The organism is Actinomadura sp. 3N508, assembly GCF_044326375.1.
GTDB lineage: Bacteria > Actinomycetota > Actinomycetes > Streptosporangiales > Streptosporangiaceae > Spirillospora.
In genome coordinates this window covers 450,651-504,860 of record NZ_JBIRAX010000005.1, presented here as the reverse complement: position 1 = coordinate 504,860, position 54,210 = coordinate 450,651, and the positions used below count along the sequence as shown (strand labels likewise).

The window sequence follows — 54,210 nt, the reverse complement described above, 5'->3', positions numbered from 1 at the left end:
GCTCCCCGCCCGTCCGGGCGGCACTCTCGCACCGTACACGTGTTCGAACACCACCCGCCACCGGAACGCCCCCGCGCGCCCGCTACTCGTCGTCGAGGGCGTAGGTCAGGTAGCGGTCGGCGGAACGCTGGACGGCCTGCTTGCCGTCCGTGTAGACGATCTTCCGCCACCAGGCGCCGTAGACGCGGTCGAAGTCGTAGGGCTCCAGCAGGCGCAGCGCGCGGCGGACGGTACGCGGCCGCTCCGGAATGAGGTTCGGGTACGAGTACATGAAGCTGACCCAGTCGCGGTCGTTGACGACCTGGAGGATGTCGCCGGAGAACACCGCGCGGGCGTCGCGCCAGTGCAGGACCTGGCCGCCGTCGAAGTGCACGCCCGCGTTGACGAGGGTGAGGCCGTCGGCCAGCTCGTGGGTGTCGCCCGTCCAGTAGACGACGGCGTCGTCCGGCCGGGCCACCCAGCGGCGGTCGGCCTCGTGGATGTAGACGGGCGCGTCGAACGCGTGCGCCCACTCGATCATGCTGCCGTAGAAGTGCGGGTGGCTGATCGCGATCGCCGAGATCCCGCCCAGGTCGCTGACCTGGCGGATGAGGTCGTCGTCGATGTAGGTGATCGAGTCCCAGAGGACGTTCCCGGACGGCGCGCGCACCAGCAGGGCCCGCTGGCCGATGGCGGTGGCCGGCTCGCAGCCGATCCCGACGACGTCCGGGCCCTCCTCGGCGATCTTGCCGCGGTGGCCGGTGCGCAGCTCGTCCAGGGTCGTCCAGCGCTGGCCGTCCCAGCCGACGTACTGGCGCTCGTCCTCGCAGATCGGGCAGTCGGGGCGGGGCCCGGCGTACTGGACGCCGCAGGTCAGGCAGATCGGAAGCTCCATGATCACCATTGTGTGACACGGCGCGCACGGGTGCGACAGGATGGAGGCTCTTTTCGGGCGAGGGAGGGTCTCATGACTTGGCCGGCATGGCGCGAGGTCATCGACGAGCTGGGTCCGGGCGTGGAACGGATCATCGGGTCGCTGTCCGAGCTGAGCGACCGGGATCTGCGCGCCCCGTCGGCGCTGCCGGGGTGGAGCCGCGGCCATGTGGCGACCCACATCGCCCGCAACGCCGATTCGCTGTGGAATCTCCTCGAATGGGCGCGGACGGGCGTGCAGATCCCGCAGTACCCGAGCATGGAGGCCCGCAACGCCGACCTTGAGGCGGGCGCCGGACGCGGGCGCGACGAGCTGATCGAGGACGTCCGCGCGACACAGGCCCGGTTCACCGAGCTGGCCCGCGCGATGCCAGAGGACGCGTGGAACGCTCAAGTGAAGGCGATGCAGGGCTGGCCGCACCCCGCCTGGTACGTGCTGTACCGGCGCTGGCACGAGGTGGAGGCGCACCACGTCGACCTCGCCGCCGGGTACGGGCCCGCCGACTGGCCCGAGCCCTACGTCCGCTGGGCGCTCGGCCGGACGCTGACGGACATGGCCGCGCTGCCCGAGAAGCTGCGCGGCGAGCTCGCCGGGCTCCGGATCACCGCGACCGACTCCGGCGAGTCCGCCGATCTGGGCTGGGCGCCCGGCGGGGCGGAGGCGTCCGGGTCGGGGCGGGCGCTGCTCGGCTGGCTGAGCGGCCGTTCCGACGGCGCCGGGGTGAGCCTCCGCCCGGACGGCCCGCTCCCGGTCCCGCCGCCCTGGCCGCACGAGACCACCGGGTTCTAACGGTCAGCTCGTTGGGGGCTGGAGGACGGTCAGCCGAGCGGAGCTCGTCCGTTGAATGGTGGTGGGTGGGGGCTGGAGGACGGTTAATCCGTGTCGTGGCCCGCGAGCCGGTGCAGCGCGTCGACCGAGCGGACGACGATCGAGTTCCGGGCCACGGTCAGCCCGCCGCGGACGGGTTCTGCGGCGAGGATCTGCGCGACCTTCCGGCGGCCCATGCCCGCCCAGCGGCCGAGATCCTGCTGGGAGACGGGCACCCTGACCTGGACGCCGCCCTCGTCCGGCACGGCGTCCCGCTCCAGGGGGACGCCATCGGGGGCGCCGTCCGGGCGTTCCTCCTTGACCGGGGAGCCGAAGCGCGACACCAGGCGCAGCAGCCGGGTCGCGAGGCGCCGTTCGGGGTCGTCGGGGAAGTGCGCGACGCGCATGTCGTTGGAGTCGCGGAGCCGCTCGGACAGGACGGCGGCGACCGCCCACACCGAGCCGGGGTGCGCGTCCAGGACGGCCCGGAACCGCGCGGCGGGCAGCACGAGCGCCTCGACGCGGGTCATCGCCTCGACGTTGGCGTGCCGGATGCCGCCGTCCACGGCCTCCATCTCCCCGACCAGGTCGCCGGGGCCGAGGACGTCCAGGATGGCCATGTCGCCGTCGCGGTCCACCCATACCTTCACGGCGCCGGCGCGCAGCACGAAGACCTGGGACGCGCGGGTGTGCTCGCGCATGAGGAACGCGCCCGGCCTGATCACCACCGGGGCCCCCGCCCGCAGCAGCGCCTCCCGGGCGCGCGCGGGCAGCACGTCCCAGAACCGGGTGGTCTCCATCTCGCCTCCTCCACCGAACCCCGGCCGGGACAGAGCCCCGCGCGGTCCGTCAAGGTCCAGTGAACGCGGCGCTGCGCAGATGGACTAGGTCTTATGTCACATGTCGTAGGGCTTATGTCACACGTCTCATAGGCCCGATGTCACACATCGAGCGACCGGTCCGATTCGAGCCAGCTGTCGAGGGCGCGGACGCGGCGGACGCAGTCGTCCGCCGCGGCCCGGTCGCCGAGCGCGAGATGGGAGTCGCGGAGCAGCTCCAGCGCGCGCCGCAGGCCCCGCTGGTCGTCCATGTCGCGGCGGATGACGATTTCGGCGTTGACGTGCTCGACGGCGCGGGCGTGCTTGCCGAGCAGCTGCGACGCGCGGGCCATGGTGTGCAGCGCGTACGCCTGCTCGCGGGTGTCGCCGAGTTCGGCCGCGAGGTCGAGGGCCCGCCGCCCGGTCTCCAGGGCCTCGTCGGCGTGGCCGAGGTCGAGGTGGATCACGGCGAGGTGGACGAGCGCCGTGCCCTCGGAGTGCCGGTCGCCGACCTCGCGCAGGTAACGCAGCGCCTCCAGTTCCCGCTCCAGGGCCTCCTCGGGGCGACCGGCGCGGCGGAGCACGGCGGCGAGGGTGTCCTTGCCGACGCCGAGGCCGTACCAGTCGCCGCCGTCTTCGCGGATCTTCAGCGCCTGGCGCGCGGCGCGCTCGGCGTCCTCGGGCAGGCCGAGGTGGGAGTAGGTGCGGGCGAGGCTGCCGAGCGTCCCGGCGAGGCCGCCCTGCGCGCCGAGCTGGTGCCACAGGTCGAGGGCCTCCAGCCCGAGGACGAACGCCTCCTGGTGGCGGCTGAGGCGGCGCATGACCACCGACAGGTGCTCCAGGTCGTGGGCCTCGCCGTGCTGGTCACCGATCTCGCGGCGGATCTCCACGGCGCGCAGCAGGTGCTCGCGCGCCTCCCGGTACCGGCCGAGCCGCCAGTGGACGATCCCGATCTGCGCGAGCGCCTCCGCCTCGCCGTGCCGGTCGCTGGTGTCGCGGTGCAGGCGCAGCGCCTGCCCGCAGTAGGTGAACGCCTCGGCGAACCTGGTGGCGTCGCACATGAGCATGCCGAGCGTGGTCAGCGTACGCGCCTCGCCGTGGCGTGCCCCTAGGGCGCGGTAGGTGCGCAGAGCCTGTTCGGCGTCCTGCTGGGCCATGTCGCGCAGGCCGAGCGCGGCGTTCATGCGCGCCAGTTCCGTGAGCGCCTGCGCGGCGCCGTGCATGTCGGCGAGTTCCTGCCGGATGTAGAGGGCCTCCAGCGCGTGCGAGACCGCCTCGTGGACGTTCCCCTGCCGCCGATGGACCTGCGCGACCGTGAGCAGCGTCTCCGCCACGCCCGGCTGGTCGTCGACACGGCGCCGCACGCCCAGCGCCTTGGCGGCGTGGTCGAGGGCCTTCTCGTAGTCGGCCAGGCCCAGGTAGGCGCGGGCGAGGGTGTCGTGCCCCTTGGCGACTCCCCTGTCCCCCTGGTGTCCTCCTTCGTCGCGCAGCCGCTCGTGGATGCTCAGGGACCGGCGCGCGTGGTCGATCGCCGTCAGGTAGCGGCCCAGCGCCACGTGCACGTCGGCGAGGGTCGCGAAGGTGACGGCCTCCCCGTACCGGTCGGGCGGGTCGACGGCCCGGAACCCGCGCCGCGCGTCCTCCCCGTACCCGATGGCCTGGACGGACCCGCCCAGCTCGAAGTGCGCCATGGCCAGGTTGTGCAGCATGACGGCCGCCGCGGCCCAGTCCTCCTCGGTGCGGGCCGCGTGCAGGCCCGCCTGGTGGACGGCGATGTTGTCCTCGCTGTAGCGCCGGAACTCCTGGAAGTCGAAGAGGGCGTCGGCGAGCTCCCAGCACGTGCGGTGCAGGCCGAGCCGGGCGGCCTGGTGGACGGCGGCGACGAGGTTGCGCCGCTCGGACTCGAACCAGGCGAGCCCGGCCACGCGCTCGGCGGGCGTGGACGGGCGGCTGCGCGCCTCCCTCCGGTGCACCGCCGGGCGGGGCCGCATCGCCAGCGCCGCGCCCGCCCCGCGCGCCTCGGCGAGGTATCCGGCCAGCAGCCGCCGCTGCGCCGCCATCTGCTCGCCGTCGGAGTCCTCCCGCAGGCCGCGCTCGCGGGCGAAGTCGCGCAGCAGGTCGTGCATCCGGTACCGGCCGGGCCGGACGTCCTGGACGAGGTACGCCTGCCGCAGCCCCTCCAGGCATTCGCGGGCCTCGTCGACCGTCCGGTCCTGGAGGGCGGCGAGCGCGGCGGGGGTGAAGTCGGGGCCGGTGATGAGGCCGAGCCTGCGGAACGCCTCCCGCTGGTCGCCGCGCAGGCTGCGGTAGGCGACGTCGAACGTCGGGCTCAGCACGGCCTGCAACCCGGGCCCGGACGCGCCGTGCGAGGCGCCCTCGCTCAGCCCGGCGCCCGTGAGGCCGGGCGCGTCCTGCGCGTCCCGCTCGGCCAGCTGCCGGACGGTCGCCGCGATGGACTCGCCGGGGTTCTCGGCCAGCCGCCCCGCCATGACGCCGAGCGCGAGCGGCAGGTGGCCGCATTCGCGGGCGAGCCGCACGACGGCCTTGTGCTCGTCGCGGACGCGGGCGTCCCCAGGCCCGAGCACGTTGGAGATCAGGTCGACGGCCTCCTGCGGCGCCATCTCGCCCAGCTCGAGCGTCCGGATGTCGGCGCCTTCGAGGAGGTCGGGCAGCCGCCGCCGGCTCGTCACGACGACCAGCCCGGACGTCGCCGCGGCCAGCAGCGGCCTGATCTGCTCGGGCCGGGACGCGTTGTCGAGGATCAGCAGCATCCGCCGGTCGGCGAGCAGCGAGCGGCACTGCGCCGCGAGCTCGGCCTCCGTCCGCGGAAGCTGGTCGCCGGGCACGCCCGCCGCGCGCAGCACCTGCCCCATCGCCTCCGCCGGGGTGACGGGGCTGCGCCGCGTGCCGCGCAGGTCGGCGAACAGGACGCCGTCGGGGAACCGGTCGACGACCCGGTGCGCCCAGTGCAGCGCCAGCGTCGTCTTGCCGACCCCGGCCATCCCCTGCACGATCACGGCGCGCGGCCACTCCGACTGGCCCACCAGCAGGTCCAGCTTCCCGAGGCTGATCGCGCGGCCCGCGAAGTACGGGTTGTCGGGGGGCAGCAGGACCTCCGGCGCCCCGCCGCCCGCCAGCCGCACCGGCTCGCGCGCCGCGATCCCGGCGGCGGCCTCGGCCGCCGGCTCGCGCGCGGGCTCGTGCTCGACGGCGGGCCACTCGTCGCCCCAGGGGCTCGCGGCGCGGCGCAGCCGCTCGGTGTCGAGGACGGTCAGCGGCCGCGGCCGCTGGCCGAGGATGCCCCTGGACCGCCACAGCCGGAACCAGCGCACCAGCGTCTCGCGCGAGATCCCCGCCCAGTTCGCCAGCTCCGCCTGGCTGAGCTTCAGCGGGATCCGGGTGCCCTGCCCGGGCGCGGGCTCGCCGAACCGGTGCGCCAGCTCCAGCAGGTGGTAGGCGAGCCGCTGCGGATGGTCGGCGGCCCGGACCGCGTGCCGCCGCCCGCCGAACGTGACGCTCTCGGAGATCGCGTGCATCATCGCCTCGGCGACCTGCGGGCTCGCGGCCAGCAGGCTGCGGAACTTGCGGCGGTCGACCCGCAGCGCCGCGACGTGGTCGAGCGCGGCGACCGTGCCGCGCTGCGGGTGCCCCCACGGGCCGAGAACGCCGACGATGTCCCCGGCGCCGAACAGATCGATGATCGACTCGTCGCCGTCGCTGGAGTCGACGAACTCCTTGGCGACGGCGTTGCTCGCGGCGCGCGGCGACGCCTTGAACACCACGTACACGGCGGGCGCGACCGACCCCTGGTGGCACAGCATGCCGCCGGGCGGGATGTCGGTGCGGCGGCCCATGGCGCGCAGGGCCTGCCGGTCGGTCGGGGCCAGCCGCTCCCAGAAGCTGCCCGGCCGGACGTCCAGGCTGAACCGCGGAGCGGGGGGCATCCCCTCGGCGGGAACGTCGTCGGTCACCCGGTCACCCTCCCGTCATCGCCGCCGCCATGGTCCAGAACAGGAACAGCACCGACGTCGCCGCCGCCCATGCGACGGCCTGCCAGGACAGCTCGCCGCAGCGGTGCGCCGCCGACAGCAGCCGCCGCAGTTCCGCGTCGCGGACCCGGACGTCGAGCGCGGCCGCCGACCCGAACGGCGTCCACGGTACGCCCGGGTCGACCGGCGCGCCGGTGCGGCCGCGGACCCCGGCGAGCACCGCCAGCAGCGTCCGCCGCGACCGGATCGCGTACGAGGCCGAGACGGCGAACGACGCCGCCAGCACCGGAAGCAGCGCGAGCGCCGCCGGCCCCGGCGGGCCGGCCGCCAGCCGGGACGCGGTCCCCGCCAGCACCAGGGCGAGGAACACCGCCGCGATGGCGGAGTCCCGGCCGCAGAGCCGGACCAGCGTACAGGCGTGCCCGAGGAGGTCCTCGGGCGTCTCCTTGTCCGGTCCGGGACGGAATGCGGTAACCAACCTTCACCGTCCTCACCAGTGGACACGATCTTCCACTGACCATCATGCGGCGGCAAGACGGTAACGTCCGTCCGTGAACGCACGGTTCGGCTGCGTCTGGTGACTCATCGGCCCACCGGCCAACGCCCGGCGGACGATGATGGAAGATGGGTCACGCATCCACCCACGGGAAGGACCCCCATGACCTACACCGGGAACGTCGACGTCGGCGGCCGTCCCGACGTGCGGGAGCTGCCGGGGCTGACGGTCACGAAGGTGGCGGTCGGCCCGTACGACAACAACGCCTACATCCTGCGCTGCACCGCCACCGGCGAGCAGCTGCTCATCGACGCGGCCAACGAGGCGTCCCGCCTGCTGGAGCTGATCGGCGACGGGCCCCTCGCGCGGATCGTCACCACGCACCGCCACCAGGACCACTGGATGGCGCTGAGCGAGGTGGTGCGCGCCACGAGCGCGCCCGTCGTGGCTCATCCCCGCGACGTCGAGGCGCTGCCGGAGCCGGTCACGGAGCCGGTCGAGCAGGGCGACACGATCACCGTAGGCCGCGCGTCCCTCGACGTCATCCACCTGCGCGGCCACACGCCCGGCTCGATCGCGCTGCTGTACGACGCGGGCGGCGAGCTGGCCGACCGCCCGCACCTGTTCACCGGCGACAGCCTGTTCCCCGGCGGCGTCGGCAACACCTGGGGCGACCCGACGCGCTTCAAGCAGCTGCTCGCCGACGTCGAGGAGCGCGTGTTCGACCGGCTCCCGGACGCCACCTGGTTCTACCCCGGCCACGGCAAGGACTCGACACTCGGCCGCGAACGCCCATCGCTCCCCGAATGGCGCTCCCGCGGCTGGTGATCAAGCGGCCCTGCGATCGGGACGGAACGCCCCGGCCGGAACAAGCGCTCGTGAGCATTCGTTGCTCCAACCACATTCGGGGCCGACACGGGAGACGACCATCCACGAACTTCAAGCGGTGGACCCGGGACCCGTCCTGTGCTACCCGGCGGGCTCCCTGGTGCTCGTCGCCGGCCTACCCGGCGCCGGCAAGACGACCCTGCTCGATCGCCTCTACGGCCTGCGCGGCGACGAGACGGCCCCCGTCCCCGCGGGCGACGTCCGCGTGATCGACTCCCGCCAGGCGCGCAACTGGTGGGCGCGGATCCTGCGCCCCGTGCCCGCCCGGCTGCGGACCCCGCTGATCCACGCCACCCACGTGTGGCGCATCGCCCGCGCGATCATCGCGGGCCACGGCGTCGTCGCGCACACCCGCGGCACCTGGCCGCACATCCTGCACCTGTTCGCCTGGCTGGCCCGCCGGCGCGGCCACTGGCTGCACCTCATCCTCCTGGACGTGGACCCCCGCACGGCCCGCGCCGGCCAGGTCGCCCGCGGCCGCGTCGTCACCGCCGCCACGTTCGCCCGCCACTGCCGCCGCTGGTACCCCCTGGTCGACCGAGCCCGCAAAGGCGCCCCCCTACCCCCCGCGAAGGGCGTCACCATCCTGGACCGCGAAGCCGCCGACCGCCTCAAGACCATCCACTTCATCTGACGGACGTCAGGCGACCTTGATGACCCCGTCCTCCCACTCGATCACCAGCGAGACCCGGGCCCCCAGTGCCGCCGCATAGGCCCGGATCGCCTCCATGTTGTGGATCCTGCCGCGCTCGATCTGGGAGACGCGCGCCTGGGACACCTCCAGCCGCTTGGCGACCTCCGCCTGCGTGAGGCCCCTGGCCACCCGAAGCTCTCGCAGGTGGTACCCGAGCACGTACGCCTCGGTCGCGTACCGCGCCGCCTCGTCACGCGCCGCCCACTCCTCATCGGTGACCTCAGGCTGAGCCGCCCGCCTCTTGGCCTTCGTCTCCCGCCAACTGACGGCGTCGCCGCTCATCGCCGGCCCCCTTCCAAGTTCTCCAGATGCTCGCGATAACGCTCCTCAGCCAGCGGAATCGCCTGCTCGTACCAGCGCTTCCACTGACCGGACTTATCACCGGCCACGAGGAGGATGGCTTCGCGAATCGGATCGAAGACGAACAGAATCCGCACCTCACTCATGCCAGTGGACCCAGGTCTGAGTTCCTTGAGATTGTGAACCGCGCTCCCCTGGATACGATCCACCATCGGCCGGCCGAGGGCAGGCCCGCACTCGGCCAAGTAGTCGATCGCCTTTTCGACAAGATCAGCACTTTCCGCATCGTTCTTGGACAGATCCAAGAACCAGCTTTCGACCTCCGGGTGCAGATTGATGTCCCACGTCATGCCGCACATATAAACGTACGCTTCTATCCATCCGCTGGCAAACCGTAAAAGGATCATCACCGAGAGTCCCCTCAGGTGTCCTACGCCCGCGGCCTCGCCGTGACGGTCATGCTCGTAGGCCGTCCCGATGTGCGCGGCGACCTGCCGGATAGGGTCGTGGGACACCGAGTGGACGGGAGGCGCGAGCATGGCGCAGCAGGTACGCGGGGTCGTCGCACCGGGCAAGGGGCAGCCGGTGCGGATCGAGACGATCAACGTCCCGGATCCCGGGCCCGGGGAGGCGGTCGTCGCGGTTCAGGCGTGCGGGGTCTGCCACACCGACCTGCACTACCGCGAGGGCGGTATCAACGACGAGTTCCCGTTCCTGCTCGGGCATGAGGCCGCCGGGGTGGTCGAGTCGGTGGGCGACGGCGTGACCGAGGTGGAGCCCGGCGACTTCGTGGTCCTGAACTGGCGTGCGGTGTGCGGGCAGTGCCGCGCCTGCCTGCGCGGACGTCCCTGGTACTGCTTCAACACCCACAACGCCGCGCAGAAGATGACGCTGGAGGACGGCACCGAGCTGTCCCCCGCGCTCGGCATCGGCGCGTTCGCCGACAAGACGCTCGTCGCCGCCGGGCAGTGCACGAAGGTCGACCCCGCGGCGAAGCCGGAGGTGGCCGGGCTGCTGGGGTGCGGCGTGATGGCGGGGCTCGGCGCGGCGATCAACACGGGCGGGGTCGGGCGGGGCGACTCGGTCGCGGTCATCGGGTGCGGCGGCGTCGGCTCGGCGGCCGTGCTCGGCGCCCGGCTGGCGGGCGCGGCGACGATCATCGCGGTCGACCTGGACGAGCGGAAGCTCACCACCGCGTCCTCGCTCGGCGCGACGCACACCGTCAACGGGAAGGACAAGGACGTCGTCGAGACGGTCCGGGAGCTGACCGGCGGGTTCGGCGCGGACGTCGTCATCGACGCGGTCGGCCGTCCGGAGACCTACGAGCAGGCGTTCTACGCCCGCGACCTCGCCGGGACGGTCGTGCTCGTGGGCGTCCCGACGCCGGAGATGCGGCTCGACCTGCCGCTCCTGGACGTGTTCGGGCGCGGCGGCTCGCTGAAGTCGTCCTGGTACGGCGACTGCCTGCCCTCGCGCGACTTCCCCATGCTCATCGACCTCTACCTGCAGGGACGCCTTGATCTGGACGCGTTCGTGTCCGAGACGATCGAGCTGGACGCCGTCGAGGCCGCGTTCGAGAAGATGCACCACGGCGACGTGCTGCGCTCGGTGGTGATGCTCTGATGCCGGCCCGTGTCGACCACCTGGTGACGTCCGGGACGTTCTCGCTGGACGGCGGCACCTGGGACGTCGACAACAACGTCTGGATCGTCGGCGACGACACCGAGGCGATCGTGATCGACGCCGCGCACGACGCGGGCGCGATCGCGGCGGCGCTCGGCGGGCGGCGGCTCGTGGCGATCGTGTCCACTCACGGCCACGACGACCACATCGACGCGGCGCCCGCGCTGAGGGCGCTCACGGGCGCCCCTGTGTTGCTGCACCCGGACGACCTGATGCTGTGGAAGCAGAAGCATCCGGACGCGTCGCCCGACGGCGACCTGTCCGACGGGCAGGTGATCTCGGTGGCGGGCACGGAGTTGACCGTCCTGCACACGCCGGGCCACAGCCCTGGCGCGGTCTGTCTTCACGCGCCTGACCTGGGGATGGTCTTCTCCGGCGACACGCTGTTCAACGGCGGCCCCGGCGCGACGGGGCGCTCGTTCTCCGACTTCCCGACGATCATCGACTCGATCCGCGAAAGGCTGCTGGCGCTGCCCGGCGGCACCGAGGTGCGGACGGGCCACGGCGACTCCACCACCATCGGCGCGGAGGCCCCGCACCTGGACGAATGGATCGCCCGGGGCCACTGACCTCTGGCCTCCGGTCCCGTTGTCGTCACCTCCAGGAGGGGCTGGTCAGGCCGTCGCGATAGGTTGACCGGTCGGTCAGTCAGGGAACGATCCATTCCGAACGGAGAACGGACCCGACCCCGCGGAGGTGGCCGAATGCAGAAGTTCGCCTGGCAGGACGGGGTGGCCTTCCTGGCCGGCCTCGTCGCACTCCTGGCCCCGGAACTGTGGGGCGACAACGCAGGTCAGCAGCCGCTCATGGTGCTCGGCGCGCTGCTCGCCATGGCCGGGCTCTACGCGCTGCTCGGCAGCGCGGGCCCCACGGCCTGGACGGCGACCGCGTTCGCCCTGCTGATCTTCGTCTCGCCGTGGGCGTTCGGGTTCGACGGCTCGGACGCCGCCGCGTGGACGGCATGGATCACGGGCGGTGTCGCTACTATCGTCGGCGTGTGGGGAGCCACCCAGGCGCGCGGCGGCGAGGCCGCGGCCTGATCGAGACTCCGGGACGGTCCCGGGCGCGCACGCGCCCGGGACCGCTCGGGCGTGCGGGGGGACGGTAGCCGATGAGCGAGCGGGCGGCCGATTCCCGCACCCGCATCCTGGACGCCGCCGAGGCGCTGTTCGCCGACCGCGGCTACGAGGCCAGCTCCACCGCGCGGATCGCCGGGCACGCGAACGTCCCGAAGGGCCTGGTGTTCCACTACTTCCCGCAGAAGATCGACGTCCTGGTGGCGCTGGTCGACGAGCGGACGTTCGTCGAGGAGCTGCCGGACGGCCCGGAGGCCGCGGTCGAGGCCGTCCCCGGAGATCCGGCGGGCACGCTGTCGCGGCTGGCCCGGCGGCTGCCGCTGCACGCCTCCCCCGCGATGCGCCGCATCCTGTTCCGCGAGGCCGACACGCACAAGTCCGTCCGGGAGCGGCTCGGGCGGCTGAACTCCGAGGTGTTCCTGCGGGCGCGCCGCGCGCTGGAGCTGGCCCATCCCGGCGCCCGCGGCGACCAGGCCCGGCTGGAGGCGGCCGCCGCGACGTTCACCGCCGTCCTGATCTACCAGGAGAACCTCGCCGGGCTCACCGGCCAGCACATCGATCCCGACGCCGTCGCCGAGCTGATCGCCCGCGCCCTCGGCACCTACTCCTAGGTGCGGATCGGGTCGAGTAGGCGGTGCGGGGAGCGCAGGATCACGCTGACCGGGTCGGTGCGGCGCCGCACGCCGGGGCCGGCGTGAACCTCCAGGTCTTCCGGGGGGACGTGGCGCTCGCAGGAGGCGCATGTCCCGTCCGGTCCGATGCGGGTGCCGCAGGCGATGTGGATGAAGTAGCGGGTCGGCTCGGACGACAGGTGGTCCTCGGCCCAGCGGGCGAGCGTGTGGACGACGGGCCACAGGTCCCGCCCCATCTGCGTCAGGACGTAGTCGTGGCCCTCCTTGGCCAGCAGGCCGGTCTCGACGAGTGACTGCAGGCGCGCGGACAGCACGGCGCGCGGGACGTCCAGATGGACGTGGAAGTCGTTGAACCGGCGCACGCCGTAGAAGGCGTCGCGGACGATCAGCAATGTCCAGCGCTCGCCCACGACCTCGAGGGCGCGGGCGAGGGAGCAGTCCTGCGCCGCGTAGTCCTTGCCGAGTGCCACGCGCACCACACTACCGCCCCGGCGGTTCATTGACCGAACCTAATCGTGCTACCGTCGCCCAGGTTGGTTCAATCACTGAACTTGTGGGGTGGGGATGACGACTCTCGCGACACCGCGGTCCGCGCACCGCGTGCCCGGCTCCACCGCCGCGCTGGCCGTGCCCGCCGCCGCGACGCTGCTGGCGCTCATGAACTACACGGCGCCGATGGCCGTCCTGGCGGACACGGCGCGCGGGCTCGACGCGGGCGCGACCGCCCAGATCTGGCTCATGAGCTCGATCAGCCTCGGTCTCGCGGCGGCATTGCTGGCCGTGGGCAGCCTGGCCGACGACCACGGCCGCAAGCGGATGTTCCTGATCGGCGCCGGGGTGCTCGCGGTGTCCAGCGTCGCCTGCGCCGTCGCGCCGGACGCGGGCGTCTTCGTCGCCGGGCGGATCGTCCAGGGCGCGGCGAGCGCGGCACTGCTGGCGACCGGGCTCGGCATCGTCGCCGCGTCGTTCGAGCCCGGACCGCGCCGCGCGCACGCCACCGGGGTCTGGGGCGCGATGCTCGGCCTCGGTATCGCGCTCGGCCCGATCGCCTCCGCCGGGCTGGCCGAGGCGGGCGGCTGGCGGCTCTGGTACTGGACGGCGGCGCTCGCGTCCGTGCTGCTCGGCGCGGCGGCGCTCGTCCTGGAGGAGTCGCGCGCCGCCCGCCCGCGCGGTCTGGACCTGCCCGGCCTGGCCACGATGATCCTGGGCGTGGGCGCCCTCGTCGCCGCGATCACGTGGGGGCGGACGGGCTGGACGCGTCCGGCCGTCCTGGCCCTGTTCGCGGCGGCGGCCGTGCTGTTCACGGCGTTCACCGCGATCGAGGCGCGGCGGCGGGAGCCGATGCTCGACCTGCGGCTGTTCCGCTGCCCCGCGTTCCTGCTGTCGACCGTCGGGGCGCTCGTCACCGGGCTCGCCGTGATCGGGGTCATGAGCTATCTCGCGACGATCATGGCGCTGGTGCTGGGCCTGTCCACGGTCGCGGCGGCGCTGGTCCTGGCGATCTGGTCGGGCCTGTCGTTCGCCGCGGCGCTGCAGGCCCGGCGGCTCCCGGCCCGGCTGCCCGCCGGGCGGCTGCTCGGCGCCGGGCTCGCGCTCGGCGCGGCAGGAGAACTCGCGATGCTCGGGCTGGCCCCGGGCGGCCACTGGTGGCGGCTCGTCCCCGGCCTGGCCGTGGCCGGGATCGGCAGCGGCCTCGCCAACGCCATGCTCGCCCGGCTCGCGGTGGAGAGCGTCCCGGCCGGCCGCGCGAGCATGGGGTCCGGGGCCGGCAACACAGCCCGCTACGTCGGCGCGTCGGTGGGCGTGGCGATCGTCGGGGCCATCGCGACGGGGTCGGGCACCGGGCCGTCCGACCTGGCCCACGGGACGAACGTCGCGCTGCTCGTGTCCGCGGCCGGCGCGCTCGCGGGCGCGGTCCTCGCGGTGGCGATCACGCGAGTTCCTCGATGAACGCGGCGAGCTGGGTGAGGTTGCGGCATTCGTACATCGGGACGAGCTCGCCGTAGCGGGACGCGGCCGAGTCGCCCGTGTCCCACTGGCCGCGGGGTTCGGGGTTGAGCCAGTAGGCGTGCCGGGCGCGGCGGACCATGGAGCGCAGGACCGGCAGCGCCAGGTCGCCGTAGTTGGAGCGGGCGTCGCCGAGGATCAGCAGGGACGTCTTGGGCGTGATCGCGTCGCGGTACCTCTCGTCGAACACCTTGATGGCGTGGCCGTAGTTGGAGCGGCCGGTGATCCAGACGAGGTCGGCCTCGGCGGCGAGGCGGGTCATGGCGTCCGCGACGTCCGTGCCCGGCGCGAAGAACCGGGTGATCTCGTCGGTGGCGTCGATGAACGCGAACGCCCGGACCCTGCTGAACTGCTCCCGCAGCGCGAACGTCAGCAGCAGCGTGAAGTGCGCGAACGCCGACACCGAATCGCTGGCGTCGCACAGCACCACCAGCTCGGGCCGGTGCGGGCGGCGCGGCCGGTGGCGGGTGGTGAGCGGCACTCCGCCGGTGGCCAGGGACGCGCGGACCGTCCGGCGGAAGTCGAGGCGCCCGCGCCTGCCGTGCCGCTGCTTCTGGACGAGCCGCGCCGCGAGCCTGCGCGCCAGCGGATGCACCTCGCGGCGCAGCGCGGCCAGCTCGTCCCGGCGGGCGGCGGCGAAGTCGAGCCGTTCCAGCGGCGGCCGGACGGCGAGCCGCGCGGTGCGTTCGACGCCGGTGTCCTCGGCGATACGGCGCCGCGCCTCGCCCGCGACGAGGTCCTCGAACCGGGCGATGCGGTCGCGGAACGTCCGGCGGGCGACCCGCTCGGCCATGCCGCCGCGCTCCTGGCCGGTGAGGACGGCGTCGAGCAGCCGCGCCATGAGCGTCCCGGGCGAGAGGGCGCGCAGCACGCCGGAGGAGAACCACGACTCCTGGCCGGGGGTCCGGCCGTACTCGGCGACGGCCTGGCGGGCGAACCGGCGGAGCCCGGCGTCGTCGCCGGACAGGAGGAGGTCGGCGAGCTCGTCGCGGCGGGCCTGGACCAGCGGGTCGAGGGGCGGCGGGACGGGGCGTCCGGCGTCGTCGAGCGTCCGGGGCGGGCGGTCCGGGCCGGGCGTGCTCCCGGCGCCGTCGCCGACCGCGGCGGGGAACCACAGGTCGAAGAGCGCGTCGAAGGTCGGACGGTGCTGCGGCCGCTTGACGACCGTCGCGGCGTAGGCGGCGCGCAGCGACTCGCGGTCGAGCAGGTCGACCGCCCGCATCGCGCGGACGGCGTCCAGCCCCTCGGCGACCGACACCGGCAGCCCGGCCCGCCGCAGCTCCGCGACGAACCCCGTGTGCCGATCGACGAGCGAAGCCATCAGCGCTTTCCGTGGGGGGCGACCCCCCACACCCCCCGGTTCGCTTCGCTCATCATGACAGGCCCAGTTCCTTCGCGGCGCGCTCCTGGTCGGAGACGTGCTTGAGGACGACGCCGAGCGTCCGGGCGACGGCGGCCTCGTCCAGGTCGTCCAGGCCGAGCGCGAGCAGGGTGCGCGCCCAGTCGACGGTCTCGGCGATCGACGGGGCCTTCTTGATCTCCAGGTCGCGCAGCGTCCCGACGGTGCGGACGAGCCGCTCGGCCAGCTCCGCCTCGATCCCCGGCACCTGCGCGAGGACGATGTCGCGCTCGCGGTCCGGCGCCGGATAGTTCAGGTGCAGGTACAGGCAGCGGCGCTTGAGGGCCTCCGACAGCTCCCGCGCCGCGTTCGAGGTGATCACCACGTACGGGCGGCGGACGGCGCCGACCGTGCCCAGCTCGGGAATCGTGATCTGGTAGTCCGACAGGACCTCCAGCAGCATGCCCTCCACCTCGATGTCGGCCTTGTCCGCCTCGTCGATCAGCAGGACGGTCGGGCCGGTGCGGCGGATCGCGGCCAGCAGCGGCCGCTCCAGCAGGAACTCCTCGGAGAAGATGTCGTCGTGGGTCTCCTGCCAGGCCCGGTCTGCGGGCGCGGCCTGGATCGCCAGGAGCTGCTTCTTGTAGTTGAACTCGTAGAGGGCGCGGGCCTCGTCCAGCCCCTCGTAGCACTGGAGGCGGATCAGCTCGGCGCCGGTCGCCGTCGCGACGGCCTTGGCCAGCTCGGTCTTGCCGACCCCGGCGGGCCCCTCGACGAGCAGCGGCTTGCCGAGCGCCTGCGCGAGGTACACGGTCGTGGCGATCGACTCGTCCGCGAGGTAGCGGACCTCCGCCAGCCTGCGGGCCGCGTCGGCGGGCGAGGCGAACGTTCCGTCGGTCATCCCTTGCCCTTCTGCGGATGCTTGCTACCTGCGGGGTACTCGGTGATTCGGTCCGGGGGGTGAGGCAGCCGGGGCCCGTCCTTGCCTATAACCGAATCATGACGACTCCACGGCTGCCACGCGACGATCTGAAGGCGGCGATGGCGGCCCGGCGCGAGCTGGGCCCCGACTACGACGACGCCTTCATCGAGACGGTCGTGGACCGCATCGAGGAGAGCCTCGACGCCCGCCCGGCCCCGGCCCCGCCCAGGCTCCGGCGCCGGGCGGCGGTGGAGCGTGCTCGCGGCGACGGGGATCACAGCCTGGCCATGGCGGTGCTGTCGCTGCTGGCCGCGATCCCGCTGAGCGCCATCTCCGCCATCAACGCGGGCCTCCCCGGCCTGATGTTCGCCCTGGCCGCGATCGTTCTGATCAACGTCACGTACACGTTCCGGCCGCGAGGCTGACGGCTCACCTGCCGGGCTCGGGGTCTCTCGGGAGGCCCAGGAGGCGCTCGCCGATGATGTTGAGCTGGACCTCGGTGGTGCCGCCGTAGATCGTCATCGCGCGGGAGAACAGCATGGCGCGGGCCATGATGCCGCTCTCCGCCAGCGGCACCTCGGTGGTGGCGGCGGCGCCCTGGGCGGCCCAGCAGTGGTCGGCGACGTCCTGGTTGAACTGGACGCCGAGGAGCTTGCGGACGCTGGCCTCCGCGCCCGGCTCCACGCCGTTCAGCTGCTTGAGGGTGGTGCGCAGGCCGAGGAGGTCGATCGACTGGCCCTGCGCGACGAGCGCGCCGACGTCCGGGGCGGTGACCGCGTCGACGTCCCGGTCGCGGAGGAACGCCAGGAGCTCGGGGACGCCCATGCCGAGGCCGCCGCCCGTCGCCAGCGACACGCGCTCGTTGGACAGCGTGTTCCGCGCGACCTGCCAGCCCTGGTTCACCTCGCCGACGACGCGGTCGTCGGGGACGAACACGCCGTCGAGGAACACCTCGTTGAACAGGGCGTCGCCGGTCAGCTCGCGTAGCGGCCGGACGTCCACGCCCTCGGACCGCATGTCGACGAGGAAGTAGGTGATGCCGTCGTGCTTGGGGGCGTCGGGGTCGGTGCGGGCGACGCAGAAGCCCCATTCGGCGTGCTGGGCGAGCGACGTCCAGATCTTCTGGCCGGTGAGCCGCCAGCCGCCCTCGACGCGCTCGGCCTTCATCGACAGGGACGCCAGGTCGGAGCCGGCGCCGGGCTCGGAGAACAGCTGGCACCACACGATCCGGCCCTGGAGGGTCGGGCGGAGGAAGCGCTCCTTCTGCTCGTCCGTGCCGTACCGGACGATCGACGGGACCAGCCACGCGCCGATCCCGATGTTGGGGCCCTTGACGTTGGCCGCCTTCAGCTCCTGCTGGATGAGGATCTGCTCGACCGGTCCGGCGGCGCGGCCCCAGGGCTTGGGGAGGTGGGGAGCCGTCCAGCCCTCGTCGCCCAGTTTGCGGTGCAGTTCGTCCTTGTCGGCGATGGCGGCCAGGCCGGCGATCTCGGCGCGGATGCGTTCGCGGAGCGGCTGGGCGTCCTCGTCCAGTTCGAGGATCACCTCGCGGCGGCCGCCGTCCAGTGCCAGCGCCGCGACCTTGGCGGCCCACTCCTTGGACGGGCCGAGCAGCGCCCGCAGCGTGGAGGCGCGGCGCAGGTAGATGTGGGCGTCGTGCTCCCAGGTGAATCCGATGCCGCCGAGGATCTGGATGGCGTCGCGGGCCGTCCGGACGCCCGCGTCGGTGGCGATGACGGCGGCGACCGCGGCGGCGAATCCGGCGCCGGGGGCGTCCTCGTCCAGGGCGCGGGCGGCGTCCCAGGCGGCGGCGCGGGCCTGCTCCAGCGCGATCAGGCTGCGGGCGGCCTTGTGCTTGACGCCCTGGAACTGGCCGATCGGGCGGCCGAACTGCTCGCGGACCTTCGCGTACTCGGCGGCGGTGGCCACCAGCCAGCCGGCGAGGCCCGCGGCCTCGGCGCCGAACAGGGCCGCGGCGAGATCTCGGACGTGGGCGGTGGTGACGCCGTCCAGGACGCGGTCGGGGCCGACGGGGACGCCGTTGACCTCGACGGCGGCTACGCGGCGGGTGCGGTCGAGGCTGGCGACGGGCGTGACCGTGGTGTCGGCGGCGTCGACCGCCACCCACCGGTCGCCGTCCACGGGGAGGATCAGGACGTCGGCGAGACCGGCGCCCAGGACCGTTCCGGACGTCCCGGACACGACGAGCGCGTCGCCGTCGCGGCGGGCGGTCAGGGCGCCGTCCAGCGCGACGGCGCCGGTCTTCGTCCCGTCGGCCAGGGCGGGCAGTAGTTCGGCGCGCACCTTGGGGTTGCCCGACGCGTCGATCACGGCGCTCGCCAGGACGGTCGGCAGGAACGGTCCGGGCGCGGCGGCGCGGCCCAGTTCCTCCAGGACGATCGCCAGTTCCAGGAGGCCGTAGCCCTGGCCGCCGTGCTCCTCGTCGAGGTGCAGGCCGAGCAGGCCCTGGTCGGCCAGCGGCCGCCAGAACCCGGGCCTGCTCTCCGCATCGGCGTCCAGGGCGGTCCGGACCGCCGCCGCCGGAATGTTGCGCTCGGCGAAGCCGCGCACCGAATCGGCGAGCGCCTCGTGCTCCTCGGTCAGCCCGATGCCCATGCCTCGACACCCTCCCTCGAACCACTGTTGATTCTCATTCTAGAACAGGGTTCGGTCGAGGGGGAGGTAAGGGCTCAGGCGTCGCGTGTCGCGGAGGCGTCCACTTCGTCCGCGGCGACCGGCGCCTTCTCGTCCACGGCGATCGGCTCCTTCTCCGGCGGCTTGCGGCCCACGGTGAGGCTCGCGACCGTGGTGGCGGCGAGCGTTCCGGCGATCACGGCCAGGGACAGCCAGATCGGGATCTCCGGCGCCCAGGACACGCCGTACTCGTGCATCGCGTGGAAGATCAGCTTCACGCCGATGAAGCCGAGGATGAACGCCAGCCCGTGCGCGAGGTAGACGAGCCGGTCGGTGAGCCCGCCGAGCAGGAAGTACAGCTGGACGAGGCCCATCAGCGCGAACGCGTTGGCGGTGAACACCAGGTACGGCTCGGTGGTCAGCCCGAAGATCGCCGGGATGGAGTCGACCGCGAACATCACGTCGGTGGACCCGATCGCGATCATCACGACGGCCATCGGGGTCATGTACCGGCGGCCGTTCCGGCGGGTGACGAACCGGGAGCCGTCGTAGTCGTCGGACGTCGGGATGACCCGCTTCGCCCAGCGCAGCAGGAAGTTCTCCTTGAGCTCTTCCTCGTCGCCGCCGCGGACCATCCCGATCGCCGTCCAGAGCAGGAACGCGCCGAAGACGAAGAAGACCCAGGTGAACGTGGAGATCGCGGCGGCGCCGACGGCGATGAACAGGCCGCGGAGCACGAGCGCGATCACGATGCCCGCCATCAGCACGGTGTGCTGGGCGTGCTTCGGCACCGCGAAGCGGGCGAGGATCACCATGAACACGAAGAGGTTGTCGACGCTGAGGCTCTTCTCGGTGACGAACCCGCCGTAGTACTCCGCCGCGTGCTGCCCGCCGGAGAACAGCCAGACCCCGGCGCCGAACGCCACGGCGAGGCCGATGTAGATCGCCGACCAGAACGCGGCGCGGCGGGTCGTGAACTCGCGCGTGTCGTTACGGTGGATCAGGAACAGGTCGGCGGCGATGATGGCCAGGATCCCAGCGATCGTGAGACCCCACACCAAGGGTGAGACGGACAAGGACGAACACCTCCAGCGGACATGAACGAGCGCTGGAGGTCTCTCCCGCCCGGGTACGAATCGACGTCCGCTGGGCCCCGGTCCCGGGCCGGTATGGACCGACCGTATTGACGGGAACCGTGCGCGGGGATACTCCCCTCCACTGCCCCCTACAACGCGATCTTCCGCGCCGGAGTTCCCGACGCGACGGATCGTTCAGATTCGGTCGTCCGCAAGCTCCAGGTAGAGGGCGGCGAGCTGGTCGACGGCGTCGTCCTCGCCGGGCAGCAGGGCCGAGCGCTGCGCGGCGGCGGAGGCGAGCCGGGCGGCGAGGGACGGGTCGTCCAGGACGCGGCTCACCGCGCGTTCCAGCGCGTCCGCGTCGCCCGGCGGGACGAGCAGCGCCGCCTCGCTCTCGGGGCCGTGCAGCAGCGGGCCGCCCGCGCCGCCGTTGGCGGGGCGCTCCCCCGCGCCGACCATGCCGGGGATGCCGCCGACCCGGGTCGCGACGAGGGGACGTCCCGCCCGCAGGATCTCCTGGACGACCAGCGGCTGCCCCTCCCACACGCTCGGGACGACCGCGACGTCGGACGCGGCCAGCAGGCCGGGGATGTCCGAGCGGCGGCCGAGCAGCCGGACGGGCAGGTCTTCGGCCTCGATGCGGGCGCGCAGCTCGTCCTCCAGCGGGCCGTCCCCGGCGATCGCGACGAGCGGCGGCGGGGTGCGGCCGGCCCAGGCGCGGGAGGCGTCCAGCAGGGTCGGCAGGCCCTTCTGCTCGGCGAGCCGGCCGACCGTGACGATCAGCGGCCGGTCCCCCACGTCGAGCTCCGCGCGCAGGTCGGCGCGGACGGCCGGGCCCGGCGGCGCCTGCGGCGGCGGCGCCGGGACGATCGCGTGCCCCACCGACCGGGCGCCGAGCGACCGCATCCGCTCCTCCAGGTCGGGCGACACCCCGAGGACGCGGGTCGCGCCGCGCGCGACGACGCGTTCGAGGGTCCCGTAGATGGCGGCGGTCCGCCCGCCGGTGATGACGGCGTTGTGCAGGGTCACGACCAGCGGCGGGCCGCCGCGGGAGAGGCGCATCGGGCCCGGCGCGATCCGCGCGCGCGCCGCCACGGCGAGGGCGCCGGCGCGGAGGCCGTGCGCGTGGACGACGTCCGCGCCGCTCAGCAGTGTCCGCAGCCGCCGCGCCGCCTTGACGTCGTTCAGCGGGCGGGGGCGGTTGGCGATGTCGATCTCGGCGAAGCGGACGCCGCCGCCCGCGAACCCGAACAGCTCCTCGGTCGAGGCGGGCCCGCACACCAGCACGCGGGCGCCGCGCCCGGCCAGGCGCCGGGCGGTGGACCGGACGTGCTTGCCGACGCCGCCCGCGACCGTCCCGAGGACGATCGCGACGCGCAGCCCGTCCAGCTCCCCCGTGTTGGACCTGACCGTTTCAGACATGGCGGGTGATCCTCCGGCTCAGGACGGCCCGCAGATCACGGCCGTCGATCACGAATGCGACGATCAGGAAGACGGCTCCGGCGGCGAGCGCGGCGACCATGCCGGTCCCGGCGCTGCGGAGCTCGCCGCCCGTCCCCAGGAGCGCGGCGACCGCGTAGCCGGCCGCGCCGCCCGCGGCGCCGCCCGCCAGCCCGGCGGCCAGCACGCGCGGTACCCCCGCCACGGCCGCGGCGCCCCGGGCGCGCAGGAGCGTTCCGAGCAGCAGCGCGCCCGCGACGGTCATCCCGGCCGCGTTGCCGATGCCGAGTGCCGCCACCACCCACTGCCGGTCGGCCGTCAGGACGAGCACGACGTCGGCGGCCATCACCACCAGCCAGCCCGTGACGATCGCCGCCGCGCCCATCCGGCCCCGGTGGCAGGCGAACAGGACGCGCTGGAGATGCGCGACGAGCCCGTAGCCGAGCAGGCCGGGCGCGAACGCGAGCACCGCGCGGGACAGCACGTCCTGCTGGTCGGGGTGGCCGGGGTTGAACACCGCGCCGATCGGCACGGCGACGGCGGCCAGCGCCGCCGCGCCCGCGCACGACACCAGGATCACCGCGCGGGTGGTGGACGCGGTGACCTGGTCGAACCGGTCCTGCTCGCCCGCGCTCATCCGCGCCGACAGCATCGGGAACGCGCTGGTCGCGATCGGCACGGCCAGGATCGCCCACGGCAGCAGGTAGATCGCCCAGGCGTACTGGTAGTTGGCGAGCGCGCCGCCCGTCCCCTCGTAGCTGAGCCGGACGACGAGCAGCGCCGACAGCTGCTGCGCCGCGACCGTCGCGAGCCCGGCGAGCGCGAGCCGCCGCACGCGCCGCGCGACGCCGTCCGGGAAACGGAGCGTCGGGCGCAGGCGGAGCTTCAGCCGCCATGCCGCGATACCGGCGGTGACGGCCATCGCGACGCCGCCGAGCGCGGTGCCGATCGCCAGGGTCAGCTCCGCGTCCAGCGGGAGGCCCGCCAGGTCGTTCTCATGGCCGCGGCCGAGCGGCGCGTACGCGACGTACGCGGCGATCACCACGAGGCTCGACATCAGCGGCGCCAGCGCGGGCGCGACGAACCGGCGGTGCGACTGCAGCAGCCCGTACAGGACGACCGCCATCCCGTACATCACCATCTGCGCCGACATGATCGCGAGCATGGTGGACCCGACGTCCACGATCTGGTTCCGCGAGCAGCCCTTCAGGTCGCCGCCGACCAGCAGCTCCATGATCGGGCGGGAGCCGAGCGCCATCAGCGCCGACAGCGGCACCATCAGCACGACGATCCAGGTCAGCAGCGCCGACCCGATCCGGCGGACCTGCTCGCGGTCGCCGCGCTCGGCCGGGCCCGCGAGGACCGGCACGACCATGCTGGCGAGCGCGCCGCCCGCGACGATCTCGTAGACGATGCTGGGGAACTGCGTCGAGGTGAAGTACGCCTGGCTGAGGCAGGACGTCGTGACGGTCTGGGAGAAGGCGTAGGTGCGGCCGAACCCGGCGAGCCGCGCCAGGACGGTGATGACCGCGATGACCACGGCCGCGCCGGCGAGGCCGCCGGTCAGGCGGCGCAGCACAGGGGACACGGTCGTCTGCGGGCTCACTCGTCGGGGTCGGGGGGCGGCGCTGCTAGGCCGGGTCGGCGGCGACGCCGTCGCCCGCCGGGCGGAACGCGTCGTCCGGCTTCTCGGCCTCCCCGGCGGGGGCCGGGACGTGCGCCGCGGCGGCGGGACGGCGGCCGAGCATGTCGATGCGGTTCAGCACCGGGTTGCCCGCGATGACCTTGGTGAAGCTGACGAACTCGCTGGCCGCGTTCAGCCCGGCGAGCCCGGCCAGGACGGCGAGGCGGGGCCCGCGCCCGAGCCGGGTCGCGGACAGGCCGAGCAGCGCGCCGAGCGCGTTGGCGCCGGTGTCGCCGAGCATCGCGCGCTCGCCGAGGTCTTCGGGCAGGAGCGCGGCGGCGGCGCCGAGCGGCGCGGCCACGACCGCCGAGCCGGACCTGGTCAGCGCGAGCGGCGCCCCGGTGATCAGGCCGACCTTGATGGCGCGCCCTGGGCGCAGGTCGAACAGGTTCATCAGGTTCGCGGCCCCGGCGATGATCGCGCCGTTGAGGAGGGCGTCGAAGGCGCGTCCCGGCCGGGACGGGGCGGGCGACCCGGCGATCGCGGCGGCGGCGAGACCGGTCGCGCCGATGCCGAGGATCTTGACCGCGCCGCTGGTGACCTCGCCGCGCGCGAGCGCGGCCAGATGGCCCTTGAAGCCGCGGGACGAGGACGACCCCGCGATGTCGTCGTACCCGCCGAGCAGCGCGGACCCGGTGCCCGCGAGCAGCGCGGCGGCGCGCATCCGGCCTTCGACGCCGGGCGCGAGGAACCCGGCCGCGGCGGCGCCCGCGACGACCGCGGGCCCCTCCAGCAGCGTGACCGGCTCGCCGCGGTGGTTGGTGCGGCCCCAGACCTCCTCGCCCGGGAGCCCGTTCAGGCCGGGCGGGCGCCGTGTCAGCGCGACGTAGGCGGCGCGCGCGGCGACGGCGCCGAGGCCCGCCCCGGCCAGCAGCCGCGCCGTCCGCGCGGCGCCGGAGGTGCTGCGCTTCATGAGGTGCTCCGCTTCATCTCAGGTCACCCGTTCTTCCCGGCCGGCGCCGGGGACGGCAGGTAGCCGCCCGCTCCGGCGCCCGTGCCGTACTGCCCGGACTTGCCGCTCATCTCGTTCTGCAGCGCCAGGATCGTCACGACCTGCCCGGAGGCGGTGTCCACCACGTCGACGGTGGAGACAGCGTCTTCGGCGTCGGAGTCACGCAGCGCCGCGATCAGCCCGCCCTCCTGCGCGGAGGTCGGCGGGCCACCGACGACGGTACCGCGCCCGGCGGCGTCGAGTGCGGCGGCCAGCGAGATCAGCGCCTTGTTGTCGTCGCCGCCGCCGTCGTAGGCGTACGGGGTGGCGGGGCCGATCATGACGGCGAGCGTCGCGTGCTGCCCGGGCTTGCCGCTCTCGGTGATGTACCCGGCCTCCTTGAAGGCGTTCAGGACGGCGCCGCCGGAGGCGTCCTCCCGGCCCGACTTGGCGGGGTCCTTGGTGACGAGCGCGCCCGCCAGGACCATGCCCGCCTTCTCGTAGGTGGTCGCGTTGCCGGGGAACTCGACGCCGTCGGGCTTCAGCTGCGTGGAAAGCTCCTCCACTGTGTTGCGCTGGTCGTCGCCGAAGAACTTCTTCTGGACGGTGATGCGCCCGGTGACGGCGGCGCCCGCGTTCTTGGCGAGCTCGCCGACCCGCTCGATGCTGTCGTCGCCCGCGCCGGGCGTCTCGACCAGCAGCAGCGACTGGCCCTTGAGCCGCTCGGCGACGATCTGCGGCGCCAGGCCCTGGGCGAACTTCTCCTGCCCGTTGACCTGGTCCTGCAGCTGGCGCTGCTGGTTGCGGGCCTGCTGGGCGGTCTTGGCCGCCGCGTTGGCCTGCTGGCGCAGCGTCTCGCTCACCGAGTCCGACAGCGTGGTGGAGCCGAGCACGATGCCGAGCGCCAGCGCGAGGAAGATCGCGACGATGGAGACGAGGTGGTAGCGGAAATCGATCACGTGAAGAGTCCGGTCAGCCAGAAGACGAAGGCGTGCCAGCGGTCGGCGAGCAGGGGACTGATGACGTCCCCCGCCGGGGACATGGCGACGGCGGTGACGATGGCGATGAACGCGCCGAGGACGAGGAACAGCAGCGACCAGGTGGAGATCCGGCTGCGGTAGAGCCGGGAGACGCCCTTGGCGTCCACCAGCTTGCTGCCGACCCGCAGGCGGGTGAGGAACGTGCTGGCCATGCCGGCGCGGCCCTTGTCGAGGAACTCGACCATGTTGGCGTGCGTGCCGACCGCGACGATGAGCGTGGCGCCCTTGTCGTCGGCGAGCAGCATCGCGATGTCCTCGCTGGTGGCGGTGGCGGGGAACGTCACCGCCTCCTGGCCCAGCTCGTGCACGCGCTTCAGGCCGGGCGCCCGGCCGTCCCGGTAGGCGTGCACGACGATCTCGGCGCCGCAGGTCAGCGCGTCGTCGGACACCGAGTCCATGTCGCCGACGATCATGTCGGGGCGGTAGCCGGCCTCCAGCAGCGCGTCGGCGCCGCCGTCCACGCCGATCAGCACGGGCCGGTACTCGCGGATGTAGGGCCGCAGGGTCGCGATGTCCTCGCGGTAGTGGTAGCCGCGGACGACGATCAGCGCGTGCCGCCCGGCGAGCTTGGTGGTGACCTCGGGGACGCCGACGCCGTCGATGAGCAGGTCGCGCTCGCGCTTGACGTACTCCATCGTGTTGGCGACGAACGCCTCCAGCTGCGTCGCGAGGCCCGCCTTCGCCTCGGTCAGCGCGGTGAGGACGCTCTCGGGCGTCTGCTCGGTGCCCTTGGCGACGACGTCGTCGCCCTTGTGCACGACGGCGCCCTCGACGCGGACCTGCTCGCCCTCCTGCAGCTTGGTGAAGATCTCGGGACCGACGTCGTCCACCAGCGGGATGCCGGCGTCCAGCAGGATCTGCGGGCCGAGGTTCGGGTAGCGGCCGGAGATGCTCGGCGCGACGTTCACGACCGCGCCGACCTCGCACGCCACCAGCGCCTCGGCGCTGACCCGGTCGAGGTCGACGTGGTCGATCACCGCGATCTCGCCGGGCTGCAGGCGCTTGGTGAGGTCCTTGGTGCGGCGGTCGAGCCGCACCGTGCCGCTGACCCCGGGAAGGCCGTCGTCCCGGGTCAGGCCGAGCGCGAGCACGCGCCGCGGCAGCCGTTGCGCCAGCCGGACGCGCCGCTCTGTGGTGGGTGACGGCTCGTTCATCACTTGCCATCCTGCCAGAGCACGGGACCCGCTACTGGAAACGACGAGTGTCCAGGCGTGTCCATTCACGTACTCTCTGTAGTTTTCGCGCGGTTACCGGTCAGCGCTCGGCGGCGGCCATGGCGAGGAGTTCTTCCGCGTGGGCGCGGCCGAGCTCGGAATCCTCCAGGCCGGCGAGCATCCGCGACAGCTCCCGGACGCGGCCGTCCTGGTCGAGGGCGGTGACGCCGCTGCTGGTGACCGTCCCGTCGTCGGACTTCTCCACCAGCAGGTGCCGGTCGGCGAACGCGGCGACCTGCGGCAGGTGCGTGACGACGATCACTTGCGCGTTGCGGGCCAGCCGCGCCAGCCGCCGCCCGATCTCCACCGCGGCCTTGCCGCCGACGCCCGCGTCGACCTCGTCGAACACGAACGTCGGCACCGGGTCGGCGCCCGCGAACACGACCTCGATCGCCAGCATCACCCGGGACAGCTCGCCGCCGGACGCGCCCTTGTGCAGCGGCAGCGGCTTGGCCCCGGGATGCGGCGCGAGCCGCACCTCGACCTCGTCGATGCCGTGCGGGCCGTACTCGCCCGTCGCGGTGACGGTGACGCTGACACGGGCGTGCGGCATCGCCAGCGCGGTCAGCTCCTCGGTGACGGCATCGGAGAACCGCTCGGCGGCGCGGGTGCGGACCTCGGTCAGCTCCCCCGCCTCGGCGGCGAGCCGCCCGGTCAGCTCGGCGTGCTCGGCGCGCAGCTCGTCGATGCGGTCGTCGTCGCCCTCCAGCTCGGTGAGCCGCGCCGCCGACCGCCGCGCCCACTCCAGGACCTCGGCGGCGGTGGCGTCCGTCCCGCCGTACTTGCGGATCAGCGCGGTCAGCTCGGCGCGCCGCTCCTGGACGACGGCGAGCCGCGCCGGGTCGGCGTCGACGGACTCGCCGTAGGCGGCGAGGTCGGTGCCGACGTCGTTGACGAGATAGCCGGCCTCGGCGAGCCGGTCGGCGAGCGCCGCCAGCTCCGGGTCGTGGTCGCGGACGGCGTCCAGCGCGTTGCGGGCCTGGCCGAGCAGGCTCGTCACGTTCGCGGCCTCGATCGCGGCGGACGGGTCGCCGAGCAGCGCCTCGTGCGCGGTGTCGGCGGCGCCGCGCAGCGCGTCGGCGTGCCCGAGCCGCTCCTCCTCGGCGGCGAGGTCGGCCTCCTCGCCCTCCTTCGGGTCGACCTTCTCGATCTCCTCCAGGCCGAAGCGGAGCATCTCCGCCTCCTGGGCGCGCTCGCGGGCGCGGGTGGTCAGCTCGTCCAGCAGCGCGGTGACCTGCCGGTGCCGCTGGTAGGCCGCGGTGTAGGCGCGCATCGGCTTGGTCAGCGCGGCGCCCGCGTACCGGTCGAGCGCGCCGCGCTGCCGGGACGCCTGCAGCAGCCGCTGCTGGTCGGACTGCCCGTGCACGGCGACCAGGTCGTCGGCCAGGTTGATCAGCACGTTCACCGGGACGGACCGGCCGCCGAGGAACGCCCGGGACCGGCCCTCCGCCGACACCGACCGGGTCACGATCAGCGCGCCGTCGTCCAGCTCGCCGCCGGCCTCCTCCACCCGCTCCACCACGCGCCCGCCGGGATCGACGATGATCCGGCCCTCGACGAGGGCGCGGTCCGCGCCGGGCCGCACCCGCTGCGGGTCGGCGCGCCCGCCGAACATCAGCCCGAGGCTCGTGACCACCATGGTCTTGCCCGCCCCGGTCTCCCCGGTCACGACGTTGAAACCCGGAGACAGGTCGAGAACGGCCTCGTCGATCACTCCGAGGCCCTCGATCCGCACCTCATCCACCATCGGACGCACCAGCGTCACAACCCTCCGCAAACAGATCCCGGATCAGTGTCCTCCGAAGGGGGCCGGCCCTCCGCACCCCCCGGGCGACTTCGTCGGATTAGTGCCAGTGGAGATTATCCCCTCTGATCGCCGGGCGCCTCCCCGCCGAGCGGCGGGGCGTCGGAGACCTGCGAGTCCCCCAGCGGAGGGGACGGATAGGCGGGCTGCCTGACCCGCCCGCGCCAGCCCGTGACGGGCAGCCCGAACTTCGTGACGAGCCGGTCGGTGAACGGGGTGAGGTGCAGCCGCGCGAGCCGCACCGGCTCGGCGCCGCGCCGGACCTCGACCCGGACGCCGGGCGGCAGGTCGAGCGTGCGGCGCCCGTCGCACCACAGCACGGCGCGCGGCGTGCCGGGCAGCACCTCCACCGCGACCAGCGAGCGCGGCGACACCACCAGCGGGCGCGCGAACAGCGAGTGCGCGCTGATCGGCACGACCAGCATCGCCTCGACCTCCGGCCACACGACCGGGCCCCCGGCGGAGAACGCGTACGCGGTCGACCCGGTCGGCGTCGCGCACACCACTCCGTCGCAGCCCCAGCTCGACAGCGGGCGCCCGTCGATCTCGGCGACGACCTCCAGCATCCGCTCCCGCTCGGCCTTCTCGATGCTCGCCTCGTTCAGCGCCCACGTCGCGCCCATGACGGTGCCGTTGAGGCGGGCGGTGACGTCGACGGTCATCCGCTCCTCGACGTCGTAGCGGCGGGTCACGACGCGGTCGACGGTGGCGGCGAGGTCGTCGCGCTCCGCCTCGGCGAGGAACCCGACGTGCCCGAGGTTGACGCCGAGCAGCGGCGTCCCGGCGGAGCGGGTCAGGTCGGCGGCGCGCAGGAGCGTCCCGTCCCCGCCGAGGACCATGACGACCTCGGCGTCCTCCGCCGCGGCCGCGCTGCTGGGCATGACGTCGACGCCCGCGGCGCCGATCGCGGCGGCCTCGCCGTCGAGGACCCGGACGCAGATCCCGGCCTCGCTGAGCCGCTCGATGACCAGCTGCGCGCTGCGCACCGCCTCCGGCCGCCCGGTGTGCGTGACGATCAGCACCGACCTCTTGCTCATGCTCTCGCCCCACTCCCCGCCGCGATCACGCGTACGGACATCTGGACGAACGTCCCACGGACAGACGTTCCCTGTTCGGACGCCTGCTGTACGCGGCGCGGGTCGAAGTCGATCATTGCGGGCCGTCCGCTATGGCCTTGGCGAGGTCGGCCTCGTCCAGTGGCGGGGCCTCAGCGTGCAGCCACAGGAAGTACTCCACGTTCCCGGACGGGCCGGGCAGCGGGCTCGCCGTCACCCCGCGGACTCCGAGGCCGAGTGTCTGCGCATGGGCCGCGACGCCCCGCACCGCGTCGGCGCGCAGTTCCGGGTCGCGGACGACACCGCCCGCGCCGACCTTGTCCTTGCCGACCTCGAACTGCGGCTTCACCATCATCGCGAAGTCGGCCCCGGGCGCCGCGCACGCGCGCACCGGCCCGAGGACGAGCTTCAGCGAGATGAACGACAGGTCGCCGACGACGAGGCCGGGCGGGGTGTCGCCGAGCATGCCGGGGGTCAGGTCGCGGATGTTCGTGCGCTCCAGGACGGTGACGCGCTCGTCCGTGCGCAGGGACCAGGCGATCTGCCCGTAGCCGACGTCGACCGCGTACACGTGCGCGGCTCCGGCGCGCAGCAGGACGTCGGTGAACCCGCCGGTGGACGCGCCCGCGTCGAGGCACACGCGGCCTTTCACGTCGAGGCCTTCGAACGCCGCGAGGGCGCCGGCGAGCTTGTGGCCGCCGCGCGAGACGTAGTCGGGGCCGTCGTCGGCGTCGGCCACGACGATCGCGGCGCCGGTCTCCACCTGCGTGGCCGGCTTCTCCGCCGTCCGCCCGCCGACCCGGACCCGCCCGTCGCCGATCAGCCGGCCCGCGTGCTCGCGCGAGCGCGCCAGGCCGCGCCGGACCAGCTCCGCGTCCAGGCGGCGCCTAGCGCTCATCGGCCCGGCTCATGGACGCGGGCGCAGCGCGTCGGGAAAGGCGGGCCGCGCCGGCTGCGGCACCTGCGGCACCTGCGGCGGCTGCGCGGGCCCCGGCTCGTCCTGGTCGGCGGAGGCGAGGAGTTCCTGGAGCCGCTGGTGGACGTCCTCGTAGATCTCCACGTGCTCGGCGACGGGCCGCGCGCCGAGCTCGCCGAGGCGGGCGACGGCGGCGTCCACCCGCGGGTCGCCGGTCGGGTCGGGCGGCGGGACGGCCGGGAACTCCGGCTCCTCGGGGGCGGGCGGCGCCTGCGCCGCATGCTCCGCCGCCGGGACCGCCGGCTCCGCCGCGGCCTCGTCGGACATCACGTTCACCTCCTGGTGGACCCTCCGCGCCCGCGGACGAGTCGCCTCCGCCTCATCCCGAACGCTACCGTCCCTGAACGACATCGTTGTCGAGGGAACGGGGAACGGCCTGACCATGGCGAACGAGGAGGAGTGCCGCGCGGCGCTCGGCCGCATCGCGGCGCGCCTGGCGGAGGTGGACGCCGACCGGCTCGCCGAGCACGTGGTCGAGCGGACGATCAGCTGCCACGTCCCGGACCTCGGGCTGGTCTACCGCACCCGGGTCCACGCGGGCGGGCTCGACCCGTTCGAGCTCGACGGCGACCCGCGGGACGCGCAGGTCCGCCTCACGGTGAACAGCGACGACCTCGTCGCCATGGCCGCCGAGCGGCTGAACCCCACCAAGGCGTGGGCCGAGGGCAGGCTCAAGATCGAGGCCAGCATCTTCGACCTCCTCCGCCTCAGGAAACTTCTGTGATCTAAAGCCCGAGAGCCTTCAGCGGCGCGGTGAGGGCCTCCGTGGGCGGGGGTGTGTCGGATTCCCAGGCGGCGGAGGCCAGGGCGCGCAGGCCGTCGTAGGGGTCGCCTGATCCGTCGATCGTGAACGCTTCGCCGTCGTGGCGGGCCGTCCAGCCGCGGCAGTGGTGGGCGCCGCCGTCCCGGACGATCCCCGGGTGCGGGACGAGGAGGCCGGTCAGGTCAGGGGCCAGGTAGGTGGGACGGCGGTTCGGCGGGGCGGTGAGGGCCTGCATGGGGTCGGTGACGCCGGTGAACACCAGGAGGCTGTCGGCGTCGCCGTTGCGGGCTCCCTCGATGTCGGTGTCGAGGCGGTCGCCGACCACGAGCGGGCGCCGCGCGCCGGTGCGCAGCACCGACTCCTGGTGCAGCGGCCGTTCGGGCTTGCCGGTGACGATCGGCTCGACGCCGGTCGCGGAGCTGATCACGCGCAGCAGGGAGCCGTTTCCGGGATGCGGGGGGCCGTCGCCGCCGGGGATGGTCAGGTCGCCGTTGGAGCCGACGAACAGCGCGCCCCTGGCCACGGCCTGCGCGCCTTCGGACAGCAGCCCGTACCCGATGTCCGGGTGGAAGCCCTGGACGACGGCGGCGGGCCGCCCGGACGCGGTCGACACGGGGCGAAGGCCCTGCGCGTACAGGGCGTGCCGCAGGCCCATGCCGCCGACCACGAGCACCTCGGACCCGGCGGGCAGCCGCTCGGCGAGCAGCCGGGCGGCGGCCTGGGCGGAGGTCACCACGTCGTCCGCGTCGGCCGGGACGCCGACGTGGGTGAGCAGTTCCGCGACGGCGGACGGGGTCCGCGAGGCGTTGTTGGTCACGAACGCGAGGCGCTGCCCCGCCGCGCGGGCCTTGGCGAGCGACCCGGCCGCCGCCCGGACGGGCCTGCGGCCGATGTAGACGACCCCGTCGAGGTCGAGCAGGGCGACGTCGTACGCCTCGCAGAGGGGGCGATCGCTGTTCTTCAAGAAGTTCGTCATCTCCGCTTTCAGCGCCGGAACTTGAGGGTGGCCCTGGCGTGCTGGAGCGCCTTCGCGTAGTCGCGGTTCTCGGGACGCATCGCCGCGGCGAGCGCCAGATGCTCCACCGCGCCCTCGAAGTCGCCCAACCGGCTGAGGGCCAGCCCGAGCCCGAACCGGGCGTAGTCTTCGGCGGGCTCCTCCTCGACGATCCACCGGAAGCTCTCGGCCGCCGCGTCGTACTGCCGCACCCCGAACTGGGCGCGGGCGAGCGCCTCGCGGATGCTGTGCGAGCGGGGCTCGGCGTCGGCGGCCCTGGTCAGCAGCTGCAGCGCCGCTCCCGCGCTGCCCGACCTGAGCAGCTCCAGCCCGCGCGTGTACCACTCGTAGACGCCGCCGGCGGGCTGGTCGGCCTGTGCGCCGGGACCGTCCCGCGGGGAATCCTCCGGCCTTTCCGACCCTTGATGATTCACATGGACCTCCCCTCGGAATTCGACCGTACCCGCCAGGCAGCCGGACGCCCTCCGACCATTAGCATGCCCAGAATGGACGACGACCTCCCCTCCGGAACCGATCCGGACGGGCTCGATCTGGGCGGATTAGGCCCGGACGGGCTCGGCCCGGAGGAGTTCAGCGCCCGCGTCTTCGGGACGTCCGGGCCACGGACCGGCGGCGGCCTGGAGCTGGCGCCGTTCCGCGGCGTGCGCTTCGTCCCGGAGGTGGCCGGCGATCCGGCGGCGGTGACCATGCCCCCCTACGACCTGATCGACGACGCGGCGGCGACGCGGCTGCTGGCGGGCGGCGGGCACAACATCGTCCGGCTGAACCTGCCGCGCGCGGCCGGGGAGAGCTACGACACGGCGGGCCGGCGGCTGCGCCGCTGGCTGGACGAGGGCGCGCTCACCATCGACGCCGACCCGGCCCTGTACGTCTACGAGGCCGCCGACGGCGAGCGGGTGTTGCAGCGCGGCCTGATCGGCGCCCTGGGGCTGCGCGCGGAGTCGGACGGGGTCGTCCTGCCGCACGAGAACGTCTTCCCGGGGCCCGTCCGCGACCGGCTCGCGCTGATGACCGCCGCGAACGCCAACCTGGAGCCGATCTTCCTGGTGTACGAGGGCGGCGGCGACGCGGCGCGGATCGTCGACGAGGCGACCGCCGGGACGCCGCTGATGGACTTCCTCGCCGACGACGGGCTCACCCACCGGCTCTGGCGCATCGCCGACCCCGCGCTGCACGCGCGCGTCGCCGCCGACCTGCGTGACAGGCAGGCGCTCATCGCGGACGGCCACCACAGGTACGCCACCTACCGCGCGCTGCAGGCGCGGCACCGTTCCGGCGGCGACGGGGCCGGGCCGTGGGACGCCGGGCTGGCGATGCTGGTCGACTCGACGCGCTACCCGCCGAACCTGGACGCGATCCACCGCGTCCTGCCCGGCCTCCCGCCCGGCCAGGCCGTGGAACGCGCGCGCAAGGTGTTCCGCGTCACGGACTTCGTCGACGAGGCCGCCGCGCTGGAGGCCCTGGCCGGGGCGCCGCGTCCCGCGTTCCTGCTCGGCGGCGGGGACGTCCTGCACCTGCTGACCGACCCCGATCCGGGTGCGCTGGGCCGCGCCATGCCGTCCGGGCACTCGCCGCGCTGGCGCGGGCTGGACACGGCCGTCCTCGACCATCTGCTCATCGGGAACGTGTGGAACGTCCCGGAGAACGAGAACGCCATCGACATCGTGCACCACGACGCGCCCGCCGCACTCGCCCGCGCGCGGCGCACCGGCGGGACGGCCGTCATCCTGAACCCGCTCAAGGTCGAGGACGTCCTGGCCGTCGCGGGCGAGGGCGAACGCGTCCCCCGCAAGTCGACCTCGTTCGGCCCCAAGCCCCGCACCGGCCTGGTCCTGCGCCTCCTCGACCTCGATCCGTGAGGAAATGATGGACACGACGACCACGATCACGCCGCTCGGCGGGGACGTCTACGAGATCGACACGCGGATGGCCGGCTACACCGGCATCACCGCCGGATACCTGATCCTGTCCGACCGGCCGTGCCTGGTGGAACCGGGCACGGCCGGCTCGGCCCCCGTCGTGCGGCGGGCGCTGCACGAGCTGGGCGTCGGGCCGGACGATCTCGCGTCCGTCGTGGTGACGCACATCCACCTCGACCACGCGGGCGGCGTCGGGGACATCGCCCGCATGTACCCGGGGGCGGAGGTCGTCGTCCACGAGAAGGGCGCCCGGCACCTGGCCGACCCGGAGCGGCTCATGCGCAGCGCCCGGATGGTGTACGGCGACAGCCTCGACACGCTGTTCGGGGAGCTGAAGCCGACCGACGCGGCGCGGATCCGGGCCGTCGAGGACACCGGCGCCGTCGACCTCGGCGGCGGGCGGCGGCTGGAGTCGCACTACTCCCCCGGCCACGCCAAGCACCACGTCGGCCTGATGGACTCGCAGACCGGCGACCTGTACGTCGGCGACGCCGCCGGGATCTACATCCCCGAGACCGCGGACGTGCGGCCCGCGACACCGCCGCCGGACTTCGACCTCGACACCGCGCTGACCTCGCTCGGCCTGTTCCGGGCGCTGGGCCCGCAGCGGCTGCTGTTCGCGCACTACGGGCCCGTCGCGGAGGTCGGCGAGACGCTGGAGCGGTCGGCGGAGGAGCTGCGGATCTGGGTCGACACCGTGAAGGACGCCCGCGACCAGGGCCTCGACCTCGACCACGCGGTCGCGATGGTCGCCGACCGCACCAGGGACCGCTACGCCATCACGCGCGACGACGCCGACCCGGAACTGGCCGCCAAGTACGAGGTGCTGAACAGCGCCGAGAGCAACGTCGCGGGCATCATGCACGCCCTGGACAGGCACGCCTGACGGCGTCACCCGCCCTGCGGGGGCTCCTCCTCGCCGTCCGGTTTCGGCTCCAGGAAGAGGGCCGGTGCGGTCGGGGCCTGCTCGTCCGGGGTCTCCACGGGCTCGGGTTCGGCGGGCCTGAACTCGATGTCGACCGGCGACGCGTCCTCGGCCACTTCGGCCACTTCCGCCGCTTCCGCCGCTTCGGTCTCCCCGGCTTCCACGGTTTCTGCCACTTCGGTCTCCGCGGCGTCCCCGGTTTCGGCCGTTTCCTCCACATCCTCGGCGTCTTCGGTGTCGAGGATGTGGAGGCCCTCGATCTCGGCGTACCGCTCGGCGGCGTCGGTCTCGCCGTCCCGGTCGGCCGCGGCGGCGCGCGCGAACCAGTCGGCCGCCTCGCTCGCGCGGCCGGCCTCCGCCAGCGCGTCCGCGTAGGCGTAGAAGAGGCGCATCGACCACGGGCGCCACCGCCGGTCGCGGAGCTCGGGGATCTGCAGCGTCACGACGGCCGCCTCATGCTGCCCGAGGTCGCGGCGGACGCCCGACTCCACGATGCGCAGCTCGACGCGTCCCATCGGGTCGAGCTTCGCGGCCTCCGGCGACTTGATCAGGTCCAGGGCGCGTTCGGGACGGCCCAGCCCGCGCTCGCAGTCGGCCATCAACGGCAGGTATGCGTCGTCGCCCGCGCTCAGCCGCCGCGCCGCCCGCAGCTCCGCGAGCGCCTCGGCCCATTCGCCCGCGTGGTAGGCCGCGATGCCCGCCGCCTCCCGGACGATCCCGACCCGCGAGGCGAGCCGCCGCGCCGCCCGCGCGTGCTTGTAGGCCTGCTCGGGCTCCTCCTCGGCGAGCCGTCCCGCCATCACCAGGTGGCGGGCGACCTTGGCGGCCAGGTCCTTCGGCAGCGTGCGCAGCTCGATGCGCGCGTCGGTGTCCAGCTCCTCGCCGGTGACGTCGTCGGGCAGGAGCGGGTCGTCGTGCACCGGTGCCGGACGTTCACGCTCGTCGAAGCGCGCCCGCCGGTCGTCGCGGTTGCGGGGCGGGCCCGAGGGGCGTCCGCCGCCGCGCCGGTCACGGTCTCCCGGACGTCCTTCGCGCTTGCCCTCGAACCGGCGTCCGCCGCCACCGCCGCCACCGCTTCCGGGGCGCCGCTCGCCGCGGCCGCCGCCGCGCTCGTCACGGTCTTGGAACCGGCGGCCCTGGGGGCGTCCCTCGTAACGGCGCTCGCCGCCCTGGCCGCCGCCCGTCCGGGGACCGCCCGGACGCCCTTCGCGACGCGGGCCGCCGCCACCGGCAGGCCGCTGGCCGCCCCCTGACCAGCGCTTCTGGCCCTGGCTCTGGCCCTGGCCGGTGCGCGGGCCTCGGGGGCCGGCAGGGCGGCCTTCCCGGCGGTCGTCGGAGCGTCCGTCACGCGGAGCGCCGCGCCGGTCGCGGTCGTCGGAGCGCTTGAACGGACGGCCTGGCGCGCGGTCGTCGCGCTTGCCGCGCGGCTCCCGGTCGGTCCGGCCCCGGTCCGAACGTTCGCGGTCTCGGTCCCGGTCCTTCCAGCCGCCGGTGGCCGGACGTCCGCGGTCGCCGCGCTTCGGACCGCCCGCGCGGAACCCGCCCGATTTCGGAGCGCCCGATTTCGGGGCGCCTGATTTCGGGGCGCCTGATTTCGGGGCGCCCGCTCTGGGGCCGCCTGTGCGGGGACCTCCTGCGCGGGGTCCTCCTGCGCGGGGGGCGTTTCCCCGAGGGGCGCCGCCCTTGCGTGAGCCGGGGCCTCCGGGCCCGCCACGGGCGTCGCCCCCACGGCGGGCGGGCGGTGTCCGCCTGCCGTTGTCGCCCCGCCGCTCACGGTCTTCACCGCCGCGGGCGTCGTCTTCCGCGCTCATCACGTCCGTCACTGTTCTCGAAGATGGTTCGTGGATCCTTGCAACCCTTGCAGCCTACTTTGCGGCTCCACGACATGCGCCGAAGGCGACCCGGAATCGAAGCGCCCCGGCCGCCGCGGCGATGTGCGAAAGAGTGAGAAGAATCATCACGCGGAAGGGGACCGCCGCGACGCTTTCGCGGCCATTCCCGCCGAATACAGCCGACCGGTCATTCCATCAGATCCGGCCCGATTGTCAAATCGGACCTTTCTCAAAATATCCCGCAAGATCGGGCGCGGCCGGTTAAGCTACGCGCTCCGGGCCGTCACGTCAAACCGCCGCCCGGCGCTGCCCGCGCCGGAAAGTTCCTGCAGCTTGGCGGGAACTTGACGTGCCCGGCGATCATCTACCTACTTGGATTACCCAGCCCACACACGGAGGTTCCTCCATGGCCTACCCACCCGCGCCACCCCCCACCGGCCCCGAGTACGGCGCGAGCGCCCCGCCCCCGAACTACCTCGTCTGGACGATCCTGGCGACGATCTTCTGCTGCATCCCCTTCGGGATCGTGTCGATCGTCTTCTCCACGCAGGTCAACTCCAAGTGGGCCGCCGGGGACCAGGCCGGCGCGTACAAGGCGTCCAAGAACGCCAAGACGTGGCTCACCGTGACCGTGGTCGTGGGCCTGGTCGTGGGCGTCCTGTCCCTCATCTACAACCTCTCGATCGCCAGCAGCTGAGCCGTGGAGCCGGTCCGCCGGGCCGCCCCGCTCCGGCCGGGCGGGCCTTCGTCCGAAATCCGGGGAGAGCCCCGCGACCGCGGCGCGGTCGCGGGGGCGCTCCGCCTGTTCCGGCCGGGCGCCGTCCTGGTCCTGGCGGTCGCGGCGGTCTCCTATGTCGCCGCGGTCGACCCGAACGAGGACGGCCACTACCCCACCTGCCCGTTCCTTGCGGTGACCGGGCTGCAGTGCCCTGGCTGCGGTTCGCTGCGCACCATCAACGCCCTCGCCCATGGCCGTGTCGACGACGCCCTCGGGCTGAACGTCCTCACCGTCGCGGCGCTTCCGCTCCTGGCGTTCTTCTGGCTCCGGTGGACGCTGGCACGGGCCCGGGATCGCCCCACCCGGACGAAGGTGTCCCCTCCCGCGCTGATCTGGGCGCTCTTCGGGGCCGTCCTGCTGTTCTGGCTGGTGCGCAACCTGCCGTTCGGCTCCTTCCTCGCCGCGTGACCCGCGGCCCCAGCCTGCACGCGCTCTCGCGCCGCCGCGTCAGGTGACGGGAACGATCTTCGCGCTGGTCAGTCGGCCTGCCTCGACGTCGAGCAGGCCGATGGTGCCGTGCGGCTGGCGGCGCCGGTCGGTGGGCGATCCGGGGTTGAAGATGCGGACGCCGTCGCCGGTCTCGTCCAGCGGGATGTGCGAGTGCCCGAAGACGACCAGGTCCGCGCGGGGGAACCAGCGGCGCATCCGGGCCGTCCGGCCGCGGGCCTGGCCGCTGTCGTGGACCATCGCGACCGCGAGCCCGTCGAGGTCGAGTTCGAGGCGCTCCGGTGCGCCCCAGGCGGCGACGTCCGGCCCGTCGTTGTTGCCGAGGACGGCGTGGACGGGTGCGAACGCGGCGAGCTCGTCCAGGACGGACGCCGTGCACACGTCGCCCGCGTGCAGGATCACGTCCGCGCCGCGCAGGTGCTCGGCCACCCGCGACGGGCACGCCTTCCAGCGCCGGGGCGCGTGGGTGTCGGAGACGACCACCGCTCTCATGTGTCCCATTGTGGTCTGGACGTCGGCCACATCGGCCGCCGGGCACGATTCCCGGAGGGTGAATTTGCCACGGCACGCTCTGCACAGCGGTGGGAAACAACTGTAAGCACCGTGTCATTACCTCGTGCTGACGCGCGGAGTTAGGCTCGTAATTCCTCGCGATTCGTCCAGAGGGATTCCGGCCGTACGCCCCCGGTCGTTTCCGACGCGGCGACCCAGCACCGCGAGGACAGTGGGACGACCGGGTCCCGAGGTGGATACCACTCCCTTGCACCGGCCCCGGGACCCGGCCGCTCCCACGCCCGGTCAGTGCGCGGCGACCGCGCCGCCCGTCGTGGGGAGGCCCGCGGCGCGCCACGCGCGGAAGCCGCCGATGACGTCGGTGGCGCGGGTCAGCCCCAGGTCGTGCAGGGACGCGGCGGCCAGGCTGGAGGTGTAGCCCTCGGAGCACAGCACGATGACGCGCAGCCCGTGCCCGGTCGCCTCGGGAAGCCGGGCGTCGGACGCGGGGTCGAACCGCCATTCGAGGACGTTGCGTTCCACGATCAGCGCGCCGGGCACCTCGCCCTCGGCGGCCCGCTGGGCGGCGGGGCGGATGTCGACCAGCACCGCGCCGTCGAGCGACTCCGCGTGGGCCTGGGCCGGGTCTATGCGTTCGAGCCGGTCACGGGCGCCGGCGAGGATCTCCGCGATGGTTCGTGCCATGGGTCAAGCATGGCATCTCCGCAGGTCTCAGCCGGTGAGCCGCGCCTCCGCCGCGGCGATGACCTCCTGGATGCGCAGCCCGTGGGCGGCGTCGAGCGGGGGCCTGGGCCCGCCGCGGACGGCGGCGGCGAACTCGGCGGCCATCACCGGGAACGCGTCGTCGTCCAGTTCGCTCCAGTCGATCCGCGCGGTGCCCTTCCGCCCGTAGACCTCGATGTGCGGCGGGACCTGCTCGTCCTCCCGCGCCATCGACAGCGACGCCTGGCTCGTCGCGCCGCCCTCGTGCTCCAGCGTCAGCGCCACCCAGGCCAGCCGGTCGCCGTGCGCGTGGACGGCGGTGATCCGGCCGAGTGCGGCGTCCAGCAGGTCGATGATGTGCGGGCCGTAGTCGAGCAGCGGGCCCTTCTCCAGCCGCCAGGGGGTGGCGAACGGCCCGCCCTTCAGCCCCGAGGTGATGAACGCGCCGTGCCCGCCGAACGGCTCCAGGGACCGCGCCCGCTCGACGAAGGCGCGGGCGGCGCGCGAGTAGCGGAGGCTGAACACCATCTGCGAGACGACGCCCGCCTCGGCGACGGCGGCGGCCAGGCGGCGGGCGCCGTCCAGGTCCATCGCGAGGGGCTTCTCCAGCAGGACGGCCTTGCCCGCGCGGGCGGCGCGGGCGGCGAGGTCGGCCTGCACGTCCGGCGGGACGCAGAACGCGACGGCCTCGCACGCGTCGAACAGCTCCTCGATCCGGGCGAACGCGGGCGCGCCGTGCTCGGCGGCGAGCCGGGCGGACGCGTCCGGCCGCCGCGCCCACACCCCCGCCAGCCGCGTCGCCGGCCCGGCCGCCAGCACGGGCGCGTGCACCATCCCGGCCCAGGGACCCGCGCCGACCAGACCCACCGCCACAGCGTCGCTCATGGGGCAAACCTAGACGATCTACGCGGCTGCCCTGAGCGTGGGTCAGCCGAGCTGGACGCCGAAGAACAACGCGGCGAGCGCCCCCAGCATGCCGAGCGCGCCCCAGGCGGCGAGCCCGGCCTTGGACGTGGCGCGGGCGTGCAGGAACGCGGCGACCCCGGACAGCAGCACGAACACCAGCTTCACCTCAAGCGTCCGCTGCGCGGCATCGCCGAGGTCGCCCGCCGTGAGGTTCCAGATCCCGGTGAGCACGAGGACGCCGAACGCGGGCCAGGCGACCAGGTTGAAGCGGCGCGCGGCGACCTTGGTGACGCCCTCGTAGCCGCGCAGCGCCGGGACGAGCGCACCGAGCGTGATCTGCCCGCCGACCCAGATCGTCGCGGCTAGCACGTGCAGGAAGATCCGGACGTCGGCGGCGGTGACGGCGAGCACGAGTGGGCCTCCGGGCTGCGAGTACGGGGTACGGGGTCGCGGTTGACGGGACGCTATCGCCCGCCCGCGCCCGATCCCCCACCACCCCCGGCCCGGCGGACGACCGTGGCCGTGAACACCGCCGCGGCCGCCGCGACGATCGCGAGCAGCCCGAGACCGGCGGCGTAGGAGCCGTAGGCGCCGTAGATCGAGCCCATCACCAGCGGCGGGACGAACCCGCCCAGGCCGCCCGCCGCGCCGACCACGCCGGTGACCGCGCCCACCCGGCCGGCCGGGGCCAGCTGCGCGACCAGCGCGAACGTCGCTCCGCTGGCGGCGCCGAGCGCGGCGGCCATGGCCAGGAACGCGATCGTCCCGAGCGGCATCAGCGGCGGCGCGAACGCCTGGACGGCCGCGCCGGCGACCGTCACGGCCAGGGACACGAGCATCACCTGCACGGCGCCGACGCGGTCCGACAGCCAGCCGCCGACCGGGCGCATCACCACGGCGAGCAGCACGAACCCCGCCATCCGGTTCGCGGCGTCCGCCTGTGAGAGGCCGTACTGCGTCTTCAGGTAGGTCGGCAGGTACACCGAGAACGCCACGTAGCCGCCGAACGCGACCGCGTACAGCGCCGACATCTGCCAGGTGACGCCCATCCGCAGCGTCCCGGCCAGCCGCTCGGCGAGGGGTTCGGAGGGCGGCGTCCGCCCGGGCGCCTCCCGCAGGACGAGCCAGGCCACCACCGCGTACACGGCGAGCAGGGCGGCCATCACCTCGAACGGGAACTCCATCCCGTAGCGGTCGACCTCCTTGACCGTGGTCAGCGCGCTGATCGCGGTGCCGCCCATCCCGGCGCCGAACACGCCGATCGCGAAGCCGCGCCGCTCCGGCGGGAACCACGCGTTGACGAACGGGACGCCGACCGCGAACGCCGTCCCGCCGACGCCGAGGAAGAACCCGCCCACCAGCAGCGCCGCGAGCGACGAATGGCCCAGCAGCCCCAGGTACAGGACGGGGACGATCGTGATGAGCGACACGACGGGGAACATCACCCGCCCGCCGAACCGGTCGGTGAGCGCCCCGACCGGGATCCGTCCCAGCGACCCGACCACCACGGGCACGGCGACCAGCAGCGACTGCTCGAACGACGACAGCTCCAAGGAGTCCTTGAACCGGGGGCCGAGCGGGCTGAGCAGCGCCCACGCCCAGAAGTTCACGGCGAACCCGATCGTGGCCACGACCAGCATGACCATGGGCTTCGCGCCGGTGCCGGGGCGTTCGGGCCCCGCCGGGCCGGGCCCGGTCTCCCGCCGCGTGCTCGTCACCTGTGCCGCCCGCCTTCGCAGTCACCCCGTCGGTTCCCGGGGGATCTTCCCGGGCCCGGCTTCGGAAAACCATGATCGGATCGGGCGGCGGATCACTCGGGACGGGGCCAGGCGCGTCCGGAGAGGCGTTCGATGTCGGTGTTGAACCGCTTGAGGTAGGCGGCGAAGGCGGCGACGTCGTCCGGCGTCCAGCCGGCGAGGACCTTGTCCAGGCCGCGGACGATGATCTCGCGGTGCTCGTCGAGGCGGCGCTCGCCGAGAACGCCAGCTGGCGGGTGCTGTTCTGGGGCTCGGCCGCGCTCAGCGTCCTGATCACCGTGCTGATCTGGCGGCTGGTGCCCGCCGTGCCCGCCCGCGCGCGGGGACGGTTCGACGCCGCCGGCGCGGCCGGGCTCGGCGCCGGGCTGGTGTGCCTGCTGCTCGGCGTGTCGAAGGGCGGCGACTGGGGCTGGACGAGCGGCACCACCCTCGGCCTGTTCGCCGCCGCGGTCGTGATCCTGGCCGCCTGGGCCTGGTGGGAGCTGCGCGCCGCCGACCCGCTGGTCGACCTGCGCGTCACCGCCGGACGGCAGGTCGCGCTCACCAACGCGGCGTCCGTCCTGGTCGGGTTCGCCATGTACGCGCAGTCGCTGATCGTGATGCAGCTGCTGCAACTACCGGAGGCCACCGGCTACGGGCTCGGGCAGTCGATGCTCGCGGCCGGGCTGTGGATGGCGCCCGCCGGGCTGGTCATGATGGCGGTGTCGCCGCTCGGCGCGCTGCTGTCGCGGGCGCGCGGCCCCAAGGTGACGCTGTGCGCGGGAAGCCTCGTCATCGCGCTCGGCTACGGCTCCTCGGTCGTGCTGCTCGGCTCGACCTGGGGCGTGCTGGCGGTCACCTGCGTCATCAGCGTGGGCGTCGGGCTCGCCTACGGCGCGATGCCCGCGCTCATCATGAGCGCCGTGCCGCTGTCGGAGACCGGCGCCGCGAACGGCTTCAACGCCGTGATGCGGTCGGTCGGCACGTCGGTGTCGGCCGCCGTCGTCGGCGTCGTCCTGGCGGAGATGACGATCGATCTGGGCGGGCACGCGCTGCCGTCGGAGGACGGTTTCCACGCGGGCATGCTGATCGCGGGCGCGAGCGCCCTGGTCGCCGCGGCGATCACGCTCGCCCTGCCCTCACCCGGCAAGGACCGCCGCCGCACCGCCGCGGGCATCGCCCCCGCGAAGGCCCCCGCCGGGAAACACGCGCGCACCCGGGCCTGAGCGGGTCCCAAAGATGCTTTGTGCATCGCATGCCAACCGAATAGGTCCTTCGGTCGGCCGGGGGTAGAGGTTCGTGCGAGCGGACGTCGGCCGATCACAGGGGGGTGTTGTGCAGGGCTTCTCCGTCGCCCCCGCCGGCGAGGGACCGCTGACCGAGGTCCCGGCCGAGGGCATGCGCAGGATCCGGATGTGGGGGTTCTTCGTCGCGGTCGGCGGGTTCCTGTTCGGCTTCGACACCGGCGTGATCTCCGGGGCGCTGCTGTTCATCAGGTCCGAGTTCCACATGAACTCCTTCGAGCAGGGCAGCGTGGTCAGCGTCCTGGTGCTCGGCGCGATGGCCGGGGCGCTGATGGCCGGACGGCTCGCCGACCGGTACGGGCGGCGGCAGGCGCTCCGCCTGGAGGGCCTGGTGTTCCTCATCGGCACCGCCATCGCCGCGTTCGCGCCCGGCTACGGGGTGCTGCTGGCCGGACGGCTCGTCCTCGGCCTGGCGGTCGGCGCCGCGTCGGCGACCGTCCCGATCTACCTCTCGGAGATCTCGCCGAAGGGCGTCCGGGGCCGGATGCTCTCCCTCAACCAGCTGATGATCACCATCGGGATCCTGGCCGCGTACCTGGTGAACGTGGTCTTCTCCGGGGCGGGGAACTGGCGGGCGATGATCGGCGCCGGGGCCGTCCCGGCGCTGGTGATCGTCGCGGCGACGCTGTGGTCGCTGCCGGAGTCGCCGGTGTGGCTGCTGGCGCGGGGCAGGAAGGGGCAGGCGCGGCGGCTGATCGCCTCGGTCACCAACCCGGCGACCGCCGACCGGCTGATCGAACGGTTCGAGAACCGCCAGGAGACCGAGCGCCGCCAGGACGCTGTCCAGGGCCGGGACGAGAAGCAGCGCGCCGGGGCGCGGACCCTGCTGGCCGCGCAGGTCCGTCCCGCGCTGATCGTCGGGCTGGCGCTCGCGGCGCTCCAGCAGTTCGGCGGGATCAACACGATCATCTACTACGCGCCGACGATCATCGAGCAGACCGGGCTGACCGCGTCCAACGCGATCGTCTACTCGATCGCCATCGGGGTCATCAACCTGGTCATGACGATCGTCGCGATCCGCGCCATCGACCGGGCCGGGCGGCGGCGGCTGATGCTGTTCTCGCTGGCGGCGATGACGGTGACGATGGCGCTGCTCGGCCTGGCGTTCGTGGCGGACTTCTCCTCGGTGCTGTCGCTGGTGTTCATGGTCCTCTACATCGCCGCGTACGCCGTCGGGCTCGGCCCGGTGTTCTGGACGCTGATCGGCGAGATCTTCCCGCCCCGCGCGCACGCGGCCGGGTCGAGCGCGTCCACGGCCGTGAACTGGGCGTCGAACTTCGTGGTGAGCCTGGTCTTCCTGCCGATCGCGCACGCCATCGGCCAGGGCGAGACGTTCTGGATCTTCGGCCTGATCTCGCTGCTCGGCCTGCTGTTCGTCGCGCGCTTCGTGCCGGAGACGAAGGGACGCGACTTCGACGAGGTCGACGCCGACCTGCAGTCCCGCTTCGGCCGCCGCCCGGCGGGTGCCTCCCGCTGACCGCGCCGGTCAGCGGGACGATTCGAAGAAGCGTTCCGTCCCGGCGCGGATCACGCCGAAGAGGATCTTGTTCTGCAGGACGCCGAGTAGCATCAGCACCACCAGCACGGAGAACTCGGCGGCGACGTTGATCGCCTCGCTGTAGGTGAGCAGGAGCTGCCCGAGCCCGCCCGCCGACGGCGCGACGAACTCGCCGACGATCGCGCCGATCAGCGCGAACGCCATGCTGATCTCCAGCCCGGACACGATGCCCGGCATCGCGGACGGCAGCGCGATCCGGACGAACCGCTGCCGCCGGTTCGCGTCGAACGCCGTCGCCATCTCCAGCCGCGTCCCCGGCACGGTGGACAGCGCGGCGAGCGTCGCGATCACGGCGGGGAAGAATGCGAGCATCGCCGCGAAGCTGAACTTCATCGTCAGCCCGAAGCCCAGCCACAGCGCGCACACCGGGGCGAGCGCGATCTTCGGCAGCGACTGGAACGCGACGACGTACGGGTACAGGACGAACCGGGTGATCCGCGACTCGGCCATCAGCATGCCGAGCAGCACGCCCGACCCGGCGCCCAGCACGAACCCGATGAGCGTCGCCTTCCACGTCTCCCAGGTGCTCTGCCCGACCTGCTCCAGGAAGATGTCCGAGCGCATCACCTCGAACACGTCGGTCGGGGCGGGGATCACGACCCCGCTGATCTCGAACCGGGAGATCACGAGCTGGATCAGCAGCACCCCCGCGAGGCCGACCGCCAGCGGCGGCAGCAGCAGGAACGCGGCCTTCCCCAGCGGCCCGGAGCGCAGCGGCCGCTTCGGCGCGGGCGGCTCCCGCCGTTGGACGCGCCGGTGGTCCGGCGCCTCGGTGACCTTATTCATTGGGCATGCGCTCCAGAATGAAATGCCGGGCGAGGCGGACGAGCAGCGCCAGGGCCAGCCCGACCACGACCAGGATCATCAGCACGGCGAACTCCTCGGCCAGCCGGAAGTCGCGCTGGTAGACCTGCAAGATCACGCCGACGCCGGCGTTGGCGCTGATCAGCTCGCCGGCGATGGCGGCGAGGAACGACAGCACCACCGAGATCTCCAGCCCGGAGAAGATCGGCACCACCAGCCCCGGGAAGATGATCTTGCGACGGATCTGGGCCTTGGACGCGCCGAACGCGGTCGCCATCTCGATCCGGTTCCGGTCGGTCTCCGCCACCCCCGCCATCGTGCTCACCAGGATCGGGAACAGCGTCGCCGCGGCGACCAGCCCGATCTTGGACGTCATGCCGAGCCCGAACCAGATCACGAAGATCGGGGCCAGCGCGATCGGCGGCAGCGCCTGCAGCGCGAGCGCGTACGGGTAGAAGCCCTGCCGCAGGATCCGGGACTCGCCGAGCAGCACGCCCAGCACCACGCCCGCGACGAACCCGATCAGCAGCCCGAAGAACGCCTCGCCGAGCGTGGTGCGCAGCGCGGTCAGGTACTCGCCCCATTCGCCGGACGGCCCGAGCGCCTTGATGACCGCGTCGAGCTTCGGCACCGAACTGCCGTCGCCCTGCACACCGGACGGCAGGACCTGCCAGGCGGCCAGCAGGGCGCCGGTGACCACCACGAGCGAGCCCCAGCGGACGGCCGCCCCCGTCCTGGGGTCCGGCGGGGCGGTCGCGGACGGGGCGGTCATCCGCCGACCTTCACGTCGGACGCGAACAGCCGGTCGCGGACCTGTCCGCACACCTCGGCGAACTCCGGGGTGGCCATCAGTTCCTTGGTCCGCTCCTTGGGGAACGGCGGCGTGACGACCTCGACCACCGTCCCGGGCCGCTCCGAGAGGATCACGACGCGGGTCGACAGCAGCACCGCCTCGTCGATCCCGTGCGTGATGAGCAGGGCGGTCTTCTGCGTCTCCCGCCAGATGCGGTTGAGGTCGACGTTCATCTGCTCCCTGGTCAGGGCGTCGAGGGAACCGAACGGCTCGTCCAGCAGGAGAAGGCGCGGGTCGTCGGCGAGCGCCCGGCAGATCGCGACGCGCTGCCGCATCCCGCCCGACAGCTCCTTCGGGCGCCGCGACTCGAACCCCGCCAGGCCCGCCCGCTCCAGCAGGCCGGACACGCGTTCGCGGGCGGCGTCGTCGACCTTGCCGTGCAGCTCGACGGGGAACAGGCAGTTGGACATCACGTCCCGCCAGGGCAGCAGGGTCGCGTCCTGCAGCGCGATGCCGATGTCGCGGCGCGGCCCGGTGACCGGCTCGCCCCACACCCGCACGGCCCCCTCGGTCGGACGCAGCAGGCCCGCGATCATCTTCAGGATCGTGCTCTTGCCGCAGCCGCTGGGGCCGACGATGCTCACGAACTCGCCCGGCTCGACGGTGAGGTCGACGTCCTTGACCGCCTCGACGTCCCGGACGGCCTTCCGCCCGCGCCCCCGCCCGGGGAACACGTGCCGCAGCCCGGCCAGTTCGACCGCGTGCTCTTCGGTGCTCAGATCGCCCATGTCGCCCATGTCGCCCTCAGCTCTCGAACTTGTAGCTCTTGGCGGCGTTCTGGATCTGCTGGGCATCGAAATTGTTGAACGCCTTCACGAACTCGTTGGTCACGAAATCCTCGGCCTTGAAAGCGGTGGGCGTCAGCTTGGTCGAGACGGAGAAGTCGCTCCACGCCTTGACGCCCTCCTCGGGGAACTCGCCCCAGTTCTTGTTGGCGGCCGGGTCGCCGCTGGTGATGTGCGTGGTCCGCAGCGCGAGGATCCGCTTGTTGTCCTCCATCTTCTTGTCCTCGGGGACGCCGGGGATGTTCGTCTTCGGGTAGACCTCGTACATCATCTTGATGGCGGCCTCGGGATTGGCGGTCACGAAGACGTTCGCCTTGGCCATCGCCCTGCCGAACCCCTCGATCACCTTCGGGTTGGCCTTCATGTACGACTGCTTCGCGGAGAACCCGGTGGAGAAGAGCTGCTGCCCGAGCGCCGACTTGAAATAGCGGAGCTTGGCGCCGAGGTTCTCCATCGCCGCGTACTGCGAGTCGAACAGCATCAGCGCGTCGACCCGCTTGCTCTTCATGGCGTGGTAGGCACCGGCCTCAAGCCCGACCGACACGAACTGGACGTCGGTGTCCGGGTTGAGGCCCTGCTCGCGCAGCAGCGCCTTGGCCAGCGGGATCGTCCCGCTGCCGAGGCTCTGCGCGCCGATCTTCTTGCCCTTGAAGTCGGCCCAGTTCTGGATGGGGCTGCCGGACTCGACGGCGAAACTCGCCACCTGCGACCGCGCCCAGTTGAAGAACATCCGCTGGTCGGACTTGTTCTTCACCGCGTCCGGGATGAGCGACTGCGGCACCGGCGCGGCCATTTCCATCTGCCCTGCGGCGACGGCCTGGATCGCCTGGGTCGAGCCGGGCGTGAACGTCGTCTCGACCTTCAGGCCCTCTTCCTTGAAGTAGCCGAGATAGCGGGCCACCGGAATGGCGGCGAAGCTGGAGTTCATCGCCTTGATGGACAGGGCGACCTTGACGGTGCGCAGATTCTCGCCGCTCTCCTTGGAGTTACCGGCGTCGTCGCCGCACGCGGTCGCCGCCAGCGCGACCGCGACGGACGACACCAGGACGCGAAACGCCAGAGTGCCCGCTCTACGAGGTCGAGTTCCCATCTTCGGTTCCTCCCCACAATTCATCCGGCGGTGTCGGGAACGAGGAGAATCCGCCCGGTCGCCGAGCCGCTCTCCAGGATTTCGTGTGCTCTCGGCGCCTCCGACATGGGCAGCACATCGGTCACCACGGGGGTCACCACGCCCCGTTGCATCAGCGTCAGCACGTCCTCCAGCTGCCGCCGGGTGGTGCTGGCCGCCGACCTGATCGAGATGTCGCGGCGGCGCCACCCGACCAGGTCCGCCTCCACCCGGGGCGGCGTCTTCTGCACCTCGCCGACCAGCACGAGCCGCCCGTGCAGGGCGACGGTCTGCACGCTCGACACGAACGACGCCGCGCCGACGTTCTCCAGGACGACGTCGCAGCCCCGCCCGCCGGTGACGTCCATGACGTCCGCGCTGTAGTCTGCGCCCCGCTCGACCAGGACGATCTCGTCCGCGCCGGCCTCTCGAACCACCTCGACCTTGCCGGGCGACGTGGTCTGCGCGACGACCCGCGCCCCCATCGCCTTCGCGAGCTGGATGGCGTGCAGCCCCACGCCGCCGCCCGCCCCCGTGACCAGGACCGTCTCCCCCAGTTCCAGGCCCGCGACGTCCCGCAGCGCGTTGAGCTGGGTGCCGATGGCGCAGGACGCGATCGCGACGTGCGGCGAGGTGATGCCCGGCGGCACCTTCACCAGGCTCCCGTCCGACACGGCCACCAGCTCGGCGTAGCCGCCGTTCAGCCCGATGTCGCCGAGGAACACCTTGCGCGGGCAGCGCGTCTCGCGTCCCATCCGGCACTCCCGGCATTTCCCGCAGACCCGCTGCCGCTGGTTGGAGACGACCCGGTCGCCCACCGCGAAATCAACGACATCGGCACCGACCTCGACCACCTCGCCGACGACCTCGTGCCCGGGGATGATCGGGAAAGTGCCCGGCATCTGACCGCGCCGGACGAGCACCTCGTGCATGCACGCCCCGCACGCCTCGACCCGCACCACGCATTCGTCGTGCGCGGGTTTCGGCGGTTCCGCGTCCGTCCAGTTCATGACGCTGGGCGGCCCGGTCTCGGTAGCGACGACGGCCTTCATCAACTCTCCGATCTCTCGCTCACTGACTGGTCCCAGGCGGCGTCGACGAAGCGTCCGCCGTCGGCGGGGAAGTTTCCGGCCCAGTCGCGTACCGCGAACAGCGACTCGCCCTCCCGCACACGCGGCGTCAGCGTCGTGGCCTCGCGCAGATCCCGGGCGGCGGCGGCATCGGCGACCTGCGCGGCGTCCTCCAGCGGGACGACCGCGACGCCATCGCCATCGGCGACGATCAGATCGCCGGGCCGCACATACGCGCCGCAGCACACCACCGGGACGTTGCCCCACCCGGCGCGCGTCTTGCCGGTGGCGGCCGGGGTCACACCGAGCGCCCACAGCGGGAACCCGACGCGCTCGATGTCGGCGATGTCGCGGGCATGCCCCTCGATGACCGCGCCCGCGAGCCCGCGCGCGGCGGCCGACTCGCTGACGTTGGCGCCCCACACCGCCGAGTCGACGGGCCCGTGCTGGGACGTCCACACCAGAAAGTCGCCGGGCCCCGCCACCTCCAGCATCGCGTGGAGCGTGAGGTTGCTCCCGGCCAGGTCGAGCGCCGTGACCGCCCGCCCGACCGCACGCGTCCCGGGCGCCAGCGGGCGGACGCCGCGCAGCAGATTCCGCTGACCCATCGCCTCGTGGACGGACGCCACCGCCAGCCCGTCATACGCCCGCAGCACCTCGTCCGGCGGCCGGGGCGCCCGGGTGAAGACCGTGCCGCGCGGATGCAACCTGGTCATCGCGGCTCCGGCGGGAAGTCGGCCAGCCCGGCCGGGTTGGCGACGAGGATGCGGTGCCGGGCGTCCTCGTCCGGGACGATCTCCTCGATCAGATCGACCAGCACGCCGTCATCGGGCATCTCGCGCACGTTCGGATGCGGGAAGTCGGTCCCCCACAGGCACCGCTCGGGCGCCTGCGCCGCGAGCAGGCGCGCCAGCTCGACCGCGTCCGCGTACGGCGGCCCCTCGGCCGACATCCGCTCGGGCGCGCTGAGCTTGACCCACACGTCGCCGGTGTCGAGCAGCCGCCGCAGCGCCCCCACCTGCGGACCGTCCAGCCCGGTGGCGAGATCCACCCGCGCCATGTGGTCGATGACGGCGGGCATCCCGGTCGAGCGGAGCGTGTCGAACATGTCCACCACCGCGTCGCCGCTGATGTGGAACGCCACGTGCCAGGCGTACGGCCGGACGAGATCGACCACCGCCCGCAACTCGTCGGGAGTAGGGCTCGGCCCCAGGTGCGGCATGAACTGGACACGCACCCCGCGCACCCCCGCCCGATGCAGCGCGGCGACCTCGGCGGGCGTGGTCCGCGGCGTCAGCAGCGCCACACCCCGGTACCGCTCGGGATACGTGCGCAGCGCGTCGAGCAGCGCCGAGTGGTCGGTGCCGTGCGCGGCGGACTGGACGATGATGGCGCGGCCCAAACCCAGCAGGTCGTGGCGTCGGCGCAGGTCGTCCTTCGAGACGTCGGGCGGGTCGTACGCCCGGTCCTCGGCATAGGGGAAGACGTCGCCGGGACCGAAGAGGTGGCAGTGCGCGTCGCAGCTGCGCGGCGGCAACCGCAGGCCGGGGACCTTCGGGTTCGGGTGAGGCGGGGCGGCGACCCTCCGGCCGCCCCGCGTCGCACCTTGGGATGCCATGGGACTCGATTCACCGTGGACGGACGTCGGAGGACAGGGACCATCGGAAAGTTCGCCTGTCGCACAGTTGTGCGCTGGTTGTAGCGAGTCTGCATGACGGAACATGAGTGGTCAAGGGGCCCGGTACGCGCGTGCGGCCGAGCCCCTCCTCCGTATGCCAGGGGGCGGTCAGTCCAATTTCGCGAGGATGTCGGCGACCCGGTCCGGCATCGACAGGAACGGCGAATGCGAGGAATCGAGCACCTCGACGGACGTCGGGTTCTCGGGGAACGCGGCGTCGGCCTCGGCGATGAGCCGCCGCTGGACCGCCGGACGCAGCGCCCAGTCCTGCTCGCACATCACGTACGTCCGGGGCACCGAGCCCCAGCCGTCGCTGGTCAGGCGGGTGGAGTCGAGCTGCATGGCGAGGGGGCTGTCGGGCGTCAGCAGCCCGATTGCGGCCTCCGCCGCGTCGTGGTCGACGTCGTCGAAGAACGCGGCCCGGAGCTGGCGGCGGTACCCGTCGTCGGCGGACGCGAGGTCGATCCGCAGCGCGCCGATCACCGCCGGATCACCCCGCACGACCTGCGCGACGAGACTGTCCGCGTTCTCCGGCGACTGCGCGTACTCGCCGGCCGGGACGCCGGAGCCGGGCATGAACGCGGCCAGGTACACCGCGTGCGCCACCAGCTCCGGCACCTCCTGCACCGCCCGCGTCACGACGGCCCCGCCCATGCTGTGGGCGACCACCGTGACCGGCTGCCCCTCCTGTGCGAGCCGCTGGATCTGCGAGACCAGCAGCTCTCCGGCCTCGTCCAGCCCGAGGCCCGACACGGGCGAGACCTCGGTGGCCAGTTCCTCGGGGTCGAACGGACGCTTGGCGAGGCACGCGGGCCGCCGGGCGCGCAGCCCGTGCGCCGCCAGATCGACCGCCTGCACCACGCGACCGGCACCGGCCACCCGGGCGATGACCTCGCTCCAGCACCAGGAACCGAACCAGAAACCGTGCACCAGTAAGAGGGACGTTGGACGTGGCGACATAGTCACTCCTGGGTGACATTTGGGGAGATACTCCCCCACGATCGCACGCCCAAGATCAGGGGATCATTCGCGCCCAGACCCACTTTCCGCCGAACGGGTCGCACGTGACCCCGGTCGATGCGGAAAGCGCCCGGACGATGTGCAGGCCACGCCCGCCATTGTCGTCGAACGACTCCTCCGACTGGTCGAACACGTCGAGGATCAGCTCGCTCATCGGCTGGAGCTTCGGCATTTCCGACGACTGGTCCCAGACGGCGATGATGACGCCCTGCGGGTCCCGGCTGAGCTGGAACCGGATCTCCGTGTACGGCGCCTGCTGCGCCGCGTTCGTGACCAACTCGGAGACGACGATGAGCGAATCGTCGAGGATATGGGAATAGTCCCATTTGCGTAGCCGGGCGGCCACGACCATCCGCGCGATCCCCACCGCCGCCGGCGTACCCGCCAACTTGATGATCAAATCCCCCGCCACCGTCGTGACCATCTTCGCTCCCTTGTCTCGTTTTCCGATTTCGTGTGACAAGGGTCACCGCACATGCTTAGCTACTCCTTGTAGTCGTGCGAGTTGAAAACAAAGGAGATGAGATGTCGCGCGTCCGCGAGCCTCTCGACCCCCGGATCTCGATGTGGCACTTCCTCGCCTTCTTCATGCGTTTCATGAGGGAGAAGGCAGGGATGTCGCTCGCCCAGTGCGGCGAGATCATGGGAGCGGCGCGGTCCAGCGTTTCCAACCTCGAAGCGGGTCGGCGCCGTCCGCAGGAGGACCACATGCGCCTCCTCGACAAGCACTACGGGACGGGCCTGCTCTTCCAGCTTTTGCTCTGGTTCGCCCGAATGGCCCACGACCCCGACTGGGCGCGCCAGTGCATGGAATACGAGAAGGAGTCCACCGCGATCAAGACGTACCACGGAAAGGCGATCCCCCGCCCCTTCCAGACCGAGGGCTACATCCGCGCGCTCCTCGAAACGGAATCCACCAAGGACATCGAGGCCGCGATCGCCATGCGCGTCGAGCGCCAGCGCCTGATCATGGAGCGTTCGGACGCGCCTACGCTCTGGATACTCGTCGACGAGAGTGTGCTGGGGTCTCCCATCGGTGGACGTGAGGTCATGAAGCAGCAGTTGGAGCATCTGCTCGACATGGCGAGCCAGCCGAACGTCATCATGCGAATCGTGCCTACTGCCGCAGGCGCTCACCAGGGATTCGACGGGCCCTTCCAGATCATCTGTCTGGAAGAGCGGGACGTCGCCTACGCCGGAGCCCAACACGGCGGACGCTTGATCGAGGGCCCCAGTGAGGTGCGAGACTTTTCGACTAGGTTCGAGCGCATCGGCGCGAAGGCCCTCCCGGAAGCCGCTTCGCGCGCCCTCGTCGAGAAGTACTTGGAGCAGTACTCATGATCGTTCACTGGCGGAAGAGCACTCACAGCGGCGGCACCAATGACCACCAGTGCGTTGAGGTGGGACGTCTTGCTCGTGGGGTCGGGGTGCGGGACTCCAAGGATCCGGAGGGTGGGCACCTCGCCCTCTCGGGGGACGGGTTCGCCGGGTTGGTGCGGGTGATCAAGGACGGGTCGGCGCGGTCCACGGGGTGAGGGTGGCACTGGCCCTGTGGCAACCCGCCGGTGAACCGGCGGGTTGCCCGTTCTACCCGTCCGCGCCTTCTGAATCGGGACGGGCGGAAGCCGTCAGAAGCTCTGCTTGATCGTGTTGGACCTGATCACGAACGCCTTCGCGAGAACCGGGTCGCGGTAGGTGACGTTCACGTAGATCTCGTCTACGCCCCAATCCTCATCGAGGGACTCGCAGGGGATCCTCTGCTGGATCACGAAGTTGCCCGCGGCGTCACTGGTGAAGCCGCCCTTGTCCAGGATCTCGTCGTCGTCCACCGGGTCCTCGCCGCGGACCTTCAGGAACAGGCCCGTGACGTTCGGCTGAACCAGGTGCGCGTGTCCGCGGACGGTGATCAGGCAGGTGAGGTTCGAGCCGCTGACCTTGCCGATGTTGAGCGAGGCGCTGCTGGCCGCGGCGCTCGCGGTGCCGCCCATTCCCGCGAGCATCCCGGCCGACAGGAGCCCGGCCGCGGGCAGCGCGACCATTCTGCGTAGGTGAGACAACGTAACTCCCCCTTCACGG

Annotated in this window: 57 protein-coding genes; 19 read left to right on the top strand and 38 right to left on the bottom strand. The window is 73.0% G+C overall.

The window, feature by feature from the left end:
* Positions 1-82: 82 nt before the first annotated feature.
* The gene (locus ACH34S_RS21055) at positions 83-874 is read right to left on the bottom strand and encodes an MBL fold metallo-hydrolase (RefSeq protein ID WP_395954395.1); all 792 of its coding nucleotides are present in this window, start codon (positions 872-874) and stop codon (positions 83-85) included.
* A gap of 72 nt (positions 875-946) precedes the next feature.
* Here ACH34S_RS21055 and ACH34S_RS21050 point away from each other — a divergent pair, with 72 nt between their 5' ends.
* Positions 947-1,702, top strand: a complete 756-nt coding sequence (locus ACH34S_RS21050; protein ID WP_395954394.1) for a maleylpyruvate isomerase family mycothiol-dependent enzyme — start codon at positions 947-949, stop codon at positions 1,700-1,702.
* A gap of 83 nt (positions 1,703-1,785) precedes the next feature.
* Here ACH34S_RS21050 and ACH34S_RS21045 read toward each other — a convergent pair whose 3' ends face one another.
* The 3 genes from ACH34S_RS21045 to ACH34S_RS21035 form a co-directional block, all read right to left on the bottom strand.
* Positions 1,786-2,520: a Crp/Fnr family transcriptional regulator gene (locus ACH34S_RS21045; RefSeq protein ID WP_395954393.1), complete on the bottom strand. Its 735-nt coding sequence runs from the start codon at positions 2,518-2,520 to the stop codon at positions 1,786-1,788.
* Between the two features lie 140 nt (positions 2,521-2,660).
* The gene (locus tag ACH34S_RS21040) at positions 2,661-6,509 is read right to left on the bottom strand and encodes a tetratricopeptide repeat protein (protein ID WP_395954392.1); all 3,849 of its coding nucleotides are present in this window, start codon (positions 6,507-6,509) and stop codon (positions 2,661-2,663) included.
* A gap of 4 nt (positions 6,510-6,513) precedes the next feature.
* Positions 6,514-7,005, bottom strand: a complete 492-nt coding sequence (locus ACH34S_RS21035; protein WP_395954391.1) for a hypothetical protein — start codon at positions 7,003-7,005, stop codon at positions 6,514-6,516.
* A 180-nt stretch (positions 7,006-7,185) separates the two neighbouring features.
* Between ACH34S_RS21035 and ACH34S_RS21030 the strand changes: the two genes are divergently transcribed.
* On the top strand, positions 7,186-7,851 hold the full coding sequence (locus ACH34S_RS21030) for an MBL fold metallo-hydrolase (protein ID WP_395954390.1): 666 nt from the start codon (positions 7,186-7,188) through the stop codon (positions 7,849-7,851).
* 118 nt (positions 7,852-7,969) lie between these two features.
* On the top strand, positions 7,970-8,545 hold the full coding sequence (locus ACH34S_RS21025; RefSeq protein ID WP_395954389.1) for an AAA family ATPase: 576 nt from the start codon (positions 7,970-7,972) through the stop codon (positions 8,543-8,545).
* Positions 8,546-8,551: 6 nt separating this feature from the next.
* Here ACH34S_RS21025 and ACH34S_RS21020 read toward each other — a convergent pair whose 3' ends face one another.
* Positions 8,552-8,887 carry a helix-turn-helix transcriptional regulator gene (locus tag ACH34S_RS21020; protein WP_395954388.1) on the bottom strand — a complete coding sequence of 112 codons (336 nt, stop codon included), beginning with the start codon at positions 8,885-8,887 and terminating at the stop codon, positions 8,552-8,554.
* Positions 8,884-9,420, bottom strand: coding sequence for a type II toxin-antitoxin system RelE/ParE family toxin (locus ACH34S_RS21015; RefSeq protein WP_395954387.1), 537 nt, complete (start codon positions 9,418-9,420; stop codon positions 8,884-8,886). The genes ACH34S_RS21020 and ACH34S_RS21015 overlap by 4 nt, the downstream gene beginning before the upstream one ends.
* A 22-nt stretch (positions 9,421-9,442) precedes the next feature.
* On the opposite strand from ACH34S_RS21015, the gene ACH34S_RS21010 reads away from it, so the two are divergent.
* The 4 genes from ACH34S_RS21010 to ACH34S_RS20995 all read left to right on the top strand — a co-directional run bounded on the left by ACH34S_RS21010 (position 9,443) and on the right by ACH34S_RS20995 (position 12,275).
* Entirely contained in the window at positions 9,443-10,528 is a 1,086-nt protein-coding gene (locus tag ACH34S_RS21010) for an S-(hydroxymethyl)mycothiol dehydrogenase (protein ID WP_395954386.1), read from the top strand.
* Positions 10,525-11,157, top strand: coding sequence for an MBL fold metallo-hydrolase (locus tag ACH34S_RS21005; protein ID WP_395954549.1), 633 nt, complete (start codon positions 10,525-10,527; stop codon positions 11,155-11,157). The genes ACH34S_RS21010 and ACH34S_RS21005 overlap by 4 nt, the downstream gene beginning before the upstream one ends.
* Positions 11,158-11,292: 135 nt before the next feature.
* On the top strand, positions 11,293-11,628 hold the full coding sequence (locus ACH34S_RS21000) for an SPW repeat protein (RefSeq protein WP_131962309.1): 336 nt from the start codon (positions 11,293-11,295) through the stop codon (positions 11,626-11,628).
* Positions 11,629-11,699: 71 nt separating this feature from the next.
* The gene (locus ACH34S_RS20995; protein WP_395954385.1) at positions 11,700-12,275 is read left to right on the top strand and encodes a TetR/AcrR family transcriptional regulator; all 576 of its coding nucleotides are present in this window, start codon (positions 11,700-11,702) and stop codon (positions 12,273-12,275) included.
* Here the strand turns inward: ACH34S_RS20995 and ACH34S_RS20990 are convergent.
* Positions 12,272-12,766, bottom strand: a complete 495-nt coding sequence (locus ACH34S_RS20990) for a winged helix-turn-helix transcriptional regulator (protein WP_395954384.1) — start codon at positions 12,764-12,766, stop codon at positions 12,272-12,274. The genes ACH34S_RS20995 and ACH34S_RS20990 overlap by 4 nt on opposite strands.
* Positions 12,767-12,860: 94 nt before the next feature.
* Between ACH34S_RS20990 and ACH34S_RS20985 the strand changes: the two genes are divergently transcribed.
* Complete coding sequence (locus ACH34S_RS20985) at positions 12,861-14,246, top strand: MFS transporter (protein WP_395954383.1); 1,386 nt, start codon at positions 12,861-12,863, stop codon at positions 14,244-14,246.
* On the opposite strand, the gene ACH34S_RS20980 is transcribed toward ACH34S_RS20985, so the two are convergent.
* A complete protein-coding gene (locus tag ACH34S_RS20980) occupies positions 14,227-15,624 on the bottom strand; it encodes a VWA domain-containing protein (RefSeq protein ID WP_395954382.1) in 1,398 nt (465 codons plus the stop codon). The genes ACH34S_RS20985 and ACH34S_RS20980 overlap by 20 nt on opposite strands.
* 52 nt (positions 15,625-15,676) lie before the next feature.
* Positions 15,677-16,543, bottom strand: coding sequence for an AAA family ATPase (locus tag ACH34S_RS20975; protein WP_395954381.1), 867 nt, complete (start codon positions 16,541-16,543; stop codon positions 15,677-15,679).
* Between the two features lie 98 nt (positions 16,544-16,641).
* Here ACH34S_RS20975 and ACH34S_RS20970 point away from each other — a divergent pair, with 98 nt between their 5' ends.
* Complete coding sequence (locus ACH34S_RS20970; protein WP_395954380.1) at positions 16,642-16,989, top strand: hypothetical protein; 348 nt, start codon at positions 16,642-16,644, stop codon at positions 16,987-16,989.
* Positions 16,990-16,993: 4 nt separating this feature from the next.
* Here the strand turns inward: ACH34S_RS20970 and ACH34S_RS20965 are convergent, their stop codons facing one another.
* From ACH34S_RS20965 to ACH34S_RS20915, 11 genes are all read right to left on the bottom strand, one after another.
* The gene (locus ACH34S_RS20965; protein WP_395954379.1) at positions 16,994-19,180 is read right to left on the bottom strand and encodes an acyl-CoA dehydrogenase; all 2,187 of its coding nucleotides are present in this window, start codon (positions 19,178-19,180) and stop codon (positions 16,994-16,996) included.
* Positions 19,181-19,254: 74 nt separating this feature from the next.
* Positions 19,255-20,274, bottom strand: coding sequence for a TerC family protein (locus ACH34S_RS20960; protein WP_395954378.1), 1,020 nt, complete (start codon positions 20,272-20,274; stop codon positions 19,255-19,257).
* Positions 20,275-20,469: 195 nt separating this feature from the next.
* On the bottom strand, positions 20,470-21,696 hold the full coding sequence (locus ACH34S_RS20955) for a glycosyltransferase family 4 protein (RefSeq protein ID WP_395954377.1): 1,227 nt from the start codon (positions 21,694-21,696) through the stop codon (positions 20,470-20,472).
* A complete protein-coding gene (gene murJ, locus ACH34S_RS20950; protein ID WP_395954376.1) occupies positions 21,689-23,320 on the bottom strand; it encodes a murein biosynthesis integral membrane protein MurJ in 1,632 nt (543 codons plus the stop codon). The genes ACH34S_RS20955 and murJ overlap by 8 nt, the downstream gene beginning before the upstream one ends.
* A gap of 25 nt (positions 23,321-23,345) precedes the next feature.
* A complete protein-coding gene (locus ACH34S_RS20945; RefSeq protein ID WP_395954375.1) occupies positions 23,346-24,311 on the bottom strand; it encodes a hypothetical protein in 966 nt (321 codons plus the stop codon).
* A gap of 23 nt (positions 24,312-24,334) precedes the next feature.
* Positions 24,335-25,288: a copper transporter gene (locus ACH34S_RS20940; protein ID WP_395954374.1), complete on the bottom strand. Its 954-nt coding sequence runs from the start codon at positions 25,286-25,288 to the stop codon at positions 24,335-24,337.
* The gene (gene steA / locus ACH34S_RS20935; RefSeq protein ID WP_395954373.1) at positions 25,285-26,523 is read right to left on the bottom strand and encodes a putative cytokinetic ring protein SteA; all 1,239 of its coding nucleotides are present in this window, start codon (positions 26,521-26,523) and stop codon (positions 25,285-25,287) included. Before steA ends, ACH34S_RS20940 begins: the two co-directional genes overlap by 4 nt.
* Positions 26,524-26,623: 100 nt before the next feature.
* Positions 26,624-28,330 carry a DNA repair protein RecN gene (gene recN / locus ACH34S_RS20930; RefSeq protein WP_395954372.1) on the bottom strand — a complete coding sequence of 569 codons (1,707 nt, stop codon included), beginning with the start codon at positions 28,328-28,330 and terminating at the stop codon, positions 26,624-26,626.
* Between the two features lie 113 nt (positions 28,331-28,443).
* Positions 28,444-29,424, bottom strand: coding sequence for an NAD kinase (locus ACH34S_RS20925; RefSeq protein ID WP_395954371.1), 981 nt, complete (start codon positions 29,422-29,424; stop codon positions 28,444-28,446).
* 112 nt (positions 29,425-29,536) lie between these two features.
* Positions 29,537-30,340, bottom strand: coding sequence for a TlyA family RNA methyltransferase (locus ACH34S_RS20920; RefSeq protein ID WP_395954370.1), 804 nt, complete (start codon positions 30,338-30,340; stop codon positions 29,537-29,539).
* A gap of 9 nt (positions 30,341-30,349) precedes the next feature.
* Entirely contained in the window at positions 30,350-30,685 is a 336-nt protein-coding gene (locus ACH34S_RS20915; protein ID WP_395954369.1) for a hypothetical protein, read from the bottom strand.
* Between the two features lie 115 nt (positions 30,686-30,800).
* On the opposite strand from ACH34S_RS20915, the gene ACH34S_RS20910 reads away from it, so the two are divergent.
* On the top strand, positions 30,801-31,142 hold the full coding sequence (locus ACH34S_RS20910; RefSeq protein WP_395954368.1) for an SCP2 sterol-binding domain-containing protein: 342 nt from the start codon (positions 30,801-30,803) through the stop codon (positions 31,140-31,142).
* Between the two features lies 1 nt (position 31,143).
* Here ACH34S_RS20910 and ACH34S_RS20905 read toward each other — a convergent pair whose 3' ends face one another.
* Both ACH34S_RS20905 and ACH34S_RS20900 read right to left on the bottom strand, forming a co-directional pair.
* Complete coding sequence (locus ACH34S_RS20905; RefSeq protein WP_395954367.1) at positions 31,144-32,157, bottom strand: HAD-IIA family hydrolase; 1,014 nt, start codon at positions 32,155-32,157, stop codon at positions 31,144-31,146.
* An 8-nt stretch (positions 32,158-32,165) separates the two neighbouring features.
* The gene (locus tag ACH34S_RS20900) at positions 32,166-32,609 is read right to left on the bottom strand and encodes a tetratricopeptide repeat protein (RefSeq protein WP_395954366.1); all 444 of its coding nucleotides are present in this window, start codon (positions 32,607-32,609) and stop codon (positions 32,166-32,168) included.
* 63 nt (positions 32,610-32,672) lie between these two features.
* Here ACH34S_RS20900 and ACH34S_RS20895 point away from each other — a divergent pair, with 63 nt between their 5' ends.
* Both ACH34S_RS20895 and ACH34S_RS20890 read left to right on the top strand, forming a co-directional pair.
* Positions 32,673-34,055 carry a DUF1015 family protein gene (locus ACH34S_RS20895; protein ID WP_395954365.1) on the top strand — a complete coding sequence of 461 codons (1,383 nt, stop codon included), beginning with the start codon at positions 32,673-32,675 and terminating at the stop codon, positions 34,053-34,055.
* A gap of 7 nt (positions 34,056-34,062) precedes the next feature.
* A complete protein-coding gene (locus ACH34S_RS20890) occupies positions 34,063-35,001 on the top strand; it encodes an MBL fold metallo-hydrolase (protein WP_395954364.1) in 939 nt (312 codons plus the stop codon).
* 5 nt (positions 35,002-35,006) lie between these two features.
* Here ACH34S_RS20890 and ACH34S_RS20885 read toward each other — a convergent pair whose 3' ends face one another.
* Positions 35,007-35,960 (bottom strand): hypothetical protein, encoded by a 954-nt coding sequence (locus ACH34S_RS20885; protein ID WP_395954363.1) that lies wholly within the window; start codon positions 35,958-35,960, stop codon positions 35,007-35,009.
* On the opposite strand from ACH34S_RS20885, the gene ACH34S_RS20880 reads away from it, so the two are divergent.
* The 3 genes from ACH34S_RS20880 (at position 35,955) to ACH34S_RS20870 (ending at position 38,058) form a co-directional block, all read left to right on the top strand.
* On the top strand, positions 35,955-36,293 hold the full coding sequence (locus ACH34S_RS20880) for a hypothetical protein (protein ID WP_395954362.1): 339 nt from the start codon (positions 35,955-35,957) through the stop codon (positions 36,291-36,293). The two genes, ACH34S_RS20885 and ACH34S_RS20880, sit on opposite strands and share 6 nt — an antisense overlap.
* Positions 36,294-37,278: 985 nt before the next feature.
* A complete protein-coding gene (locus ACH34S_RS20875; protein WP_395954361.1) occupies positions 37,279-37,569 on the top strand; it encodes a CD225/dispanin family protein in 291 nt (96 codons plus the stop codon).
* A 3-nt stretch (positions 37,570-37,572) separates the two neighbouring features.
* On the top strand, positions 37,573-38,058 hold the full coding sequence (locus ACH34S_RS20870; protein ID WP_395954360.1) for a DUF2752 domain-containing protein: 486 nt from the start codon (positions 37,573-37,575) through the stop codon (positions 38,056-38,058).
* Between the two features lie 39 nt (positions 38,059-38,097).
* Here ACH34S_RS20870 and ACH34S_RS20865 read toward each other — a convergent pair whose 3' ends face one another.
* The 5 genes from ACH34S_RS20865 to ACH34S_RS20845 all read right to left on the bottom strand — a co-directional run bounded on the left by ACH34S_RS20865 (position 38,098) and on the right by ACH34S_RS20845 (position 41,936).
* Positions 38,098-38,589 (bottom strand): metallophosphoesterase family protein, encoded by a 492-nt coding sequence (locus tag ACH34S_RS20865; RefSeq protein WP_395954359.1) that lies wholly within the window; start codon positions 38,587-38,589, stop codon positions 38,098-38,100.
* Between the two features lie 306 nt (positions 38,590-38,895).
* Positions 38,896-39,294 (bottom strand): rhodanese-like domain-containing protein, encoded by a 399-nt coding sequence (locus ACH34S_RS20860; protein ID WP_395954358.1) that lies wholly within the window; start codon positions 39,292-39,294, stop codon positions 38,896-38,898.
* Between the two features lie 27 nt (positions 39,295-39,321).
* A complete protein-coding gene (locus ACH34S_RS20855; RefSeq protein WP_395954357.1) occupies positions 39,322-40,197 on the bottom strand; it encodes a Gfo/Idh/MocA family protein in 876 nt (291 codons plus the stop codon).
* Between the two features lie 42 nt (positions 40,198-40,239).
* Complete coding sequence (locus ACH34S_RS20850) at positions 40,240-40,629, bottom strand: hypothetical protein (protein WP_395954356.1); 390 nt, start codon at positions 40,627-40,629, stop codon at positions 40,240-40,242.
* Positions 40,630-40,682: 53 nt separating this feature from the next.
* Positions 40,683-41,936, bottom strand: a complete 1,254-nt coding sequence (locus tag ACH34S_RS20845) for an MFS transporter (protein WP_395954355.1) — start codon at positions 41,934-41,936, stop codon at positions 40,683-40,685.
* Positions 41,937-42,007: 71 nt separating this feature from the next.
* Here ACH34S_RS20845 and ACH34S_RS20840 point away from each other — a divergent pair, with 71 nt between their 5' ends.
* The gene (locus tag ACH34S_RS20840; protein ID WP_395954354.1) at positions 42,008-43,180 is read left to right on the top strand and encodes an MFS transporter; all 1,173 of its coding nucleotides are present in this window, start codon (positions 42,008-42,010) and stop codon (positions 43,178-43,180) included.
* A gap of 109 nt (positions 43,181-43,289) precedes the next feature.
* Positions 43,290-44,735: a sugar porter family MFS transporter gene (locus ACH34S_RS20835; RefSeq protein WP_395954353.1), complete on the top strand. Its 1,446-nt coding sequence runs from the start codon at positions 43,290-43,292 to the stop codon at positions 44,733-44,735.
* A 9-nt stretch (positions 44,736-44,744) separates the two neighbouring features.
* On the opposite strand, the gene ACH34S_RS20830 is transcribed toward ACH34S_RS20835, so the two are convergent.
* The 9 genes from ACH34S_RS20830 to ACH34S_RS20790 all read right to left on the bottom strand — a co-directional run bounded on the left by ACH34S_RS20830 (position 44,745) and on the right by ACH34S_RS20790 (position 52,558).
* Positions 44,745-45,602, bottom strand: coding sequence for an ABC transporter permease (locus ACH34S_RS20830; RefSeq protein ID WP_395954352.1), 858 nt, complete (start codon positions 45,600-45,602; stop codon positions 44,745-44,747).
* Entirely contained in the window at positions 45,595-46,392 is a 798-nt protein-coding gene (locus tag ACH34S_RS20825) for an ABC transporter permease (protein ID WP_395954351.1), read from the bottom strand. Before ACH34S_RS20825 ends, ACH34S_RS20830 begins: the two co-directional genes overlap by 8 nt.
* On the bottom strand, positions 46,389-47,201 hold the full coding sequence (locus tag ACH34S_RS20820) for an ABC transporter ATP-binding protein (protein ID WP_395954350.1): 813 nt from the start codon (positions 47,199-47,201) through the stop codon (positions 46,389-46,391). The genes ACH34S_RS20825 and ACH34S_RS20820 overlap by 4 nt, the downstream gene beginning before the upstream one ends.
* 16 nt (positions 47,202-47,217) lie before the next feature.
* The gene (locus ACH34S_RS20815) at positions 47,218-48,348 is read right to left on the bottom strand and encodes an ABC transporter substrate-binding protein (protein ID WP_395954349.1); all 1,131 of its coding nucleotides are present in this window, start codon (positions 48,346-48,348) and stop codon (positions 47,218-47,220) included.
* A 20-nt stretch (positions 48,349-48,368) separates the two neighbouring features.
* On the bottom strand, positions 48,369-49,418 hold the full coding sequence (locus ACH34S_RS20810) for an alcohol dehydrogenase catalytic domain-containing protein (RefSeq protein WP_395954348.1): 1,050 nt from the start codon (positions 49,416-49,418) through the stop codon (positions 48,369-48,371).
* The gene (locus tag ACH34S_RS20805) at positions 49,418-50,152 is read right to left on the bottom strand and encodes an RraA family protein (RefSeq protein WP_395954347.1); all 735 of its coding nucleotides are present in this window, start codon (positions 50,150-50,152) and stop codon (positions 49,418-49,420) included. The genes ACH34S_RS20810 and ACH34S_RS20805 overlap by 1 nt, the downstream gene beginning before the upstream one ends.
* On the bottom strand, positions 50,149-51,054 hold the full coding sequence (locus tag ACH34S_RS20800) for an amidohydrolase family protein (protein ID WP_395954346.1): 906 nt from the start codon (positions 51,052-51,054) through the stop codon (positions 50,149-50,151). The genes ACH34S_RS20805 and ACH34S_RS20800 overlap by 4 nt, the downstream gene beginning before the upstream one ends.
* A gap of 168 nt (positions 51,055-51,222) precedes the next feature.
* Complete coding sequence (locus tag ACH34S_RS20795; protein ID WP_395954345.1) at positions 51,223-52,074, bottom strand: alpha/beta fold hydrolase; 852 nt, start codon at positions 52,072-52,074, stop codon at positions 51,223-51,225.
* Between the two features lie 55 nt (positions 52,075-52,129).
* Entirely contained in the window at positions 52,130-52,558 is a 429-nt protein-coding gene (locus ACH34S_RS20790) for an ATP-binding protein (RefSeq protein WP_395954344.1), read from the bottom strand.
* A 101-nt stretch (positions 52,559-52,659) separates the two neighbouring features.
* Here ACH34S_RS20790 and ACH34S_RS20785 point away from each other — a divergent pair, with 101 nt between their 5' ends.
* The gene (locus ACH34S_RS20785) at positions 52,660-53,475 is read left to right on the top strand and encodes a helix-turn-helix transcriptional regulator (RefSeq protein ID WP_395954343.1); all 816 of its coding nucleotides are present in this window, start codon (positions 52,660-52,662) and stop codon (positions 53,473-53,475) included.
* Entirely contained in the window at positions 53,472-53,669 is a 198-nt protein-coding gene (locus ACH34S_RS20780) for a DUF397 domain-containing protein (protein WP_395954342.1), read from the top strand. Before ACH34S_RS20785 ends, ACH34S_RS20780 begins: the two co-directional genes overlap by 4 nt.
* Before the next feature lie 93 nt (positions 53,670-53,762).
* Here the strand turns inward: ACH34S_RS20780 and ACH34S_RS20775 are convergent, their stop codons facing one another.
* Positions 53,763-54,173, bottom strand: a complete 411-nt coding sequence (locus ACH34S_RS20775; RefSeq protein WP_395954341.1) for a hypothetical protein — start codon at positions 54,171-54,173, stop codon at positions 53,763-53,765.
* Between the last annotated feature and the right edge of the window lie 37 nt (positions 54,174-54,210).

What these genes read in the sequence shown, in the direction of transcription:
- ACH34S_RS20965 (WP_395954379.1), bottom strand. Translation starts at nt 19,180, where the DNA reads ATGGGCATCGGGCTGACCGAGGAGCACGAGGCGCTCGCCGATTCGGTG.
- ACH34S_RS20775 (WP_395954341.1), bottom strand. Translation starts at nt 54,173, where the DNA reads ATGGTCGCGCTGCCCGCGGCCGGGCTCCTGTCGGCCGGGATGCTCGCG.
- ACH34S_RS20840 (WP_395954354.1), top strand. Translation starts at nt 42,008, where the DNA reads ATGATCGGATCGGGCGGCGGATCACTCGGGACGGGGCCAGGCGCGTCC.
- ACH34S_RS20985 (WP_395954383.1), top strand. Translation starts at nt 12,861, where the DNA reads ATGACGACTCTCGCGACACCGCGGTCCGCGCACCGCGTGCCCGGCTCC.
- ACH34S_RS20925 (WP_395954371.1), bottom strand. Translation starts at nt 29,424, where the DNA reads ATGAGCAAGAGGTCGGTGCTGATCGTCACGCACACCGGGCGGCCGGAG.
- ACH34S_RS21055 (WP_395954395.1), bottom strand. Translation starts at nt 874, where the DNA reads ATGGAGCTTCCGATCTGCCTGACCTGCGGCGTCCAGTACGCCGGGCCC.
- ACH34S_RS20905 (WP_395954367.1), bottom strand. Translation starts at nt 32,157, where the DNA reads ATGACGAACTTCTTGAAGAACAGCGATCGCCCCCTCTGCGAGGCGTAC.
- ACH34S_RS20945 (WP_395954375.1), bottom strand. Translation starts at nt 24,311, where the DNA reads ATGAAGCGCAGCACCTCCGGCGCCGCGCGGACGGCGCGGCTGCTGGCC.
- ACH34S_RS20780 (WP_395954342.1), top strand. Translation starts at nt 53,472, where the DNA reads ATGATCGTTCACTGGCGGAAGAGCACTCACAGCGGCGGCACCAATGAC.
- ACH34S_RS20830 (WP_395954352.1), bottom strand. Translation starts at nt 45,602, where the DNA reads ATGAATAAGGTCACCGAGGCGCCGGACCACCGGCGCGTCCAACGGCGG.
- ACH34S_RS20995 (WP_395954385.1), top strand. Translation starts at nt 11,700, where the DNA reads ATGAGCGAGCGGGCGGCCGATTCCCGCACCCGCATCCTGGACGCCGCC.
- ACH34S_RS20800 (WP_395954346.1), bottom strand. Translation starts at nt 51,054, where the DNA reads ATGGCATCCCAAGGTGCGACGCGGGGCGGCCGGAGGGTCGCCGCCCCG.
- ACH34S_RS20785 (WP_395954343.1), top strand. Translation starts at nt 52,660, where the DNA reads ATGTCGCGCGTCCGCGAGCCTCTCGACCCCCGGATCTCGATGTGGCAC.
- ACH34S_RS20860 (WP_395954358.1), bottom strand. Translation starts at nt 39,294, where the DNA reads ATGGCACGAACCATCGCGGAGATCCTCGCCGGCGCCCGTGACCGGCTC.
- ACH34S_RS20910 (WP_395954368.1), top strand. Translation starts at nt 30,801, where the DNA reads ATGGCGAACGAGGAGGAGTGCCGCGCGGCGCTCGGCCGCATCGCGGCG.
- ACH34S_RS20820 (WP_395954350.1), bottom strand. Translation starts at nt 47,201, where the DNA reads ATGGGCGATCTGAGCACCGAAGAGCACGCGGTCGAACTGGCCGGGCTG.
- ACH34S_RS20980 (WP_395954382.1), bottom strand. Translation starts at nt 15,624, where the DNA reads ATGGCTTCGCTCGTCGATCGGCACACGGGGTTCGTCGCGGAGCTGCGG.
- recN (WP_395954372.1), bottom strand. Translation starts at nt 28,330, where the DNA reads ATGGTGGATGAGGTGCGGATCGAGGGCCTCGGAGTGATCGACGAGGCC.
- steA (WP_395954373.1), bottom strand. Translation starts at nt 26,523, where the DNA reads ATGAACGAGCCGTCACCCACCACAGAGCGGCGCGTCCGGCTGGCGCAA.
- ACH34S_RS20855 (WP_395954357.1), bottom strand. Translation starts at nt 40,197, where the DNA reads ATGAGCGACGCTGTGGCGGTGGGTCTGGTCGGCGCGGGTCCCTGGGCC.
- ACH34S_RS20815 (WP_395954349.1), bottom strand. Translation starts at nt 48,348, where the DNA reads ATGGGAACTCGACCTCGTAGAGCGGGCACTCTGGCGTTTCGCGTCCTG.
- ACH34S_RS21020 (WP_395954388.1), bottom strand. Translation starts at nt 8,887, where the DNA reads ATGAGCGGCGACGCCGTCAGTTGGCGGGAGACGAAGGCCAAGAGGCGG.
- ACH34S_RS20970 (WP_395954380.1), top strand. Translation starts at nt 16,642, where the DNA reads ATGACGACTCCACGGCTGCCACGCGACGATCTGAAGGCGGCGATGGCG.
- ACH34S_RS20810 (WP_395954348.1), bottom strand. Translation starts at nt 49,418, where the DNA reads ATGAAGGCCGTCGTCGCTACCGAGACCGGGCCGCCCAGCGTCATGAAC.
- ACH34S_RS21010 (WP_395954386.1), top strand. Translation starts at nt 9,443, where the DNA reads ATGGCGCAGCAGGTACGCGGGGTCGTCGCACCGGGCAAGGGGCAGCCG.
- ACH34S_RS21000 (WP_131962309.1), top strand. Translation starts at nt 11,293, where the DNA reads ATGCAGAAGTTCGCCTGGCAGGACGGGGTGGCCTTCCTGGCCGGCCTC.
- ACH34S_RS20825 (WP_395954351.1), bottom strand. Translation starts at nt 46,392, where the DNA reads ATGACCGCCCCGTCCGCGACCGCCCCGCCGGACCCCAGGACGGGGGCG.
- ACH34S_RS20875 (WP_395954361.1), top strand. Translation starts at nt 37,279, where the DNA reads ATGGCCTACCCACCCGCGCCACCCCCCACCGGCCCCGAGTACGGCGCG.
- ACH34S_RS21050 (WP_395954394.1), top strand. Translation starts at nt 947, where the DNA reads ATGACTTGGCCGGCATGGCGCGAGGTCATCGACGAGCTGGGTCCGGGC.
- ACH34S_RS20865 (WP_395954359.1), bottom strand. Translation starts at nt 38,589, where the DNA reads ATGAGAGCGGTGGTCGTCTCCGACACCCACGCGCCCCGGCGCTGGAAG.
- ACH34S_RS20790 (WP_395954344.1), bottom strand. Translation starts at nt 52,558, where the DNA reads ATGGTCACGACGGTGGCGGGGGATTTGATCATCAAGTTGGCGGGTACG.
- ACH34S_RS20895 (WP_395954365.1), top strand. Translation starts at nt 32,673, where the DNA reads ATGCCCAGAATGGACGACGACCTCCCCTCCGGAACCGATCCGGACGGG.
- ACH34S_RS20920 (WP_395954370.1), bottom strand. Translation starts at nt 30,340, where the DNA reads ATGAGCGCTAGGCGCCGCCTGGACGCGGAGCTGGTCCGGCGCGGCCTG.
- ACH34S_RS20975 (WP_395954381.1), bottom strand. Translation starts at nt 16,543, where the DNA reads ATGACCGACGGAACGTTCGCCTCGCCCGCCGACGCGGCCCGCAGGCTG.
- ACH34S_RS21030 (WP_395954390.1), top strand. Translation starts at nt 7,186, where the DNA reads ATGACCTACACCGGGAACGTCGACGTCGGCGGCCGTCCCGACGTGCGG.
- ACH34S_RS20890 (WP_395954364.1), top strand. Translation starts at nt 34,063, where the DNA reads ATGGACACGACGACCACGATCACGCCGCTCGGCGGGGACGTCTACGAG.
- ACH34S_RS20915 (WP_395954369.1), bottom strand. Translation starts at nt 30,685, where the DNA reads ATGTCCGACGAGGCCGCGGCGGAGCCGGCGGTCCCGGCGGCGGAGCAT.
- ACH34S_RS20955 (WP_395954377.1), bottom strand. Translation starts at nt 21,696, where the DNA reads ATGTCTGAAACGGTCAGGTCCAACACGGGGGAGCTGGACGGGCTGCGC.
- ACH34S_RS20795 (WP_395954345.1), bottom strand. Translation starts at nt 52,074, where the DNA reads ATGTCGCCACGTCCAACGTCCCTCTTACTGGTGCACGGTTTCTGGTTC.
- ACH34S_RS21045 (WP_395954393.1), bottom strand. Translation starts at nt 2,520, where the DNA reads ATGGAGACCACCCGGTTCTGGGACGTGCTGCCCGCGCGCGCCCGGGAG.
- ACH34S_RS20805 (WP_395954347.1), bottom strand. Translation starts at nt 50,152, where the DNA reads ATGACCAGGTTGCATCCGCGCGGCACGGTCTTCACCCGGGCGCCCCGG.